Origin of the sequence: Streptomyces sp. NPDC087310, assembly GCF_044744405.1 — a bacterium.
GTDB lineage: Bacteria > Actinomycetota > Actinomycetes > Streptomycetales > Streptomycetaceae > Streptomyces.
Genome location: NZ_JBIUYF010000001.1, coordinates 1 through 55,110 on the forward strand (window position 1 = coordinate 1; position 55,110 = coordinate 55,110).

At 70.0% G+C, this 55,110-nt stretch carries 55 protein-coding genes and 5 pseudogenes (1 of these 60 only partly in view); 29 read left to right on the plus strand and 31 right to left on the minus strand.

From position 1 onward, the window contains the following. On the plus strand, positions 1–181 hold a 181-nt coding region (locus ACIO3P_RS00005), incomplete at its 5' end, for a transposase (RefSeq protein ID WP_401850819.1). 78 nt (positions 182–259) lie between these two features. Here ACIO3P_RS00005 and ACIO3P_RS00010 read toward each other — a convergent pair. From ACIO3P_RS00010 to ACIO3P_RS00030, 5 genes are all read right to left on the minus strand, one after another. Continuing rightward, the gene (locus ACIO3P_RS00010) at positions 260–517 is read right to left on the minus strand and encodes a DUF6221 family protein (protein WP_401850816.1); all 258 of its coding nucleotides are present in this window, start codon (positions 515–517) and stop codon (positions 260–262) included. Between the two features lie 33 nt (positions 518–550). Next, positions 551–1,380, minus strand: a protein-coding gene (locus ACIO3P_RS00015; RefSeq protein WP_401850908.1) for an IS5 family transposase whose coding sequence is annotated in 2 segments (ribosomal slippage) — positions 551–1,068 and positions 1,068–1,380 — 831 coding nt in all. Because the reading frame shifts where the segments join, the coding sequence is not laid out codon by codon here. A 1,127-nt stretch (positions 1,381–2,507) separates the two neighbouring features. Then, positions 2,508–3,605, minus strand: a complete 1,098-nt coding sequence (locus ACIO3P_RS00020; protein WP_401850814.1) for a Gfo/Idh/MocA family protein — start codon at positions 3,603–3,605, stop codon at positions 2,508–2,510. Continuing rightward, on the minus strand, positions 3,598–3,990 hold the full coding sequence (locus tag ACIO3P_RS00025; protein ID WP_329824053.1) for an ester cyclase: 393 nt from the start codon (positions 3,988–3,990) through the stop codon (positions 3,598–3,600). The genes ACIO3P_RS00020 and ACIO3P_RS00025 overlap by 8 nt, the downstream gene beginning before the upstream one ends. Positions 3,991–4,191: 201 nt before the next feature. After that, the gene (locus tag ACIO3P_RS00030; protein WP_329824052.1) at positions 4,192–4,797 is read right to left on the minus strand and encodes a TetR/AcrR family transcriptional regulator; all 606 of its coding nucleotides are present in this window, start codon (positions 4,795–4,797) and stop codon (positions 4,192–4,194) included. 148 nt (positions 4,798–4,945) lie between these two features. Between ACIO3P_RS00030 and ACIO3P_RS00035 the strand changes: the two are divergent. From ACIO3P_RS00035 to ACIO3P_RS00050, 4 genes and pseudogenes are all read left to right on the plus strand, one after another. Then, positions 4,946–5,918: pseudogene (locus ACIO3P_RS00035) on the plus strand (aldo/keto reductase). Positions 5,919–6,188: 270 nt separating this feature from the next. Continuing rightward, positions 6,189–6,377 (plus strand): hypothetical protein, encoded by a 189-nt coding sequence (locus tag ACIO3P_RS00040; protein WP_329824050.1) that lies wholly within the window; start codon positions 6,189–6,191, stop codon positions 6,375–6,377. A gap of 62 nt (positions 6,378–6,439) precedes the next feature. Further along, positions 6,440–6,928: pseudogene (locus tag ACIO3P_RS00045) on the plus strand (IS5/IS1182 family transposase); the annotation flags it as partial. A gap of 259 nt (positions 6,929–7,187) precedes the next feature. Then, positions 7,188–7,463 carry a hypothetical protein gene (locus tag ACIO3P_RS00050; protein WP_329824049.1) on the plus strand — a complete coding sequence of 92 codons (276 nt, stop codon included), beginning with the start codon at positions 7,188–7,190 and terminating at the stop codon, positions 7,461–7,463. Between the two features lie 116 nt (positions 7,464–7,579). Here ACIO3P_RS00050 and ACIO3P_RS00055 read toward each other — a convergent pair whose 3' ends face one another. The 3 genes and pseudogenes from ACIO3P_RS00055 to ACIO3P_RS00065 all read right to left on the minus strand — a co-directional run bounded on the left by ACIO3P_RS00055 (position 7,580) and on the right by ACIO3P_RS00065 (position 9,774). After that, entirely contained in the window at positions 7,580–8,056 is a 477-nt protein-coding gene (locus tag ACIO3P_RS00055; protein WP_329824048.1) for a hypothetical protein, read from the minus strand. Between the two features lie 402 nt (positions 8,057–8,458). Continuing rightward, positions 8,459–9,235, minus strand: a pseudogene (locus ACIO3P_RS00060) (aldo/keto reductase); the annotation flags it as partial. 116 nt (positions 9,236–9,351) lie between these two features. Beyond that, complete coding sequence (locus ACIO3P_RS00065; RefSeq protein WP_401850810.1) at positions 9,352–9,774, minus strand: VOC family protein; 423 nt, start codon at positions 9,772–9,774, stop codon at positions 9,352–9,354. 147 nt (positions 9,775–9,921) lie between these two features. Here ACIO3P_RS00065 and ACIO3P_RS00070 point away from each other — a divergent pair, with 147 nt between their 5' ends. Continuing rightward, positions 9,922–10,923: a helix-turn-helix transcriptional regulator gene (locus tag ACIO3P_RS00070; RefSeq protein ID WP_401850807.1), complete on the plus strand. Its 1,002-nt coding sequence runs from the start codon at positions 9,922–9,924 to the stop codon at positions 10,921–10,923. A gap of 84 nt (positions 10,924–11,007) precedes the next feature. Then, positions 11,008–11,874, plus strand: a complete 867-nt coding sequence (locus ACIO3P_RS00075) for an aminoglycoside phosphotransferase family protein (protein ID WP_329824045.1) — start codon at positions 11,008–11,010, stop codon at positions 11,872–11,874. A gap of 181 nt (positions 11,875–12,055) precedes the next feature. Here the strand turns inward: ACIO3P_RS00075 and ACIO3P_RS00080 are convergent, their stop codons facing one another. The 3 genes from ACIO3P_RS00080 to ACIO3P_RS00090 form a co-directional block, all read right to left on the minus strand. After that, positions 12,056–12,730 (minus strand): response regulator transcription factor, encoded by a 675-nt coding sequence (locus ACIO3P_RS00080; protein ID WP_329824044.1) that lies wholly within the window; start codon positions 12,728–12,730, stop codon positions 12,056–12,058. After that, a complete protein-coding gene (locus ACIO3P_RS00085; protein ID WP_401850803.1) occupies positions 12,724–13,944 on the minus strand; it encodes a sensor histidine kinase in 1,221 nt (406 codons plus the stop codon). Before ACIO3P_RS00085 ends, ACIO3P_RS00080 begins: the two co-directional genes overlap by 7 nt. A gap of 301 nt (positions 13,945–14,245) precedes the next feature. After that, positions 14,246–14,419, minus strand: coding sequence for a hypothetical protein (locus ACIO3P_RS00090; RefSeq protein ID WP_401850801.1), 174 nt, complete (start codon positions 14,417–14,419; stop codon positions 14,246–14,248). A gap of 237 nt (positions 14,420–14,656) precedes the next feature. Between ACIO3P_RS00090 and ACIO3P_RS00095 the strand changes: the two genes are divergently transcribed. From ACIO3P_RS00095 to ACIO3P_RS00105, 3 genes are all read left to right on the plus strand, one after another. Beyond that, positions 14,657–15,283, plus strand: coding sequence for a hypothetical protein (locus ACIO3P_RS00095; RefSeq protein ID WP_401850798.1), 627 nt, complete (start codon positions 14,657–14,659; stop codon positions 15,281–15,283). Next, a complete protein-coding gene (locus tag ACIO3P_RS00100; RefSeq protein ID WP_401850795.1) occupies positions 15,208–16,350 on the plus strand; it encodes a glycosyltransferase family 4 protein in 1,143 nt (380 codons plus the stop codon). The genes ACIO3P_RS00095 and ACIO3P_RS00100 overlap by 76 nt, the downstream gene beginning before the upstream one ends. 206 nt (positions 16,351–16,556) lie before the next feature. Then, entirely contained in the window at positions 16,557–16,985 is a 429-nt protein-coding gene (locus ACIO3P_RS00105; RefSeq protein ID WP_401850793.1) for an organic hydroperoxide resistance protein, read from the plus strand. A 103-nt stretch (positions 16,986–17,088) separates the two neighbouring features. Here ACIO3P_RS00105 and ACIO3P_RS00110 read toward each other — a convergent pair. The 3 genes and pseudogenes from ACIO3P_RS00110 to ACIO3P_RS00120 form a co-directional block, all read right to left on the minus strand. Further along, positions 17,089–18,031, minus strand: a pseudogene (locus tag ACIO3P_RS00110) (IS5 family transposase). A gap of 540 nt (positions 18,032–18,571) precedes the next feature. After that, the gene (locus ACIO3P_RS00115; RefSeq protein ID WP_401850791.1) at positions 18,572–19,504 is read right to left on the minus strand and encodes an alpha/beta fold hydrolase; all 933 of its coding nucleotides are present in this window, start codon (positions 19,502–19,504) and stop codon (positions 18,572–18,574) included. Then, positions 19,497–19,724 carry a hypothetical protein gene (locus tag ACIO3P_RS00120; protein ID WP_401850788.1) on the minus strand — a complete coding sequence of 76 codons (228 nt, stop codon included), beginning with the start codon at positions 19,722–19,724 and terminating at the stop codon, positions 19,497–19,499. Before ACIO3P_RS00120 ends, ACIO3P_RS00115 begins: the two co-directional genes overlap by 8 nt. Before the next feature lie 250 nt (positions 19,725–19,974). Here ACIO3P_RS00120 and ACIO3P_RS00125 point away from each other — a divergent pair, with 250 nt between their 5' ends. Both ACIO3P_RS00125 and ACIO3P_RS00130 read left to right on the plus strand, forming a co-directional pair. Then, a complete protein-coding gene (locus tag ACIO3P_RS00125; protein ID WP_401850786.1) occupies positions 19,975–20,565 on the plus strand; it encodes a TetR/AcrR family transcriptional regulator in 591 nt (196 codons plus the stop codon). Positions 20,566–20,749: 184 nt separating this feature from the next. After that, on the plus strand, positions 20,750–21,103 hold the full coding sequence (locus ACIO3P_RS00130) for a hypothetical protein (protein WP_401850783.1): 354 nt from the start codon (positions 20,750–20,752) through the stop codon (positions 21,101–21,103). A gap of 216 nt (positions 21,104–21,319) precedes the next feature. Here the strand turns inward: ACIO3P_RS00130 and ACIO3P_RS00135 are convergent, their stop codons facing one another. Further along, a complete protein-coding gene (locus tag ACIO3P_RS00135) occupies positions 21,320–22,213 on the minus strand; it encodes a LysR family transcriptional regulator (protein WP_401850781.1) in 894 nt (297 codons plus the stop codon). Between the two features lie 111 nt (positions 22,214–22,324). Here ACIO3P_RS00135 and ACIO3P_RS00140 point away from each other — a divergent pair, with 111 nt between their 5' ends. Next, positions 22,325–23,413 (plus strand): zinc-binding alcohol dehydrogenase family protein, encoded by a 1,089-nt coding sequence (locus ACIO3P_RS00140; RefSeq protein WP_329824037.1) that lies wholly within the window; start codon positions 22,325–22,327, stop codon positions 23,411–23,413. A gap of 244 nt (positions 23,414–23,657) precedes the next feature. Here the strand turns inward: ACIO3P_RS00140 and ACIO3P_RS00145 are convergent, their stop codons facing one another. The 5 genes and pseudogenes from ACIO3P_RS00145 to ACIO3P_RS00165 form a co-directional block, all read right to left on the minus strand. Further along, positions 23,658–23,801 carry a hypothetical protein gene (locus ACIO3P_RS00145; RefSeq protein ID WP_401978105.1) on the minus strand — a complete coding sequence of 48 codons (144 nt, stop codon included), beginning with the start codon at positions 23,799–23,801 and terminating at the stop codon, positions 23,658–23,660. Beyond that, positions 23,785–24,081 (minus strand): hypothetical protein, encoded by a 297-nt coding sequence (locus ACIO3P_RS00150; RefSeq protein WP_329824036.1) that lies wholly within the window; start codon positions 24,079–24,081, stop codon positions 23,785–23,787. The genes ACIO3P_RS00145 and ACIO3P_RS00150 overlap by 17 nt, the downstream gene beginning before the upstream one ends. Positions 24,082–24,112: 31 nt before the next feature. Continuing rightward, entirely contained in the window at positions 24,113–24,433 is a 321-nt protein-coding gene (locus ACIO3P_RS00155; protein ID WP_401850778.1) for an alpha/beta fold hydrolase, read from the minus strand. Positions 24,434–25,598: 1,165 nt separating this feature from the next. Beyond that, complete coding sequence (locus tag ACIO3P_RS00160) at positions 25,599–26,876, minus strand: erythromycin esterase family protein (protein ID WP_401850776.1); 1,278 nt, start codon at positions 26,874–26,876, stop codon at positions 25,599–25,601. Between the two features lie 16 nt (positions 26,877–26,892). Next, a pseudogene (locus ACIO3P_RS00165) lies at positions 26,893–27,359 on the minus strand (CatB-related O-acetyltransferase); the annotation flags it as partial. Positions 27,360–27,654: 295 nt separating this feature from the next. On the opposite strand from ACIO3P_RS00165, the gene ACIO3P_RS00170 reads away from it, so the two are divergent. Then, on the plus strand, positions 27,655–28,053 hold the full coding sequence (locus tag ACIO3P_RS00170) for a VOC family protein (protein WP_401850773.1): 399 nt from the start codon (positions 27,655–27,657) through the stop codon (positions 28,051–28,053). Positions 28,054–28,750: 697 nt separating this feature from the next. On the opposite strand, the gene ACIO3P_RS00175 is transcribed toward ACIO3P_RS00170, so the two are convergent. After that, the gene (locus ACIO3P_RS00175) at positions 28,751–29,146 is read right to left on the minus strand and encodes an Imm7 family immunity protein (RefSeq protein ID WP_401850770.1); all 396 of its coding nucleotides are present in this window, start codon (positions 29,144–29,146) and stop codon (positions 28,751–28,753) included. Between the two features lie 120 nt (positions 29,147–29,266). Here ACIO3P_RS00175 and ACIO3P_RS00180 point away from each other — a divergent pair, with 120 nt between their 5' ends. Both ACIO3P_RS00180 and ACIO3P_RS00185 read left to right on the plus strand, forming a co-directional pair. Beyond that, positions 29,267–29,851, plus strand: coding sequence for an SMI1/KNR4 family protein (locus tag ACIO3P_RS00180; protein WP_329824031.1), 585 nt, complete (start codon positions 29,267–29,269; stop codon positions 29,849–29,851). Positions 29,852–30,137: 286 nt separating this feature from the next. Further along, positions 30,138–30,866, plus strand: a complete 729-nt coding sequence (locus ACIO3P_RS00185) for a dienelactone hydrolase family protein (RefSeq protein WP_401850767.1) — start codon at positions 30,138–30,140, stop codon at positions 30,864–30,866. Between the two features lie 287 nt (positions 30,867–31,153). Here the strand turns inward: ACIO3P_RS00185 and ACIO3P_RS00190 are convergent, their stop codons facing one another. Then, positions 31,154–32,059, minus strand: a complete 906-nt coding sequence (locus ACIO3P_RS00190; protein WP_329824076.1) for an NADP-dependent oxidoreductase — start codon at positions 32,057–32,059, stop codon at positions 31,154–31,156. Between the two features lie 351 nt (positions 32,060–32,410). Here ACIO3P_RS00190 and ACIO3P_RS00195 point away from each other — a divergent pair, with 351 nt between their 5' ends. Beyond that, positions 32,411–32,767, plus strand: coding sequence for a MerR family transcriptional regulator (locus tag ACIO3P_RS00195; RefSeq protein WP_329264866.1), 357 nt, complete (start codon positions 32,411–32,413; stop codon positions 32,765–32,767). A gap of 291 nt (positions 32,768–33,058) precedes the next feature. On the opposite strand, the gene ACIO3P_RS00200 is transcribed toward ACIO3P_RS00195, so the two are convergent. After that, the gene (locus ACIO3P_RS00200; protein ID WP_401850764.1) at positions 33,059–33,658 is read right to left on the minus strand and encodes a YdcF family protein; all 600 of its coding nucleotides are present in this window, start codon (positions 33,656–33,658) and stop codon (positions 33,059–33,061) included. Positions 33,659–33,696: 38 nt separating this feature from the next. On the opposite strand from ACIO3P_RS00200, the gene ACIO3P_RS00205 reads away from it, so the two are divergent. Then, complete coding sequence (locus ACIO3P_RS00205) at positions 33,697–33,825, plus strand: hypothetical protein (protein WP_329824028.1); 129 nt, start codon at positions 33,697–33,699, stop codon at positions 33,823–33,825. Between the two features lie 166 nt (positions 33,826–33,991). On the opposite strand, the gene ACIO3P_RS00210 is transcribed toward ACIO3P_RS00205, so the two are convergent. Continuing rightward, a complete protein-coding gene (locus ACIO3P_RS00210) occupies positions 33,992–35,362 on the minus strand; it encodes a hypothetical protein (RefSeq protein ID WP_401849566.1) in 1,371 nt (456 codons plus the stop codon). A gap of 462 nt (positions 35,363–35,824) precedes the next feature. Between ACIO3P_RS00210 and ACIO3P_RS00215 the strand changes: the two genes are divergently transcribed. Next, positions 35,825–36,154 (plus strand): antibiotic biosynthesis monooxygenase, encoded by a 330-nt coding sequence (locus ACIO3P_RS00215; RefSeq protein WP_329824026.1) that lies wholly within the window; start codon positions 35,825–35,827, stop codon positions 36,152–36,154. A 163-nt stretch (positions 36,155–36,317) separates the two neighbouring features. On the opposite strand, the gene ACIO3P_RS00220 is transcribed toward ACIO3P_RS00215, so the two are convergent. Then, on the minus strand, positions 36,318–36,830 hold the full coding sequence (locus ACIO3P_RS00220) for an RICIN domain-containing protein (protein WP_329824025.1): 513 nt from the start codon (positions 36,828–36,830) through the stop codon (positions 36,318–36,320). A gap of 184 nt (positions 36,831–37,014) precedes the next feature. After that, a complete protein-coding gene (locus ACIO3P_RS00225) occupies positions 37,015–37,674 on the minus strand; it encodes a TetR/AcrR family transcriptional regulator (RefSeq protein ID WP_401849568.1) in 660 nt (219 codons plus the stop codon). A gap of 71 nt (positions 37,675–37,745) precedes the next feature. On the opposite strand from ACIO3P_RS00225, the gene ACIO3P_RS00230 reads away from it, so the two are divergent. Then, positions 37,746–40,163, plus strand: a complete 2,418-nt coding sequence (locus ACIO3P_RS00230) for a PEP/pyruvate-binding domain-containing protein (protein WP_401849569.1) — start codon at positions 37,746–37,748, stop codon at positions 40,161–40,163. A 48-nt stretch (positions 40,164–40,211) separates the two neighbouring features. On the opposite strand, the gene ACIO3P_RS00235 is transcribed toward ACIO3P_RS00230, so the two are convergent. After that, a complete protein-coding gene (locus ACIO3P_RS00235) occupies positions 40,212–43,064 on the minus strand; it encodes a peroxidase family protein (protein ID WP_401849571.1) in 2,853 nt (950 codons plus the stop codon). Between the two features lie 326 nt (positions 43,065–43,390). Further along, complete coding sequence (locus ACIO3P_RS00240; RefSeq protein ID WP_401849572.1) at positions 43,391–44,338, minus strand: helix-turn-helix domain-containing protein; 948 nt, start codon at positions 44,336–44,338, stop codon at positions 43,391–43,393. 628 nt (positions 44,339–44,966) lie between these two features. Between ACIO3P_RS00240 and ACIO3P_RS00245 the strand changes: the two genes are divergently transcribed. From ACIO3P_RS00245 to ACIO3P_RS00275, 7 genes are all read left to right on the plus strand, one after another. After that, positions 44,967–45,521 carry an ATP-binding protein gene (locus ACIO3P_RS00245; RefSeq protein WP_401795043.1) on the plus strand — a complete coding sequence of 185 codons (555 nt, stop codon included), beginning with the start codon at positions 44,967–44,969 and terminating at the stop codon, positions 45,519–45,521. 210 nt (positions 45,522–45,731) lie between these two features. Further along, positions 45,732–46,976, plus strand: coding sequence for a sedoheptulose 7-phosphate cyclase (locus ACIO3P_RS00250; RefSeq protein ID WP_401849574.1), 1,245 nt, complete (start codon positions 45,732–45,734; stop codon positions 46,974–46,976). Then, positions 46,969–47,679 (plus strand): cupin domain-containing protein, encoded by a 711-nt coding sequence (locus tag ACIO3P_RS00255; protein WP_401795037.1) that lies wholly within the window; start codon positions 46,969–46,971, stop codon positions 47,677–47,679. Before ACIO3P_RS00250 ends, ACIO3P_RS00255 begins: the two co-directional genes overlap by 8 nt. Continuing rightward, entirely contained in the window at positions 47,676–48,101 is a 426-nt protein-coding gene (locus ACIO3P_RS00260) for a hypothetical protein (RefSeq protein ID WP_401795034.1), read from the plus strand. The genes ACIO3P_RS00255 and ACIO3P_RS00260 overlap by 4 nt, the downstream gene beginning before the upstream one ends. After that, a complete protein-coding gene (locus ACIO3P_RS00265; protein ID WP_401849576.1) occupies positions 48,098–48,670 on the plus strand; it encodes a VOC family protein in 573 nt (190 codons plus the stop codon). Before ACIO3P_RS00260 ends, ACIO3P_RS00265 begins: the two co-directional genes overlap by 4 nt. Continuing rightward, complete coding sequence (locus ACIO3P_RS00270) at positions 48,667–50,226, plus strand: GMC family oxidoreductase (protein ID WP_329824015.1); 1,560 nt, start codon at positions 48,667–48,669, stop codon at positions 50,224–50,226. Before ACIO3P_RS00265 ends, ACIO3P_RS00270 begins: the two co-directional genes overlap by 4 nt. Positions 50,227–50,279: 53 nt before the next feature. Continuing rightward, entirely contained in the window at positions 50,280–51,401 is a 1,122-nt protein-coding gene (locus tag ACIO3P_RS00275; protein WP_329824014.1) for an NAD(P)-dependent alcohol dehydrogenase, read from the plus strand. An 82-nt stretch (positions 51,402–51,483) separates the two neighbouring features. Here ACIO3P_RS00275 and ACIO3P_RS00280 read toward each other — a convergent pair whose 3' ends face one another. Beyond that, entirely contained in the window at positions 51,484–52,668 is a 1,185-nt protein-coding gene (locus ACIO3P_RS00280; protein ID WP_329824013.1) for a DUF6596 domain-containing protein, read from the minus strand. Beyond that, complete coding sequence (locus ACIO3P_RS00285; RefSeq protein WP_329824075.1) at positions 52,665–53,072, minus strand: YciI family protein; 408 nt, start codon at positions 53,070–53,072, stop codon at positions 52,665–52,667. The genes ACIO3P_RS00280 and ACIO3P_RS00285 overlap by 4 nt, the downstream gene beginning before the upstream one ends. A gap of 261 nt (positions 53,073–53,333) precedes the next feature. On the opposite strand from ACIO3P_RS00285, the gene ACIO3P_RS00290 reads away from it, so the two are divergent. Further along, entirely contained in the window at positions 53,334–54,071 is a 738-nt protein-coding gene (locus ACIO3P_RS00290; RefSeq protein WP_401849578.1) for a VOC family protein, read from the plus strand. 82 nt (positions 54,072–54,153) lie between these two features. Here ACIO3P_RS00290 and ACIO3P_RS00295 read toward each other — a convergent pair whose 3' ends face one another. Then, complete coding sequence (locus ACIO3P_RS00295) at positions 54,154–54,564, minus strand: hypothetical protein (protein ID WP_401849580.1); 411 nt, start codon at positions 54,562–54,564, stop codon at positions 54,154–54,156. Positions 54,565–54,887: 323 nt separating this feature from the next. Here ACIO3P_RS00295 and ACIO3P_RS00300 point away from each other — a divergent pair, with 323 nt between their 5' ends. Continuing rightward, positions 54,888–55,110 carry the beginning of a TIGR03618 family F420-dependent PPOX class oxidoreductase gene (locus ACIO3P_RS00300; RefSeq protein WP_329824010.1) on the plus strand. 224 nt of this gene lie beyond the right edge of the window, so the window shows 223 of its 447 coding nt (coding positions 1–223); its start codon is at positions 54,888–54,890; its stop codon lies off the right edge, out of view.

Below are 55,110 nucleotides of genomic sequence, written 5' to 3' on the forward strand. Positions count from 1 at the left end.
CCTCCTGCGCGGGCAGGAGGAGGACAACGCTGAACACCGAAGGGTGCGAGCCCGTGTCGAGCACACCTTCGCCCGGATGAAGAACTGGAAGATCCCGCGCGACTGCCGACAACGAGGCGACGGACTCCACCATGCCGTCCAGGCCGTCGCTTCCATGCACAACCTCACCATGACACGGTGAAACAGCAGATCAGGAACCACTTCGGCCTGCCCAAGCCGAACCTTCTGCAACACCTTTAGGGGCTGTCTCCTTGAAAGGCTATGGGCGCCATTCCTGCTGATAGGCAGGGTGTTCGGCGTATGACTGACCAAGGACTCGCAGCGCGTATGCCAGGCCGGCCGAGCGGGAGTCCGAGGCGTCCATGGCTTTGTATTCGTTCGCCAGTTGCTCGATCAGGTCGAGCATGGGGAGGTGGCTGTCAAGAAGAGCGTCGCCGCCCAGGGTGCTGGCCACGTAGGCGTAGGCATGGTTGTCGTCGTTGATGCGTGCGACGAGGAACTCCACAAGATCATCCATGTGGCTATCCTCGCGGGCAAGGTGCTTCGGCGGTCAGGCGGCTGTCCGGATGAGGATGGCGGCGAGGTGGAGTGCGGCCTGGTAGGCGATGGCGAGCTTGTCCGTTCGCATGGCCAGGCCGCGCCATTGCTTGAGTCGGTTGATACACCGTTCGATAGCGTTGCGTTGCTTGTACGCCTCGGCGTCGAAGGCCGGTGGGCGGCCTACGTCGCGGCCTCGCCGCAGACGGTGGACGACCCGATCGGACGGCTGGAGGATGACAGCGCGGATTCCGCGTCGCCGGAGGTGATTGCGGATCGCGCGGGATGAATACGCGCGGTCCGCCAGAACGGCATCGGGGCGAGTTCCGGGTCGTCCGGGTCCGCTTCGCAGAACACGGATGCCTGCCATCACGGTCTCGAAGGCCGGGACGTCGCCCGCCTGGCCTGCAGTGACGCGAAGGACCAGGGGCCGTGCACGGCTGTCGCTGGCGAGGTGGACTGTCGTGCTCAGGTCGCCGCGGGAGCGTCCGAGGGCGTGGTCATCAGGTTCGGCCCGGTCTGGCGCCCCTTTTTCCTGGCACCGGCAGCGTGCTGGTGAGCCCGGCAGACTGTGGAGTCCACCGAGACGGTCCAGCCGATGTCGGCATCAGCGTCGGCTTCTGCTAGAACTGCCGCGAGGATGCGTTCCCAGGTGCCGTCCACGGCCCACCTGATCAGGCGTTTGTGAGCGGTCTGGAACGAGCCGAGCTCACCCGGCAGGTCCCGCCAGGGCGAGCAGGTGCGGTAGTTCCATGCGATGGCCTCCAAGGTTCGGCGATGATCGGCCCACCGCCGACCGCGGACCGGATCGGCCGGCATCAGCGGCTCGATCCGGTCCCACATCGCATCAGTGATCACTAATCGGACAGACGCATCCGATCAACTGACAAACCGATCGAAGAGACACGCTCTAGCTGCGTACGCCGACAGCGGTACAACGCCGTGCGCAAAGCGCCGATGATCGCACCGATCTTCGCCGGTGACATACCGTCCGCAATCTCCGCGGTCTCCCCGGGGGCACCGGTGTCGCTGGCAGCCGCGTTCCCGGATGACCACAGCACCGTTTCGGCGCTCTGCGGGGAGCACCGTAGCCCGGCGAGCGAGAAACGCGGAAGAGCCCGATGAGCGCCCGAACATGACGAAGCACCACTGCCTGCCCCGGAGGAGATCAGCGGCGCACTGTACGTCAGAGGGCGAGTCCGTACTCCACGGCGGTGAGGCAGTCGGCGGCTTCTCCCCGCCTGCGAGGATGACTTCACAGCGTCGACGTCGGGCCGGTACTGCTCCCCAGATGCGCGAGCGCGGCTTTGTCGCGGTCGTCCTTGACGACCCGGGCCATTGAGCACTGTGCATCGTGAAGTTGCTGGTCACGGGTCTGGTCACGCGGGGTTCAGGATGCTCGTGTTGGTCGTGGGTGGATGACTTAGGTGAAGATCGTCGGTTACCGGGACACTTCGCGGTTCGTTGGGACGAGCAGGGCCCTGACCAGGGCGGTCGCCCAGGTCGGGTCGGTGCGGACTGTGCCGAGCACGCGCCAGTTTCGAGAGGGCGAAGCCGTGCTCCACCGGTGCCCGGACCACGATCGGCTGGTCTCCAACGGTCTTGGGCGGCGCTGAAAGATCTCTGGCCAGGGGCTGCCTCTCGCTCCTGGAGAGGGCCCGTGCGTCCGTCGACCCGTACGTAGGAACAGGGAGCGATGCCAAGGTCCACGATGTGCCGGGTGAGTCCGTTGTGCGCGTTCAGCGACACGATGGAGTGGCTGCACCGGCTGCGGACCAGACGGATGAGGAGGTCTTTGGTCCCGGGCAAGAGGCCGACTGACGGTCGCCGGGAGTGGTAGGTCGCGAACGCCACGCTTGCTCGTGTCCACTCTCGATCGGTTGGCGTGCGGCCGAGTATGCCGGCACACATGGCAGGGGCCGATGTGGCGAAGTGATGTCGGACAGTGTCGAAATCGACTGGCCGCCCGCCTAAGGATGGAGAGGTTTTCGTTGGCCTGTGGCGGCGGACCGTACGATCGCGTCAAGGAGTCGGTGCCGCTTGACGGCGTGGGTGAAGCCCGGGGCGACAGCCGTTCCGTGGACGAGGTCGTCCCGAATCGCGGCGTAGGAGTGCACCAGCGTGTGGATCACTGTTCCGGCCAGGCCGGGATAGTCGTCGTAGCCGCTGGGCAGCGTGACCTTCGTAGGCCGACCGCCGCCGCGTGTGCCACGCACCGTGACCGGTCCGATGTGCGGGAACTCGGCGGCGGTAATCTCAAGTCTCCCCTCCGTGCCGTCGATGATCAGTGAGAACCCTGCACCCGATGCCGCGCCTCCACGGTGGTGGACGGACAGGATCGCCCCGCCCGCCACGGTGCCCGAGATCGCGATCTGGTCCTCGGCGGTCATCGGAACGACCTGCCCGGTGCGCCCGAGGGGAACCTGGCGGCGCCGGGTCGCGGTCGTAGCGACCACTTCCTGAAGCTCGCCGACGACCATCGACACCAGGTCGATTGCGTGTCCGAACGCGATGGTCAGCATCGTGGCCCCGAGCTTGCGGTCGAGCGTGTAGACCATGTTCTGAGACACCGGAGTGCCCCATTCCGTCGAAGACGCCACGACGGTGGCGGAGAGCACTTCCCCCACGAATCCTTCGGACACGAGGTCGGCCAGCCAGCGGAAGGTGGGCGAGGAGCGTCCCTGAAGGCCGACGAAGGTGCGCGTCGTCCCGGCGGCACGCTCCAACTCCTCGGCCTCGCGCAGGTCGACGGCGAGCGGCCACTCGGAGAGCACCGGCACTCCCGCCTTCAGCACGGGCAACACGAGTTCGCGATGCTGGGGCACTTTGACGGCGACAACAACGAGGTCGACGTTCTCGTCGCCGGCGAGCTGCTCGACCGACGTGTACGCGGGTACGCCATACGCCGCTCCCGCGGCCTGGGCCGAGGCTTCGGAGCTCGCCGCCAGCGCGCGAAGCTCGATCCCGTCGACGGCGCTCAGCGCGGGCAGGTGAGCCCCGGCCGCCCAGCCTCCCGTGGCGCTCAGGCCGACGATGCCGACGCCGATCGGCTTACGGGGGTCAGGCACCGAGCTGCCGCCTCAGGGTCTCGGCGTCGTGCAGAGCCGTCATGTGCACGAACCGCCCGTCACGAACCTGGTAGATGGCGTACTCGAGGATCTCGAACGAGGCGCCGGTGGGAGCCACGCCGAGCCACTCCTTGGCGGGCGTGCCCGTGTTGGTCAGACGGGCGGCCAGGCGATCACCATCGAGCGCGATCTCCCGGGGCTCCCAGTGGAAGTCCGGGACCGCGTCGATGTCGCCGTTCAGCACAGCGACGACCTGGTCCCGAGTGCCCGGCTCGCCGTTCAGGGTGGTCTCGTCGTTGATGAACTCGTCCATGCGGTAGATCTCGTGGGCGTTGAGCGCCCCGATGTAGCGCAGGTAGAACTCGCGCAGGTCGGTGTCGGACATGATCTCCTTCTTCGACCCCCGGAGCGGAGGTCATGCTCGGTGTTTCGCGACGGCTCTTGACGGTTTCGTCACGGTGATCGTCGGCAGGGGAGGAACCACTGCTCGAAACTTCCGCACCGGACGGTACCGAACTTTTGCCGCACCGTCACGGCCCTCATGCGCGGAGAATGTCTCACCAGGGCGAGCGAAGGGGTGCAGCCGCTATGCAGGCCAGCCGAGCAACGCCGTGTCCACGATCTCATCGAGCTCAGCAGGACCGAGGCCGTTGGCGGCCTGCACCGCGATGCCGAAACCCATCGTCATGATGAACCGGGCAAGACGCCGAGGGTCGGCGTTGCGCGGAAGATCACCCTCGTTGACGGCACGCCGGAAGCGCTCCTCAAGGCGGTCCCCCGCGCCGTTGCGCCAGTCGACAAGCAGGTCGTGGACGGCCTGGCTCTCGTCGCTCGACGCCAGCGCACCCTGCACGGCCAGACACCCGGAGGGGCCGTCGGGAGGGGTCGTGGTGCAGACCGCTCCACGGAGGAACGCCAAGGCCACGGCCCGTGCGGTGGGCTCCTCCAGGGCGCGCGCGGCATAGGCGGCCGGCCCCGCGCCGTAGCGCTGGAGGGCCTTGCGGAACAACTGCTCCTTGTTGCCGAAGGCCGCGTACATGCTCGTCTTGGTGATCCCCATGGCACCGGTCAGCTCAGCGAGGCTTGCGCCTTCGTACCCTCGCGCCCAGAACACCCGCATCGCGCGTTCCAGCGCCTGGTCGATGTCGAATCCTCGAGGCCGACCCATGACGGCCCTACGGGAGTTACTCATGCCACAACCGTACCCCTCGGTACAGATCTATGCCGACCAGCAGTTTCATCCCATCCAGGCGGCGAACACAGTTCCGTACCGGGCGGTCTTGATGTGCTAGAGTTCTGCACCGCCCGGTACTTAATTGATGGGAAGGGAAGTCCGCGCCATGAAAACCGTTTCGCTCGGCAGCCTCAAGGTCTCGCGCATCGGTCTCGGAGCCATGGGAATGTCGGCGTTCTACACCGGCGCCGGCCAGTTCGACGACGAGTCGATCCGCACGATCCACCGCGGCCCTGGACCTCGGGGTCACCCATATCGACACCGCCGAGGGGTACGGCCCCTTCATCAACGAGGGGCTGGTCGGCCGGGCCGTGCAGGGGCGCCGGGACGAGGTCGTACTGGCGACCAAGTTCGGGCTGATCTCCCACACCGGCGGCTCGGCTCCGGACAGCACCCCGGCCAACATCCGCCTGGCCGTGGAGGGTTCACTGAAGCGCCTGGGTACCGACTACATCGACCTCTACTACCAGCACCGGGTGGACCCCGGCACTCCCATCGAAGAGACCGTTGGCGCGCTGGCCGAACTGGTGACCGAAGGCAAGATCCGCCACATCGGCCTGTCGGAGGCCGGCCCCGCCACGATCCGCCGCGCTCACGCCGTGCATCCGGTCACCGCGGTCCAGTCCGAATACTCGCTGTGGACCCGCGACCCGGAGGCCGAGATCCTGCCCGTCCTGCGCGAACTGGGTATCGGCTTCGTGCCGTACTCCCCGCTTGGCCGCGGCTTCCTGACCGGCAACATCCACTCCCTGAACGATCTTGACGCCGACGACTGGCGCCGCACCAACCACCGCTTTGCCGACGGCAACCTGGAACGCAACCTGCGAATCGTCGACGAGGTCCGGGCCGTAGCCGCCGAGATCGACACCACGCCCGCGCAGGTCGCCTTGGCCTGGCTGCTCGCCCAGGGTGACGACATCGCGCCCATCCCCGGCACCAAGCGAGTCGCCCGGCTGGAGGAGAACGCCGCCGCCGACCACATCGAGCTCACTGCCGGCCACGTCGACCGCCTGAACGACCTGCCCCCGGCCTCCGGCGAGCGGTACGACGCGGACAACATGGCCGCCGTCGACCGCTGATCGAAGACGTACCCTCACGCACGCCGCGGGTCGGCATCCGGGCGAAGAGTGCCGCATTCCCCCTGAGACCTGCGCAAATATGAAGTACGCGGGTCACGGGTCTGGTGTGCGGAGCGGGCGGGGTACTCGCGCTGGTTTTCGGCGGTGTCCAGGGTGAAGATCGTCCGACCTGTCGCCAGGGCCGTTGTCGGGTTCTGCTGCGCCGACCGCCGCGCCCCTCCTACGATCTCTGACCGGGCCGGTGCCGGGAGAGCGCGGGCGGGCGTGGGGATGCTGGCGATCGTGCGGGCTACCGACGGCCCGGTGCAGGTCAGGGCCATCGGCGAGGAGCTGGGCCTTGAGGTGACGGCGCGCGGGAAGCTGGAACCGTTGCGGGCGAAGCTGACCAAGCTCGCCGGCCGCGGCTGGCTGCAAAAGCGTCCCGACGACAGCAGGTTCACCGCACGCTCGTTGGCGTAGGCGTAGGCAGGGCGGGCGCCGACGGGGTAACTGGCGTGTCCCCAGCGGCAGTTGAGTTTGGTATGAAGAAAGACAACCATCCCGTCGAGGACCCTGACGGCCTTGTCCACACTGCCCGCCTGCCGCTGTCGAGTGCCACCCTGGACTGGCTCGCCGACCTGATCCGCGGCCACCTGAAGAAGATCGGGTCACGGTGGCGGGCGCTGCCCGCGGGGAGGATCGCCGGCATCGTACTGGCGGTACTGCGCTGTGACCAGCGGCCGGGCAATCCGGCCGGCGGGAACGGGATACCCCGCACCACCGTGACCCGGTGCGTGCGGAAGGTCGTCGGCCTGCTGGCCGCCCGCGCCCCGCGCCTGGACCGCGCCCTCAAGAAGATCACCCACAAGGGTGGCGGGGTGGTGCTACTGGACGGCACGCTGATCCGCACCCGGCGGCGCACCGGCAAAGAGAACCGGAAGAACCACTCCGGCAAGAGCAAATGCCATGGCCTGCTCGTGATCGCGCCCACCGACGATCGCGGCCGACTGCTCTGGGTCTCGGCGGCCCGGGGCGAGGTGTCCGGGACTGCGGCCTCTTCTCTGATCGAGTGCATGACCGCTATGAGCGCAGGTTGAAGAACCTTCCGCTCGCTGAGCAGCGCTTCGTAACCCGGTTGGAGGTCCGACGTTAACCGTGCCGCCCTGAAAAACGTCCTGGCCCTGCCCCGAATCGCAGGTCTACGGGCGAGCCGGATTCGACCTGCTCCGAAAACTGATCCTGCTTCAGTGACACGCCCGCCCCCTTCGACGACCGGTCTACCGTTGAGCCGTGACATGGAACGAAGCTGAGTATCTCGACTGCCTGCGGTCCGAACGGCGTGGCTACGCATGGGTGATGCGGCATTACGGCGGGCTGGCGCCGAAGGAGGCCAGTGAAAGCGCACTGGAGCGCTACCCGTACGAACCGGCTGAGGCACCGTACCGAGGGTTGATCTTTCATGACGAGGCGTGGCACTGGGCAATGCTGGCGATCCATGGTGATCGGTACGTAGCGGAACACCCCGAGCTGGCACAGCCTTCACCTGACTACCGAGCCCTTGAGTAACCAACCAGCGAGCGCATTCGAACACCGGATCAGGCACACATTCCGTGAGGACGATCAACGGGGTTCGGTCTCGATGACGCAACCTCATCTGGGGCGGTGGTTGAAGTAGGGCTGGGTCATCGGAGCGGTCCTTGTTCGTCGATGAACACGGTGGGCGTGGACAGGAACACATCGGCGTTCACCGGGCCGTAGGCGATGTTGAAGGTGTCCAGCCAGTACGACCAGCCGCGGATCCCCAGGGCACTGCTGAAGCGGTAGTTGAGCTGCCAGCGCGCCCACTGGCCGGGGGCGAGCCGTACTGCCGGGGGTCGTCGCGGCCTGGGCGGCAGGGCAAACAGGGGCTGGACTCGGGGAAAGACACGCAGTCGCCCCTCGGCTTCCCGGAGCTGCACATCGACTTTGCCGCGGTCTTCCTGGGTGCTAAAGGGCTCGAAGCCGTCACGCTCATGCATGCGAATCACGTGTGCGGTGGTGGCGGTATCGGCAGGCGGGAGAGCGAAGCCGATCGGCGCCGCGTTCCTGCGCGAGGCGGCCTCCCCTCCCCGAGACTCCTTCGTCCAGGATGTCCGTATCCACTGGACGGTGATCTCCATGGCGTACCCCCCGCCGGGACGTCGAGGGACTCACCCTATGTCTCAAGAATCACCGCACCTGTCCGGAGATTACTGGCCGTGCCGGCGGGCAGGCGGCGGTGAAGTAGGCCGGCCGCGCGCGGTGCGTCGTGGCGCCTGCACAGGACCTCCTGGAGGAGACTGGGCCACCTGGCCTGCCGCTGCCGACTGCGGAGCAGGCGGCCGAAGCGGACCTGATCAGTGCGGGCGGCGCTGTGGCGGCATGATCCAGAGCAACCGGTCGCCTTGGTGTACGAGTTGGCAGCCGGCTGCGATCTCTCCGTGTACAAGATCCTCGACGCTGCGGGGGCACGGATGTCAAGGACAGTCATGGCATTCTCACGCGACGGCTCGTTCGCGGGACGGACGTCGGCGCAGGTCCGTGTGGGTGAGGGAGTGGCCGGATTCCTCGGCGAGGGTGAGCAGTTGCTCGACCGCGTCGAGCTTGCGCCCGTCGGTGAGGTGCTGAGGGACCCATTCCATGCGGGCGTTGTCGGGCCGCGGCGCGTTCTTGCGGTAACGGCCGGTGAGCAGGCCCATGGCCAGCGGGCTCCAGACCAGAACGCCCAAGCCGTAGCGGCGGCAGACGGGCAGGATCTCCCGCTCGATGCCGCGGTTGAGGAGGGAGTAGGTGGGCTGCTCGGTGCGCAGCCGGTGCAGGCCGCGCTGCTGGGACACCCACTGGGCTTCGACGATTTCCGAGGCCGGCAGGTTGGAGGAGCCGATCGCCCTGACCTTCCCGGCCCTCACGAGATCGGTGAGCGCGGAGAGGGTCTCCTCGATGTCCGTGTGCGGGTCGGGGTGGTGGAGTTGGTAGAGGTCGGTGTGGTCGGTCCGCAGCCGCTTCAGCGAACCCTCGACCGCTTGGACGATCCAGTGCCGGGAACTGCCGCCGCGGTTGGGGCCCTCGCCCATCGGTCCGTTGAACTTGGTAGCCAGCACGACCTCGTCGCGCTGTCCCTTGAGGGCCTTTCCGACGATCTCCTCGGTCTCGCTGCAGCCGTAGACATCGGCGGTGTCGACGAAATTGATTTCCTCGTCCAGCGCCCGGTGAATCATGCGCACGCAGTCGCCGTGATCCGGATTGCCCATCGTGCCGAACACCATGGTGCCCAGGCAGTAGGCACTGACTTCGATGCCGGTCCGTCCCAGCTTCCACATCCTCACGGTGCCCCGTTTCCTTCCGCTGCCGTACGTGTTCGGTGCCCGCCGTCGTCCGGGCCGCCCGTGCGGCGGCAGCCCGGACGACGGCGGGCATGTCAGGTCCGTCGATGGGTTCAGCCGTTGTACGGAGCGGTGACGTCCAGGACCCAGGTGACGCCGAAGCGGTCGGTGAGCATGCCGTACAACGGCGCCCACTGCGCGGGTTCCAGCGGACGTACGACGGTCGAGCCCTCGGCGAGCCTGCTCCACAGGGCGCTGATCTCGTCGGCGTCGTCGCCCCGCACGGAGACGAAGAACGGGTTGTCGCCCTGGCTCCAGGGCAGCGCCGAGGGCACGTCGTACGCCATGACGTGGAAGCCGTTGTCGCCGGCCACCTCGCCCCACATCACCCAGTCCGCCTCGCTCTCGTTCTGGACGGCGCCCGCGTCCTTGTAGGTGACGGCGACGGTACGTCCGCCGAAGACGGACTGGTAGAAGTCCAGCGCCTCCCGTGCGGCGCCCCGGAAGTTCAGGTGGGTGGTGGTCGTGACGGACATGGGTCGCTCCCTGCTTCGGTGTGGTGAATACGCCGCGACCAGGAGCGATGCCTAGCGATGCCCAGCTATCCCTCCCGAACGGCGCGTACGCCACGATGACAGTGGTAGAGGACAGGTTGTGTCCGGTACTCCAGAGAGCATGGGGGCATGCATAAGACGTCCGCCCGGCTGCTCTCGCTGCTCTCGCTCCTTCAAACGCCCCGTGCCTGGTCCGGCGATGATCTCGCCGAGCGTCTCGGCATCACCTCCCGCACGGTGCGCCGTGACATCGACCGCCTGCGCGAACTCGACTACCCGATCACCACCGTCAAAGGACCGGCCGGCGGCTACCGCCTGGAGGCCGGCACTCACCTGCCGCCCATGCTGTTCGACGACGAGCAGGCCGTCGCCCTGGCCGTCGCGCTGCGGACCGCGGCCGCCGGTACCACCGTCGCCGAAGACGCTTCCCGCGCGCTGGCCACCCTCAGCCAGGTCCTGCCGCCCCGCCTGCGCCACCGCATCGACCTGTTGCGCATCACCGCGGTCCAACCGCCCGCGGCGGCCGGCGACACCCCTCAGGTCGACGCTCAGGTCCTGATGGACCTGAGCCGCGCCATCCACGCCCGCGAGGAACTGCGCTTCGACTACGCCCCGGGTCCAGGCACCTCGGCCGATGACGCCCGCCGCGTACAACCCCACCACCTGGTGACCTGGCGTCATCGCTGGTACCTGGTGGCCTGGGACCTGCACCGCGAGGACTGGCGTACCTTCCGCGTCGACCGCGTCCGGCCCCGCACACCCACCGGCCCCCGCTTCGCCCCGCGCGACCTCCCCGGTGGCACCGTCGCCACCTTCGTCACCAGCCGATTCCGCGGCAACGACGGCACGACCACCGACTGGCCCTGCCGAGGCGAAGTCATCCTCCACCTTCCGGCCGCCGATGTCGCGCCCTTCGCCGAGGACGGAATCGTCGTGGAACTCGGTCCCCACCACTGCCGGCTCATCCTCGGATCCTGGTCATGGACCGGACTCGCCGCCGCCATCGGCCGCTTCGACACCGATATCGAGGTCATCGGCCCGCCCCAACTGGCCACCGCGTTCGGGAACCTCGCCGCCCGCTACGCCCACGCCGCCCGCACCACCCAACCTGGGACCGTCCCGGCACGGTGAGAACGGAGGGGGAACAGGAGGGGGAACGGGAGCGGAGGAAATCTGATGTTGCTCCATCAGCCGCCCGGCTAGGGTCTCAGGCTGATGATGCATGAGAACGAAGTCGCGACCGATGTCGCGTTGGTGCGGCAGCTCCTCACACACCAGTTTCCGCGATGGGCGGATATGCCCATCAGGGCGGTGCGCTCGGCAGGCACCGACAACGCGATCTATCGGCTCGGGGACGAGATGGCGGTCCGCCTGCCCCGGATCGAGGGTGCGGTCGGGCAGGTGGAATTCGAACAGGGCTGGCTGCCACGGCTGGCCCCCTTCCTGCCTGCCGCCGTGCCGGAACCGATGGTCGTGGGCCGGCCCGGAAACGGGTATCCCTTCCCCTGGGCGATCAGCCGCTGGATCGATGGCTCGCACCCGGCGGATGAGGAGCGCGACGACCACCGGTTCGCCAGGGACCTCGGCGATTTCGTCGCAGCGCTGCGCGGGGCCGACACCACCGGGGCGCGACAGGGCTACCGGGCCGTGTCTCTGCGCACCCGCGATGCCTCCGTACGGGAGTGGACCGTCAAGGCCGCGGACGTCATCGACGCTCCCGCTGTCCTCGCCGCCTGGGAGCGCGCCCTCGACCAGCCGGAGTGGGACGGGCCGCCCCTGTGGACGCACGGCGATCTCATCCCCGGCAACATCCTGGTCAGCGCTGGTCAACTCCGCGCAGTGATCGACTTCGGCACCGCGGGCGTGGGCGACCCGTCCTGCGATGCCGTCGCGGCGTGGGCACTGCTCAGCACGGAGACGCGGCAGACCTTCCGCGCGGCAGGGGGGTTCGACGACGCGGCCTGGGCCCGCGGACGAGGCTGGGCACTCACCTTCGTCAGCGGGATCGACTACTACCGCCACACCAACCCCGCCATGGCGGAACTGGGGCGCCGCGCCATCACCGAGGTCCTCGCAGATTGACGTTCCTCCTCGGGCTCCAGCGGCAGTGTCAGCGGCTCCTCCCCCGGCGAGCCACCGCTCCGGCCCTTCCGCCGGCCAGCCGATTCGGTGAAGTCGTAGGTGCAGTAGAAGTAGTGGAAGTAGGAGCTTTCCTCGTGGACGGGTCGGCCGGTGATCAGGTCGTTCTCGGGGGTCAGCGGCATCACAGGGCGTCGCGCCGCGCGCCCGGCCGTACCAGGCCGAGTTCGTACGCCAGGATCACCGCCTGCGCACGGTCCCTGAGCCGCATCTTCGCGAACAGCCGGTTGATATGGGTCTTGACCGTGTGGTCCGAGATGGTGAGCCGGTCGGCGATCTCGGCGTTGGACAGACCGCGCGCGATCAGTACGAGCACCTCGGCCTCGCGCGCGGTCAGCCCGTCCAGTGTGCGTACGGGCAGGACCGACTCCCGCTGTCGCGCGAACTCCGCGATCAGCCGCTTGGTGACCTCGGGCGCGAGCAGCGCGTCGCCCCTGGCCACGACCCGTACGGCGTGCAGCAGTTCGGGAAAGGTCGCGTCCTTGAGGAGGAAGCCGCCCACTCCGGCCGCGAGCGCGTCGTACACGTACTCGTCGAGATCGAAGGTGGTCAGGATCAGCACCTTCGTCGATCCACCGGACGCGGCGAGGATCTCGCGGGCCGCCTCGATGCCGTTCTTGTGGGGCATCCGGATGTCGAGCAGCGCCAGATCGGGCCGGTGCTCGGCGGCGGCACGGACCGCCTGGACGCCGTCCTGCGCTTCGGCCACCACCGCTATGTCGTCCTGCGTGGCGAGCAGATTGACGAAGCCGGTCCGTACGACCGCCTGGTCGTCGGCCACGATCGCCCTGATCACCAAGGGAGTTCAGCCTCCACGAGAAAGCCGCCGTCAGGACCGGGACCGGCGGTGAACCGTCCGCCCAACAGATCGGCCCGCTCCCGCATCCCCGCCAGACCGTGCCCCCAGGGCCGGTCGGCGGCGGGCCCGGGGCCGTCGTCGCCGACGCGAATGGCCAGCCGGTCGGCGAGATAGCCGATCTCCACCAGCGTACGGGCGCCGGGGGCATGCCGGCGGGCGTTGGTCAGCGCCTCCTGCACGATGCGGTACGCCGACAGCTCCCACGAGGCGGGCAGTTCGCTCCGTACACCTGCGGCGCCCCGCTCCCCGGTGAACCGCAGCTCCGCCTCGCCGCCCACCGTGCGGTGCTGCTCCAGCAGTTCGTCCAGTGCGTCGAGCGTCGGCGGCGGAGCGGTCGCGGCCTTCTCGTCGGGACGGGTACGCAGCACGCCGAGCAGACGCCGCAGTTCGGCCATCGAGGAGCGTGCGGTCCCGGCGATGTCCTGGAACGCGGTCCGGGCCTGGGGGGAGAGCCCGGGGGTGGTGTACGCCGCGCTCTCCGCCTGCACCGCGATCATCGAGACCGAGTGGGAGACGACGTCGTGCAGTTCGCGGGCGATCGCCGCGCGCTCGGCCTCCGCCGCCCGGCGGCGCTCCATGGCGAGCAGCCGTTCCTGCGCGGCGCTCCGTTCGCGCCGGGTCTCCTCACGCGCGCGTACGGCGTCCCCGGTGCTGACGGCGCCCAGGACCACGGCGGTCAGGACGAAGGTCTCGGCGAACCATCCGAGGGAGAACGAGTCGCCGCGTTGCAGCGAGGGGATGAGGTCCCGGGCCGTGCGCTGCCACGTACTGATGTGCACCAGATTCGCCGCCAGGGCCCCGAGAAAACCACCGCCGACGAGCAGCGCGGGGTGCTGTACCCGCTGCCGACCCAGGGTGAAGCAGCCGATCAGCCCGGCCGCGGCCGCTGTGGCGTAGAGACTGGACGAGGGACTGGCGGTGAAGCTGATCAGGACCGACGCCACCGTCAGGAACGATACCGCGGGCAGGGTCCGGCGCCACATCAGGGACGCGGTCGAGACCAGCACCCCCGCCGCGACCATGGGCCCGGCCGGCAGCCGCCACAGCTCCGCCGCCGCGCAGCCGGTCAGCAGGGCTCCGGTGACCCAGGGATACGCGAGGGAGCCTGCCGTACGGCGCAGTCGTGCCCGCAGGGTCCTGATTCGGTCGTTCATACCCCCGATTCTTCGGCATCCCGGCCGGTGGCCGCGTCGGAGTACGGGTTGATACCCGGCCCGGATCTCGTACCACGGGGTGACTCCCAGGACCGGAGCCACGGTTGACGTGCCGGCTCGTCCCCGCTTCCTAGCCTCGTGACCACGCCAGGAAAGGGGGTTTCGTGCGGGAGCAACGGATGCCGCGACGGGCGCGCCACCGGGTGTTCGGCTGGGCGGCGTGCGCGGTCGTCGCGCTGGTCTTCGGTGTTGTGTCCGGTCCCGCTCCACACCGGGTGTGGGGAGGCATCGCCGCGGTCGGTTACGGGGCGGCGGCGCTGGTGGCCGCGCGGCCGGGCGGCGGGGCACGCGGGTCCGCGGTCGTGGCGGTGACGGGCGCGGTGGCGCTGCCGCTGCTGCTGCTGCTCGTCGCCATGGGCCGGGGGCAACTGGAGGTCGACGTGGTGGAGCGCTCCGGGGAACTGCTGCTGCGCACCGGCAGCCCCTATCTGCCGGAGCCCGCGGAACTCGCCGACCACAACCCGTATCTGCCCGGCATGGCGGTCTTCGGCGCGCTCCCGGGCGATGCGCGCTGGTGGCTCGCCGCGTGTTTTCTCGGCGCCCTGGGGTTCGCCGTACGGCGGAGCGCGCCCGTGCTCCTGATCGCCGCGTGTCCGCTGGTGGCGCTGCCGCTCGCGGTCGGCGGAGTCGATCTGCCGGTTGCCGGGCTGATGTGCCTGGGACTGACGCTCGCCGGGCGGGGCGCGCAGGGCTGCTGCTCGGCGCCGCGGCCGCGCTCAAGTGGACGGCCTGGCCCGCGCTGCCGGTGGCCGTCGCACTGCTCGCCGTGTGCTCCGGACGGCGGCCCGCACTGCGTTGCGGGGCACTGGCGCTCGCGGCCGGGATGGCGGCCGTGGCTCCGGTCGCGCTCGCCGACTTCGTGGGCTTCCACCGCAATGTCATCGCCTTCCCGCTCGGTCTCACCGCGACCCCGCCCCCCGCGGCCACCCCGTTCCCCGGCCGGCTGCTCGCCGACCATGTGCCGGGCGGCGCGCTGGTCGCCTCCGTGCTGCTCACGGTCGCCGCCGTACTGCTGGCCGGCTCACTTCTCGTACGCCCGCCCCGCACCGTCGCTGCGGCGGCCCGGCGGCCGGCGCTCGGGCTCACCGTGGCCATCGCGCTCATACCGGCCAGCCGGTTCGGCTATCTCGTCCATCCGCTGGTGCTGCTGGCCTGCACGGCCCGGCCGGCACCGCGCGGCCCGCTTTCCCCAGGAGGGACCCCGTGCCCCGAACTCTCGTCGTCACCAATGACTTTCCGCCCCGGCAAGGAGGTATCGAAACCTTCGTCCGGGCCATGACGGACCGCTTTCCCCCGGACGGGGTGGTCGTGTTCACCTCGTCCGAACGCGGGGCCGCCGGCCAGGACGCCGCGCTGCCCTACCCCGTCGTCCGGGACCGCGCCACCACCCTCCTGCCGACTCCCCGCGCCACCTCCCGCGCGGTGGAACTCGCCCGCAGGTACGGCTGCGACCGGGTGTGGTTCGGGGCCGCGGCCCCACTGGGCCTGATGGCGGCCCGGCTGCGGCGGGAGGCCGGGATACGGCGGCTGGTCGCCACCACGCACGGCCACGAGGTGTGGTGGGCCCGTACGCCCGGCGCGCGCGGGCTGTTGCGGCGGATCGGGACGGGTGTCGACACCATGACCTGCCTCGGGCCGAGCACCCACGCGCCGATCGCCGCCGCGCTCGGCGCCAAGGGACACGGAACGCCAGGGACCGCACGGCTGGAACGGCTCGTTCCGGGCGTCGACACCGACGCGTTCCGGCCCCGCGACGGCGGCGGAACGGTCCGGGAGGCGTACGGGCTCGGCGACCGGCCCGTCATCCTGTGTGCCGCCCGGCTCGTCACCCGCAAGGGGCAGGACGCGCTGATCCGCGCCCTGCCCCGGGTACGCGCCGTCGTCCCGGACGCGACGCTGCTGCTCGTCGGCGCGGGACCGTACGAGCGCGGGCTGCGTCGGCTCGCCGCCGCGCGCGGCGTGCAGCGCGAGGTCGTCTTCGCCGGCGGACATCCGCACGCCGCGATGCCGCCGTTCTTCGCCGCCGCCGATGTCTTCGCGATGCCCTGCCGTACCCGCAGGGGCGGCCTGGAGGTGGAGGGGCTCGGCATCGTCTACTTGGAGGCCGCGGCGGCCGGACTGCCCGTTCTGGCGGGCGACTCGGGCGGCGCGCCCGACGCCGTACGCGACGGGGAGACGGGACATGTCGTGGACGGCCGCCGCACCGACGAGATCGCGCACCGGCTCGTGGCACTGCTCCGCGACCGCGAGGCGGCCCGTGAGATGGGGCGTAAAGGGCGCGACTGGGTGCGTACGGAATGGAACTGGGACCGTTCCTACGAGCGGCTGACCGCGCTGCTCGCCTAGGCGCTGTCCGGTCGATCATGTGCTGGATCTGTGTCACAGGCTGACCTGGGTACTGGTGGGCCAACATCGGACCAGGTGCCGGGTGAGAAGGACTGGCTCCTTCGGCGCCCAGGGGGCATGAACTATCAGGTCAACGAGAGATAGGCCCTCACTCAAAAGAGTCAGCTAGCTTCTTATTTGCGGGGCTGGGCAATACCCTCCTGATCATGCAAAAGGTCACTCCTCTCTATGTTGCGGAATCCGTCGGCACTGGTGGACGCGACGGCAACGCCAAGTCCAGCGACGGCATGCTGGAGGTGAAACTCTCCACGCCGAAGGAACTCGGCGGAATGGGGGGTGAAGGCACGAACCCGGAACAAATGTTCGGCACTGCCTACGCGAATGACTTCCTCGGTTCGCTGAAGTTCGTCGCGGCACAGGAAAGGAAGTCCGTTGCCGCCAACGCGTCGATCACGGCAAAGGTCGGGATCGGGCAGATTCCCAGCGGCTTCGGCCTGGACGTCGATCTCCACGTGAATCTGCCTGGGCTCTCGCAGGCGGACGCTGAGGAACTCGTGGAGAAGGCGCACAAGGTTAGCCCGTACTCCAACGCCACCCGCGGCAACGTGGATGTGCGGCTTCACGTGACCGTGTGACGGTCCTGGCCGAGCGGTTAGGAGCTGTCCGGGCGAACACGGAAGCCTCCTCGCAGCCTCTGGTCTGGCGCTGGCGGCGGATGCTTCGGTGAGTTGAACGCGGTCACGTACGAAGCCAGATGACGAGTGATGCTGCGGCGACGGTGCCGAGGAAGACGTAGCCGCGCTTGTCGTAACGGGTGGCCACTGCGCGGTGGTTCTTCAGCTTGTTGATGGCCCGCTCCACAGTGTTGCGCTTCTTGTACCGATCTTGGTCGAAGCCCGGTGGCCGCCCGCCGCGCGATCCTCTGCGCCGGCGGGCGGCCTGGCTGTCGGCCTTCTCCGGGATGATGTGCCGGATGCTGCGCTGCCGCAGGTACTGACGGCAGGGCCCGTTGCTGTATGCCTTGTCGGCTGCGACGCTGTCCGGCTTGTTGCGGGGCCGACCAACCCTCTGGCGGGGAACCCGGATCTTCTCTAGTACCGGCACGACTGGGTGCAGTCGGCCCGCTGCCCCGGCGTGATGATCAGAGACAGCGGGCGGCAGCGGCCGTCGGCGCTCAGATGGATCTTGCTGGTGAAGCCTCCCCGCGAGCGGCCCAGGCCCTCACCTCCCGCACCACCTCCACCAGCCGGGCGACCAGGCTCTGCCACGGCCATTCGGCCTGGTGTTCCACGGCCCAGCCCCCCTTTGGCTTGCCCTGGGCGGGCGGTGGAGCGGTCCGGGCGCCAGCCGCGTGCTGGTGGGCGCGCACGCTGGTGGAGTCCACCGACACATCCCGGTCGATCTCTCCGGCCGCGTCGGCCGCGGCTTGGACCTGCTGCAGCAGACGTTCCCAGGTACCATCCGCCGACCACAGGCGATGGCGCTCGTAGACGGTCTTCCAGGGCCCGAACCGCTCCGGGAGATCACGCCAGTGCACCGCGGTCCGCACCCGGTACAGAATCCCGTCGATCACCTGACGATGGTCACGCCACCGCCCGCACCGACCGTTGCTCACCGGCAAGAACGGCCGCAGCCGCTCCCATTCGGCACCCGACAGGTCACCACGCCGATCCCCACCCATACCCAAGACAACGACCGGATGAGCAGCCAGTCACATGATCGCCCGGACAGCTCCTAGGGCGTGTTGCGAAGTGGCATCGTCAGTCGCCGTTGGGGACGAGGTATCGGTGAGCTTTGCGCTCGGCTTGAGCAGTGCGGTCAGAGCACGGATTTCGTGCACCGCCTCGGCTTCCTCCGCGGCTGAGCCGTCCGCCTGAAGCTCAAGCGGCTGGTCGAGCGCGGGATTCTGGTCGAGACCGAACAGGGGTTGTTCACCCAGCCGCGGCCACAGCCGCCTTCACGGATCCTGAAGGGTGGAGAACTCCACGATCCACAGGGGCCGTGTTCTCCCGCTTCCAGGGCCCACCACCGACACCAACCAACAAGCTGGGACGAGCCGCGCAAACACCGGGGCCGTGGAGGGTGGAGCGCCTTGCGCGACGAGTTCGGCGACGCTCATCGCCCTCAGAGCGGACCAGGTGGAGTCGACGTACTGCGATGCCGGCCATCTGAGTCGGTTAGGAGCGCGGATGCCGGTCCTCACACCTGCTTCCGCCCAGTCTCAATCGTCTTCGGTGAGGAAGTCGGTCAACGCGGCAGCGACGGCATCGGGCTGTTCATCGGGGATGAAGTGTCCTGCGTCGGGCACGACGATCCCGGTGGCGTGGTCGGCCCACGGCCTGATGGAAGCTGCCATGTCGGGGATGGAGCCGTGGCTGCTGGAGATCCCAAGAACCGGGACAGTCAGGTGCTGTTGTTCCAGCGCTTCGTGGTTCTTCCGCGCCGACTCGGCGGCGTCCCGGTAGTAGGCCAGGGATGCACGGAGACCACCGCCGGCGGCCACGGACGCGGCGTATTGCTCAATCTCGGCGTCGTCGAAGGTGTCGGAGGAGAGGGCCTTGACCTTCAGGAACCAGCCGACGTACTCCCGTTCACGGCCGGCGAGCAGTGTCTCGGGCAGGTCGGGCACGAGGTGGAAGGCGAAGTGCCAGGTCTTCCACGCCTGCTCGGGGTCGGTCGGAATGGCGTCAGGAAGTGTGATGCCCGGAATGCCGGCGTCGAGCAGTGCCAGGCCACGCAACTGGCTCTGGTACTTCAAGGCGAGGGAAAAAGCGACCCACGCGCCTATGTCGTGGGCGACCAGCCAGTAGGTCAAGACTCCGAGCACCTTGACCGCGGCGTGGACGTGCGCAGCGGCCGTGTGCGTGTCGTAACTGATGTCCGGGCGTTCGGAGTGGCCCTGGCCCGGCAAATCAATCGCGATGACGTGGAACCGGTCGGCCAGGTTCGGCATCACCTTGCGCCATGCCCACCAGGTCTGCGGGAACCCGGCGAGCAGCACGACGGCTGGACCGTCCGGCTGACCGCCCTCAACCGCGTGAAGCCGGATGCCGTCCGCGTCGACCCAACGGTGGGCGAAACCGGCCAGGTCGGGCAGCGCCAGGTCGCGGACCGGGTTGCCGGAGACGCTGGGGGCGCTTGCGGGGTCATTCATGATTCTCCTCCACTGGTGTGAGGTGTGTCGACGGTCTGCTGAAGGTGTCAGGTGTGCTGATTGGTTCGGTGCGTCGGCCGAGGGTGAGGCCCACGAGCTCGGTGGACACGACGAGAGCGGCGAGCATGGTGCTGGAGACCCGTGTCCCGACGGCCTGATCGGCGAAACCGAGCGGCGGGACCGGGACGACGGGCACGCCGCTGTCGATGAACGACCGCACCCGGCTTGCTCCGTCGGGAAAGACCGGGCGGCGGATACGACGCTGCCAGCACGCCGTTCGGTCTGCGTTCCCGTCTGCGGTCTCGGGGATGACCGGCCAGGAGACGCCGGCGACGGCGCACGTCGCCAGACAGCAGGTCTGCGGGGTATCCGGCCATGATCATGCCTTCACCCTAACCCATCTTGAACTGATCAGTTCATGATGAGATGATGGTCTCCACCAAGAAGGCAGAGCAGGAGGGAGGCGCGGCATGGCGGGCAAGAAGCAGTTCGACGTCGCCACGGCGCTCGATGCCGCGATGATCCAGTTCTGGCGGGCCGGCTACGCGGACACGTCGGTGGACGACCTGTCCCGGGCGACCGGACTCAACCGCAGCTCCATCTACTCCTCCCTCGGCGACAAGGACACGCTCTTCATACGCTGCCTGGAGCGCTACGCCACGCGTTACGGAGACAAGTACGACGCCGCGTTGTCCTGCGCCGCCGACCGGCCCCTGGCAGCCGCGCGGGGCTTCTTCGACATCACCCTGGAACGCATCGCGGACCCCGGTCTGCCCGACGGATGCCTGGTGGCCCAAACTGTCATGGCGACCCCAGTGCTGAGCGCGAGCGTCGCGGCGCGCGCACGGGAGGCGATCGGCTCCCAGCACACCCGGCTACGCGCCGCACTGAAGGCCGGCCGACTGCACGACGAGGCGGCCGAGTCCTTCGCGACCCACCTTGCGGCCGTGAACCAGTCCCTCGCCGTCATGAGCAGAGCCGGAACGAGCACGGAGCGGCTGCACGCCATCGTCAACGTAACCCTCGACGCACTTGCGCAGACTCTCGGCGCGAGCGACTGAGATCTGTCCGGCAAGGCGGACTTCGCCGTCTGCCTGAACAGCACCCGCCGTGTGTCAGGGTGCGCGTCAGGGCCCCAGCGTTTGCGCGGCTCGTCCCAGTTTGTTGGTTGGTGTCGGTGGTGGGCCCTGGAGGCATGCGAACACGGCCCCTGCGGATCGTGGAGTTCTCCACCCTTCAAGATCCGTGAAGGTTGGCATCGAGGTCGAGGTCGAGGAGCACAACCCGGCGCAGACCGGGTTCGTTCCCCAGGCCAAGGGGTGGATCGTGGAGCTGGTACGTGACTACGAGCGCCAGCTCCACACCGCCGAATCGCGGGCGTACTGGGCGATGACCGCGATGATATGGCGCCGGCTGACCGGGGCCGCCGCACCGATGCCGGACCATCCGGCCCACCAGCAGATCCTGGCGGTATTCGCCACGGCCGACGCCCCGCCGAGCGCCCGGCAGGTGTGCAAGGCGATGGACCTTACCGTCGCACCCAACAAGATCAACAACACCCGCCTGAAACTCAGCAGTTTGTCGAACGCGGGATCCTGACCGAGACCGTCCACCGGCAACCAGTCCGCTTGCCTCGGCGGAAGGTCGGCTGCCGTCGGCCGTTATGCGCGGCCGCGGGGAGTGAGGAGTACGGGCAGGTCCGTGACGACGGCCAAGCCGATCGCCAGTACCGCGAAGAACAGACCGACGGTGCCTGTGGTGCCCACCCGTGAGAGGGAAAGGGGTACGCGGAATGTGTGCGGCCTTGGTGGCGGTTCAGGCGGTCGAGGTGATCGCTTGGGTGACGGCCGTGATCGCCGGGGTGGGGTGGCCGCAGAGGCGTGCCACGAGCACCCGGCGCATCTCGGGGGGTGCGCCGTCGACGCGCAGCACGCTCACGCCGGGCAGCAGCATGGGTGAGAGCCCGGACGGCACCGTGGTCACGCCGAAGCCGCCGGCGACCAACTGGAGCTTCGTCAGCCAGTCGCGCGCGGAGTGGATGACGCGCGGCCGTCCGGGCAGGCCGGGCCAGACGCCGAGCAGCGGCTCGGAGTTCGACGACGGGGTGGCGATCCATGCGGCGTCGACCAGTTCGTCGACGTGCACGGTGGTGCGTCCGGCGAAGTCTCCGGTCGAAGACACGGCCACGACCAGTTCGGTGTCCGCGACGGTCTCGAAGTGCAGGCGCGGCGACTCGCTGTCGAAGGGCCGGTGGGGTGGGCGGGATGTCAGCACTGCGAGGTCGAGCGAGCCCGCGCGCAACGCCCGGATCAGGGAGGGCGTGGTGCCCTCGCGGGTGGTGACCGTGATCTGCGGGTCGGCCTTCGCGAGGTGTGCGAGTGCGGCGGGCAGGATCGCCGCGCCCGCGCTCAGGACTGCCCCGAGCCGCACCAGTTCGGTCCGCGGGACGGTGCCGGTGAGTTCATGCTCGGCCGCTGCGAGCGAGGCGAGGATCGTGTGGGCGTGCCGCAGCAGGGTCAAGCCGGAGGGAGTGAGCCGTACCCCGTCCGGGCGGCGTTCGAAGAGGGTGGTGCCGGCGCTGTGTTCGAGGGCGGCGGCCTGGCGTGAGACGGCCGACTGTGTGTAGCCGAGTCGGGCAGCCGCCGCGGTGAAGCTGCCGGACTCGGCGATCTGCCGCAGGACCCGCAGTCCCGTGCTGGAGATGTCCATGCGGCATACGCATACCACGCATGCCAGATCGTCGCTTCCCGCATGCCCACCCAGCTCCTAGTGTCGATCCCACAAGCACGGACGAACACGGACGAACACGGAGGTCATCACATGCGAGCAGCAGTTCTGACGCAGTTCGGCGCCCCACTCGCGGTACGGGAGGTTCCCGACCCCGAGGCCGGTGGTGGCGAGGTGGTGGTCGAGGTCCTCGCCGCCGGCGTGGCTCCGTACGCGGCCGAAGTCTTCAGCGGCAAGCGGAAGTACCCCCTTGTCCCTCCTGTCGTGCCCGGTGTCGGCGGCGTGGGGCGGATCGTCCACGTCGGCCCTGACGCCACCCGGCTGCGCGTCGGCGACCTGGTGTGGTGCGACTCGACGGTGCGCTCGCGGGACGACGCCCTGACGCCCGACATCACGCTCCAGGGCTGGAGCTCGCGCGGCGAGGGCGGCGCGCGGCTCGCCGAGTACATGCACGACGGTTCGTTCGCCGAGCTCATGCGGGTCCCGACGGAGAACGTCTTCCCGCTGCCCACCGTGGCAGGGGACGACCCGGCCCGCTGGGCCGCACTCACCGTGCACGCCATCTCCTACGGCGGGCTGCTGGCAGGCGGGCTCGCAGCCGGCGAGACGCTGCTCGTCAGCGGGGCCACCGGCAACCTCGGCAGCAGCGCGGTCGCGGTCGCACTCGCGATGGGAGCGGGCCGCGTGGTCGCCCCTGGCCGCAACCAGGCCGCGCTCGACCTCCTCGCCGACCGGTTCGGTCCGTATCTGCGCCCGGTCCCGCTGACCGGCGACGAGGCCATCGACCGCGCGGCGATGTCCGCGGCGGCCGACGGCCCGATCGACATGGTGATCGACCTGCTCCCGCCGAGCGCGCCCAGCTCGGCCTCGCGCGCTGCGGCCATGACCGTGCGCGAGTACGGCCGGGTCGTTCTCATGGGCGGCGTCGGCATGCTCGGTGGCGACGACCTCGCACTCCCGTACCCATGGATCATGCGCAACTCGATCACCGTACGCGGGCAGTGGATGTACCCGCGCACAGCCAATGTCGGCATCATCCGGCTCCTCACCTCGGGCACTCTGGATCTCGCCCCCGAACGAGTCCGGTCGTTCAGCCTCGATGCCGTCAACGACGCCATCGCGTACGCCGCCGCGCACGGTGGCCCCTTCGACCGAACCAGCCTCACCCCGACGGCTGGCTGACAAGGCCCACTGATCCCCACCATCCGCACGACCGCCGTTCTTACGAGCACAGTCCGGGTCGGCTGTCACGGGTAGCTTGGGGTGACACCCGGACGAGTTCCTCAGCACCGCGGCTTGCGACCTGGTGACCGCGATCGACAGCCACGTCTGCGAGTCCTGCCGCCCGTCCTGACGGCAGGCCCGTCACTCCTGCTCCCCCGGGGCCGTCCACTCCAGCACGGTGGAGAAAGGGCAGGGAAATGTGTCAGCCGATGCTCTGCTGTTCGGCGCGGGCGAGGGTGGTGGCGGGGCGGTAAGCGTCTGCGCCCGTCTCGATGAGGTCGCCGCCGAAGGTCAGGCGATCGACGACAGCCGCGCGGAGGCGAGGGTGGTCAGGCGTTGCCGCCACTGCCCAGCTCGTCGTCGGCGAGGAGGTACAGACTGTCGTCGAACACGGTGAGGACCACCACGACCATCACGGCATGGGCCACCACGTACTCGATCAGCACCCCCGGCGCGACCTGGGCTTTCCGGTTGTCTTCGTGGGTACCGATGGGCGCGGTGGCCTTGTGGTACGGATCGCGGGCGAGAACCGCGAGGCCGCGGTCCAGAAGAATCCGCCGTTCAGGGGAGAGCTGCGCGACTACTTCCGCGCACTCAACCGTGTAGGTGACCCGAAACCCATCCATGGCCACAGCCTAGTGCTGTGACCGGAAAGGTTCACCGGGTTGCCGGACCTTGGCCCAGGTTCTGGAGGAAGGCGATCAGAGCGGCTGTGAGCTCGATGGGCGCGTCTTCCTGGACGAGATGGCCCGCACCTGCGATTGGGAGGGGCATCTCCGATACCCCGTAACCGGGCATGTCCCAGACGAACACCTGGTGACGGCGGGCGAGTGAGCGGGCGCCGGCCCGCCAGACGTACGAGGAGAAGGGTGTGCCGTACAGGAGTACGACCGGATCCTTGCCGGGTTGTCCGAGACTGCCCCAGCGGACGTCGCCCGAAATGATACGGAATGTCTCGGCCTGCTGCCATTCAGTCACGGGTGTCCTCGCCGTCGGACGGGCACCGGTCGACCACGGCTCCGCCCGCCTTCAGAACTGGTGGACCCTCACCAAGTTACGCACCGACCCCACCCACGCGGCCCGCCTCCTGTGCGCCTTGCTCGTTCTGACGAACCTCGAAGTCAACCGCTGACAGACGATCCACTCCGCAGGCTTCCGCCCACAACCAGGGCGAGCACCCCGGAGGACCGTCACACCACCCTGTTCACTTCCACTCGAAACCACAGCGCCTCATGGCGCAATCAAGATGCCCGGCAGCGTCGGGTGCTCAGCCGAGCGCACGTAACACCATCCGCATCAATGCCACGGCCCCTCGCCCGATCCACCCGAGCAGCCCTGTCTCCACGACCAACTCGGCGACATCCGCGGACGTTTCCGCCCGGTCCGCCCCCGAACGGCACCGGGAGCAGGACCGAGGCCAACGACGCTTTCGCTCACCGCACTTCCTACACATCGGCATGACCGCATTCTCACACTCCGCCGCAGCGCGGACGTCGGCTCGACGTAGCCCAGGGCCTCCGCGACGACCGGGGCGGGCATCTCCACCGAGCTGCTGGACGTCTACCATTCTCTGCGCTGCAGGTGCAGCGCACGGTGGTGCTGTCCGGGACGGTGCTGCTGTGCGTGGGAAGCGGCCCAGGCGCACTCGGCCCCTGACTCCTGGCCGAATACGGCAGTGGGGGCCTACGTGGCTCTGGTGCCCATGGTCATCGGCTACGTCTTGTCCGTTTGGAGCTTGGCGCGCCCTGTCTCGTCGGTTCCGAGCCTTGTGCAGCGGGAACGGATCGGTTGCGGCTGCCAGCTCGAAGGCCGACCGGACCAGGGACTCGTGGAGGATGTCTGGTCCCTGGTCATGGACCCGGAGTAGGGGGATGTCAATACCAGCGCTGGGGCGGGTACGCATGTCACACCTGCTTTTCCGGACATCGGCGACGGTCCCGCGGAGCTGGCAGCGCCTCCCGGACACCCTTCCACGTGATGTGGATGACTTTCATGAATTGCGCTGGGTCTCCTCCGTCCCCAGCCCGGCCTTCGGTGACTCGCCACCAGGTGCCGAAGAACAAGCAGGGTGCCGCAGCGGTGTGCCTGGCGGGTCGAGCGCGTATCCGTACCCGTGAACGCCACGGCTCTGCGCGTCCCATGGTCAGACACGGAGGTCCTTGGTGACGGTGGAAGCAGGGGTGGTCAGGACGGCGTCGAAGGCGTCGGTGACGGGGGTGTGCACATAGGTGCCCTGTAGTCGGATGCGGTCGGGGCGGTCGAAAGTCTCCGTGCGTGCCCTGCGGAGATCGGCGATGCCGAGTCCGAGGCCGGCGTCGGCGAAGGCGCCCTCGACGCTTCCGGGTTCGGGCGGTTCCAGCGTCGTGTCGCCGAGGGTGAAGCCGAAGGGCGCGTTCTCGTCGCGGTGCATGTCCGCGGTGTGGCCGGCGACGCTGGTCAGGCCGAGCGCGAAGTAGCCGTCGCCCAGTGCGCGCTGCAGTTGTTGTCCCATGGGGAACCCGGTGAGGCGTCCGTCGAAGGAGATGGGTGTCGTCTGGATGTGGGCGTTGTGGGCGACCAGGACGATACGGGTGCCGGGGTCGAGGCGTTCCAGGTGCCAGAGGACCGATCTGGCCATGTAGGCGTCCCGGGCCGAGGTGTCGGCGGTGAGGCCGTTGTCCGCGAACAGGCCGGCCATCGCGCGGAAGGTGTGGTCGCCGTGGCAGGCACCTTCGAGGCGGTGCAGGGCGAGGTCGTAGTCGTGCCGGTCGCCGTGGGTGGCGTACAGCGGTTCGAGGGAACGGAAGCGGACGAGTAGGCGCGCGAGGATCGCGGTGAGGGAGTTCTGTTCAGTGACGGGCAGGCGGGCCCAGGCGGGTGCGGCCACGGCTGCGGAGCCGCCTGCGAACGAAGCGGCGATCCGCATGGCCGTCTCGACCAGCGGCACGGTCTCGGGGTCGATACGGCGCAGGTAGTCGGCGACCGGGGCCAGGGAGGGCAGCAGGGAACCGCCCGCCGCCGGGATGTCGATGCCGGCGAAGCGCACCGGTGGTGAGGCGGTGCGGTTGTGCCGGCGGACCCATTGCAGGGGCTCGGTGAGCCCTACGGGTATCGCCGTGGCGAGGTGGGCCGTCAGGTCCTCATCTGTGCCCTCTCCCCGGGCCCAGGCGTCCAGGGGGAAACCTTCGCTGAAGCCGTACTCGAAGGCCAGGACGGTGAAGCCGCAGCGTTCGACGAGGAATCGCAGGAGGCGACGCCGCAGAAGTGCGAACTCTTCGATGAAGTGGGAGTGTTCGCCGATCGCGACGACGCGGGCGTCTCCGATGATGCCGCGCAGCGGTTCCAGGTCGTCGAGCGGCGCCTGGGGGTCGAGGTGGGCGAGCGGTACGGCGTGTGCCTGCAACCAGTTGGCGAACGGGGCGCTGGGTGAGGAACGGGGCATGCTGACGGCTCGATTCTCAGTGCGGGGAGGGGCCGGGGGCTGCGGCCTCCAGGGCGTCGACGGTGGCGGACATGATCGTGGGGAGACGTTCGGTGAGGTGTGGCAGGGGCCAGTTCCACCAGGCCAGTTCGAGGAGGCGGTCGTTGTCGGCGTCACTGTAACGGCGGCGCAGCAGCCGGGCGGGGTTGCCGCCGAGGATGCCGTGGTCGGAGATGTCGTCCACGACTACGGAGCCGGAGGCGATGATCGCTCCGTGCCCGATGCGGACGCCGGGCATCACCGTGGTCCGGTACCCGAACCAGACGTCGTTGCCCACCATGGTGTCACCCCGTCCGGGCAGGCCGGTGATGAGGTCGAAGTGGTCGCCCCAGGAACCGCCGTGATCGGGAAGGGAAACGTCGAGGGTCTGTCCATCCGGTGGTTGGCGCCGTTCACAATGAACCGCACGCTCTCGCCCAGCGCGCAGAACTTCCAGATGATGAGCCACCCCTCGGCACCGGCACGGCACGTGCCGTGCCGGTGAGGTGGCGGCACGACCGACCCCAGCGCGGCGCCGCCCGGACCGAGTCCATCAGGCCGTAGACGTCTGAACGCCCCCAGGGCGCGGGCGCCCTCATGGGCCCCGGGACGTCCGCGGTGTCCGAGCAACAACTTCGCGAGGGCCGGAGCAGTGCCCGAATGACATCAAGCGCCCCGGTGAAGATGATGATGGACAACGTGCCATATTTTTCAGGACCCGAACGACCGTTCTGCGCAGACCTGACCATCTGGGAGAGTCATGACAAGTAGGTTTACTGAGTTGACCGTTGACTGCCGTGATCCGGAGAGACTCGCGACGTTCTGGTGCGCGGTCCTGGACTTCAAGGTGATCGACCGGAGCGAGGGCAAGGTCGAGATCGGCTCCTGGGCGCCGACCGTCGAGGAGGTGCGGGCCCGCCAGATGCCGCCCACCCTGCAGTTCATCCAGGTGCCCGAGGGGAAGACCGTCAAGAACCGACTTCACCTCGACGTCAGCCCGATCGACGGCAGCACCGAGGACGAGGTGACCAGATTGCTCGGACTCGGCGCCATCACGACGGATACAGGTCAGGGCTCGGACCGGAACTGGGTGGTCATGGCCGACCCCGAGGGCAACGAGTTCGACGTCCTGCGCACCCTGGCACCGCAGCAGGACTAGCCTTCCGAGTCAGGAACTCTGTTACTGAGGAGTCGGATGCCGGGGTTCGCCGGCTCCGGCGGCGAGAGCGAGAGCCGCGATGCTCCGGCATCTGTGACGCGGCCTCTCTGAGTGACCGCCGGGCTGCTCCAAGCCGTACGTGAAGTCGCCCGAAAGACGGCCCGTGGGCAGGGCGTTGGGCTGACAGTTCGGGGGCGCGGAAGAGGTCGTGCTCCGGCTTACGGAGTTGTTGTTCCCGTCGATCGCGGACATCTCGGTGCAGTCGGTAGACGTGAACAACGAGATAGTGCGCATTGATGCGCGGAGCATCGCGGACGGCGCCGTATACCCGTACTGCGGCGTCGTGTCGATCCGAGAAACCAGGCTCGACACGTCGGCACGATCAGCGGACGAATCGACTACTCTCCAGCCTGGCCACGGTCGGTCTGCCCCTCGCGGGCCGTGCCAGGGGCTCGCACCGCCCGCGTTCTCGGTGTGTCGCTCAGCCGCAGCACGGTGCTCCGGCTGGTAGCCGCCCTTCCTGAGCCCGACGTGGCCGCCCCGCGTGTGGTCGGGCGTCGACGAGTACGCCACCCGCAAGGGCGGCCGCTACGGTGCCGTCCTGGTCGACGTCGAAACCCGCTGCCCCATCGATCACGGGACCGTCACGGTGGCCACGATCCGCCTCTGGCTCCAAGCATGATTCGCCGCAGATGCCTCAGTCGATGCAGGGAGCTTCCACTGTCGGGATGCACGGAGACAGCAGCGCCTCCGTGTGCCGCGTGACCACGCCGCGAGCGAGCCTGAGCACGCGTACCTCGTTTTCGTGGTCCGGTTCTTCGTCATCGCGAACGTGGAGGAGCCCATAGGAACCGTGGGCAACCACAGCCACATACTCGAACAGTTCGACAACATCAGGCGACGAGCGATGATTGGAATTGCCGCCGAGGTGGATGAACGGCTCGCCGTTCATCCACCTGAGGTCAAGCAAGTACGGGCTGTCCATCTGGGCGATGCGAAGCTGAAGCTCATCGACGATCTCCCGCAGACGGGCCTCGTCGTCGTGACCGTCTGCGGTCTCCCTGACCGTGATCCAACCGTGGTACTCGAACATCCCGTGATCGTAGTGCGATGGCCTCCTTCACCGTGCCCATCGCAGCATAATCCGCCGGACACGCCTTACCTCGCTGAGCTGCTGCCCCACTACAATGCGCTCGACGAGAGAAGCAGCCCGATGGATCCTCGCATACCCCGCGTGCGACGCAAGCTGGCCGCCGCACCATTTCAACCACTGCGCAGCCACTCGTTCGGAGAAGAGCACCATCAATTCCGCCTCGGCTCACGGCTGGCCGAGGGCCGGATCGCAGCGTTCGAGTCAGAGAACGCGGTCACTCTCCCCGCCTCGTACCGACAGTTCCTTCTGCATGTCGGAGGATCGGGCGTAGGACCTTTCTATGGCCTCAACCCTCTGAAGAGTTGCACTCTGTTCATCATGCAGCCGAGCTCGGCACCGGACGCCTCGCGAGGCTTCGACAAGGCGAGCAGCACAAAGGAAGGAGATCTCTTCCTGCATATCGTCGAGATGGGTTGCACGGACGTCTGCCTGCTGGCCCTGACCGGGCCCCTCGCGGGCCGCGTCGTCATCGGCAACAGCGACGGGTACTGGGGCCCCAATGTGTCATCGGCACCGGACTTCCTCGCCTGGTACGAGCGGTGGCTCGACCATATGTCCCAGGGCCGGGACAACCGAGCCCTCGAACTCACCTCGCCGCGGCTCCGCAGCCATCCGCACCGGTCTCGGCTGGCACCCAAGATCTGACTCTTCGTAGTCGCGTCACAGGAGCTGAGCCAGAACCCGGGAAGTCGCGATGACTCCCCAAGTAAGTCTGCGCGGTGTCTCCGTGGCATCCGGCCACGGAGACACCGCGAAAACCCGTTGGGGACGAAGGCGGCCACTGCTACATTTCCGGAGGCCGTGCGAGAGACCGAGGAGGTGGTACCCGTGAACGCAGTATCGACATGGGTGCTCCCCTCCGGGGTCACGGTCGGGCGATAGGCAGGTCGTCCGGGAGCGCCGTTCCAGCGCACTCCCGAAAGGCATGACCATGCACATCACTTCCGAGCGACGCCTCGACGACGGCGTCCTCGAACGCGAATTCACCCTCGGGGAGATCCCCGGCATCCTGTGGACACCCTCAGCGGCACCGGCGCCGCTGATCCTGCTCGGTCACCCTCCCCTCGGGCTGCGCACGATGTACCCCCGACTGGTGGCCCGTGCCCGGCACTCTGCGGCGGCGGGCTTCGCCACCGCCACCATCGAGCTCCCCGGAAGCGGCGACCGGCCCCGTTGGCCCGCCGCCGAACAGGCCCGCGCCGACCTGCGCCGGGCGATGGAGGCCGGCGAACCGGTCGGCGACGAGATCATCGACGCCCTCGTCCTCCCGCTGGTCGACAAGGCGGTCCCGGAGTGGCAAGCCGCCCTGGACTCCCTCCTTTCGCTGCCCGAGATCGGCGGCCCGGTCGGGTACTCGGGGGGAGTGATCTCCATCGGCATCCGGCTGGCGGTGGTCGAGCCCCGCATCTCGGCCGCCGTTCTGTTCGCCGGGAGTTTCGTGCCTCGCGCCCTGTTCGAGGAGGCCCGGCAGGTCACCATTCCCCTGCACGTCCTGCTCCAGTGGGACGACGAAGGGAACGATCGGCAAGCGGCCCTGGACCTGTTCGACGCCTTCGGCTCCGAGGAGAAGTCCCTGCACGCGCATCTCGGCGGGCACACCGGCGTCCCGGCGTTCGCGGGGGACGCCGCGGCCCAGTTCCTCACCCGACATCTGAGGTGAGGCCGGGGCCAGGCAGTCGGACCGGCGGCAGACGGTAGCTGATGTCGGCCGGTACAGCCGCTCATCGAGGACAGGTGCCGACCCTTCACAGCTCTCTTTGCCGTGGGCCCCTGCTGAAAACTCCCGGCAGGGGCCCGAGCTGGCTGAAGTCATGAACTCATCGTTTTCTGCAGAGCTTCGGCCGCTGTCCGGACTCGTGTACAGGTGTTCTCGCGGGCTGGCGTCGACGGCTCTCACCTGCGCGCACCAAGGTGTCAGCGGCCATTGAGATATACAGATCGGCCTGTTCAGATGCAGATCACGATCTTTCCTCGGGTGCGTCCGCGCTCGGCGTGTGCGTGGGCGTCGGCGATCCGCTCCAGGGGGTAGGTCTGCTCGATACGAGGTGTGTAGCGGCCTTGCCCGCCCAGTTCCGCCGCCGCGGACAGGAGAGTGGAATCGTTCTCCGCGTTGACCACATGCGTGCCCAGGCGCTGCCCGCCCGCGTGGTCGGCGACCGTCGCGACGCGCTTCGGGTCACCTGTGATCGCGACGAGGTCGTCCAGGGAGCCGGAGGCCGCGGTGTCGAGGGCGATGTCGACTCCGTGCGGAGCGAGGGTGGTGAGGCGCTGTGCGAGGCCGGGGCCGTAGGTGGTGGGAACGGCGCCGAGTGCGGTGAGGAACCCGTGGTTGCGTTCACTGGCTGTCCCGATCACAGTGGCACCTTGCGCTACCGCGATCTCGACCGCCGCGCTGCCCACGCCTCCGGCGGCGCCCTCGACGAGAAGAGTGCGCCCCGCGAGGGGGGCGAGCGCGTTCAGTCCACCCATCGCGGTCACCGACGCGAGACCGGCACCAGCGGCCTGCTCGTCGTTCCACGTGGCGGGGGTGTGCGCCCAGGCCGAGAGGATGAGCAGTTCCGCGGTCGCCCCGGTGACACCGCCCAGTCCGAAGACCCGGTCGCCGATGCTCACCCCCCGCACCCCGTCGCCGATCTCGTCGACCACACCGGCGCCGTCGCGCCCGGGAATGGCGGGCAGATCCAGGGGGAAGATCTGGTGCAGGGCGCCGGAGCGCAGCTTCCAGTCGATGGGATTGACGCTGGCCGCCGCGACGCGGACACGGATCTCACCGGGTCCGGGGTGGGGGTCGGGGGCCTGCTCGATCACCAGGCTCTCCGCTCCGCCGTATTCGTGGAACCGGGCTGCGCGCATCATGGTCTGCCTTACTTTGACGGGCCGGAATGACGTGTTCATCCGACGCTCGTCACTGTAGAACCTGACGTTGACGTGAGGTGCAAGCCGCGACTGCCGCCCGTCACGGTCGACACCGATGTGCCCTCGGGCGGGCTCGGCGATCCCGGCACGACGCGAGGACTGCCGTGCGTACGTGAACCGCGTGAACGCCCTCGGGTCGGCCACCGGGTCATGATCAATCTCGGCACCGGAACCGGCAACGGCAACGGCAACGGTTCGATCGGCCCCCAGGCTGCCCCCGAAGCCGACATTGCTAGCCTGAACTTGACGTCAACGTGAGGTACGAGCCGGAAGGGAGTGACCTGCGGCATGCGCATCGGGCAGCTCGCCAGGCGGTCAGGGGTCAGTGTGCGGGCCCTGCGCTACTACGAGGAACAGCGGCTTCTGGAATCGGCGCGGACGCCCGGTGGGCAGCGTGACTATCCCGATGAAGCCCTGGAGCGGGTCCAGCTCATCCAGGACCTTTTCGCGGCCGGCCTCTCCAGTCGTACCGTCGTCGAACTCCTGCCGTGCGTGAGCACCGGCGTCGCGACCCCCGCCATGCTCGACCAGCTCATCATCGAACGCGACCGTATCGCCGCACGCATCCAGGACCTGACCCGGGCCAAGACCAAACTCGGCAGCGTGATCGAGAATGTGACCGCGGCGAACGTGGCGCAGGACTGATCAACCCGTCGCGAGGGGTGGGGCCCTGACCTGTCCGGCATCTACCGGGCGCTGGCCGGCCACGGGAAGCCCCAGGCGTATCCGGAGGCCGTCGAAACAGCGTTCGTCGCTCTCGCTACCCCGGACACACACCGGGCAGCGGTGGGCAGGGCAGGCCGCGGCACACCGCAGGACCGGTCAACCGCGTACGACATCCGCCGAGCCTTCCTCCCCCTCGGATGCCCACTCATCGGCTGGCGCCGACTCAAGATCCACCGATGGTGACGCCAATGCGGCAGCGGCAGCGGCTTCTCAGAGAGATACCTTCCGTTCGTCGGGGTTGAGCCCGCGGAGTGTCCACAGTCCGTACAGGGCCAGCAGCGGTTTGGCCACCATCCACTCACCAGCGCGGTAGTCATCCGCGCGCACGAGTTTCTCAGCCAGATCAGGGCGCTGTCGCCGCAAGTACGCGCGGGCCTTGAGCGCGTGAGCCGGCTGGGAGGCGATCTTGATGCGATCGACATCCTCAAGCAAGGGGATCACATTCGTGATGTTCTCCCATGTCGTCGTACTCTGGTCTTCGAGGAGAACGGTGCCGTCGAACTCCAACACCGACTTCGCGTAGTCGGCCATCAGCTCGGATTCCGTAGCGCAGTTGGCGGTCGCACCACCGCTGAAGATCATGCGAGTGTCCCGCGCGTTGTCAGCGGCAATGGAGCGAACCCCAGCACGAACTCGCCAGCGGTTGATGACGTTCGCCGTCGGTTGGGGGTTCCGGTAGCCCAACACGACCACGGCTTCGGATGCGCCCCCGCTGCTCCCCACGAGGGCTCGGGACCAGCGCCAGTTCAACCACTCGCCCCAGGCCACGGCCGCAGCCCCAGCTATCGCCAGTCCCGTCCTTCGTCGCATGCGGCGACTCTAGGGCACCGTGGTATCAGGTGCCGGACGTGCTTCATGAGGATCTCTTCACGGTCCGGATGGTCGTCCTTGTTGCGGCCGCCGGAGCGCGGAGTGCCCAGCAGGCCGTGCGGAAGTGCTCGTACGCCTTCGCCGCCGCCCCGGAAGCGTTCTGGTGAGCGGATGAGGTTCTGGACGTCGGGCCAGGCGAGTTTGCCATCGGGATCGCTGTCCGAGGACCCTCGCCACGTGATCACCGGCGCCGCTGCAGCCCGGTGGCGTCCGCCCTGCGGAGGCGCGGGTTCGGAGCAGCCGTTCGGGCGGCTGCTCCGAACCCGCGGCTGGTCAGTTGACGGCCAGGACCGCCGTGTTGTTCGTGAGGTCCGGGTCGAAGTCGAAGGGGTACGCGCCGAACTCGCCGAACGCGGGGTGGATGCTCGCGGCACCGGTCGCGCCGGGTACCACGGTGTCGATGCGCACGGAGAACGCGTACGTGCGCTGGGTGTTCTCCAGCACCCAGTACCGCAGGTCGCAGTCGTAGCGCGGGGCGCCCGTCTGCTTCGGGTAGTAGCCGCCGCCGAGGGTGCGCGGGGAGCAGCCGGACGGCACGCCGGTGACCGTGGTGCCCTCGGGCACGATCAGCCGGACCTCGGCGGCCGGGTCGCCGGAGCCGAGGTTGCCGAGCCAGGCCGGGCCGTTGTTCTTGAACGTGAGTTCGGCCGTGGCCGTCTCGCCCGCCGTGCCGGAGATGGTGTCACCGGTCACGGAGAAGTCCGCGGTGTTCTCCGCGCCGATCTGGAGAGCCACGTAGTCGTTCTGTGAGTCGATGTCCTGGGCGCCGCCGCCCGGTTCGACGTCGATGTCCAGCCGCTCGTTCAGCGCGTGCGGGGCGAGTCGCACCGTCAGCGGCTCGGGCAGCGCGAAGGAGTCGCCCGGCGCCAGCACCTGGTCGAACGTGCAGACCGCCCTGGTCGACGGTGCGTAGTCGTCGCCGTCCGCCGTGGTGTAGGCGCAGGCTTCGTACCGGGTCAGATCCGTCAGGCCGTACGTGGCGTACAGCTTGACGGTGAGCCCGTTCGCGCTCTCGTTGCCGTTGTTGGTGACCTTGAACGGGATCGTCCGCTCGTCGCCGGGCCGACCGTCCTCGATGTCGGCGACGGGGTCGATGGCGAGGTCGGGCCCGGAGCCGACGGTGACCATGGTGTCGAAGCTCTCGTGCGGCGCGGTGAGCGTGCCGTCGGGCCCCCCGGTGGCCGTCGCCTCGTAGGTGATCCTGCCTTGCGCGCCGGCTTCGGCGCCGTCGGCCGCGCGCACCGTCAGGAACACCTGTTTCTTGTAGTCGCGCCCGATCACGGGCACCACGGGGATGTCGCACACCGCGCTCGTGCCGCTCGGCGTGCAGTTGTCAGGCCAGGTCACCTCGGCGACCCCGGCGAGGTCGGAGACGTCGACGGTGAGCCTGCCGTCGGTCACCGTGAAGTTCTCGTTGTCGTGGTAGAGGCCGACGCCGAGGGTGCGGGACTGCGGCTGTCCTCCGTCCCTGCCGAGCGGCAGCGTCTGCTCGTACGGCTCGTTGATCCACAACTGGTCGGTCTGCGGCGGGTCGTCGTCAGCGAACGCGGGCGCGGCGAGGCCGGCGGTCAGCAGACCGGCCGCCACCGCCACGGCGGCGCCGGATCTGAGACGTACCGGGCGTCCAGCGGAGAACAGTCTCATTGCTACCCCCCAAGGGTGTGGTCACGCGACTGACGCGCCGACAGTCCCGGCGCGCCGGAAGGATCATCACATGGCAGGGATCCCGCCGCGCCCCGGTTTTCCGGCCTTGTTGGAGAGGGAGGTTGGGAGGGAGGTTCGGAGGTTGGGAGGGAGGCGTTCAGGCTCGTCCGACCGCCGACGGCCCGTCAGTCGCGTCTCGCCTAACAGACAGAGTCAGCTACCGGCTGTCGACTCGTGTTCTCCGGGCGTCTCCTGGTACGCGAGGTGTTCGACGGCGGAGAGCCGGCCCCGCACCTGGCCGTCCCACGTCATCGGGACAAGGGCCACAGCCCAAAGGCGATTCGCGCCTGGCTCCGCCGGTGGGGCATCCCCGACACCTGTCGACCCGGTTCCAGTCCGCGAAACCGCGGAATGCACAAGCCGCTCCTCGTCCGCCGAGCGTCGTACGGCAGGATGGGACCCATGAGCGTAGTCAAGATCAACGTACTGACCGTCCCCGCCGAGCAGCGCGAGACGCTGGAGAAGCGCTTCGCCTCGCGCGCCCACGCGGTGGAGAACTCCGACGGGTTCGAGTGGTTCGAACTCCTCCGTCCCGTCGAAGGCACCGACAGCTACCTCGTCTACACACGGTGGCAGGACGAGGAATCCTTCCAGGCATGGATGGAGGGCCCCATGAAGGCGGCCCACCAGGGCGGCGACGCGGGCAGCGGGGAACGTCCCAAGCCGGCCGCGAGCGGGTCCACCCTGTGGTCCTTCGAGGTCGTACAGCAGGCAGCACCGGCCAACTCGTAGAACAGGCAGGCCGTCGCGCGGACAACTCCGCCGGCGCCTTCGCCTCGCGGTACCCAGCACGATCAGGGCCCGGCCCGCGGCGGAGCGGTGCGCGTCGCGGGCCGGGGTTTCCGTCGCTTCTCCGGGACCGTCCGCGGCAGTGGCGGCACGTCACCGGCCGCGGTTACGCGTATGTCCATACGAGGAACCGCTGGCTGGCTTTCACCTGGCACTTGTTCTGGACGATCGCCGCACGCAGCGCCGTCGAGCCGTCCAGGACATCGAGGCACTTTCCGGCGGCGGTCCTCAGTTCGATGTTGTCTCCGTCGGCCCGTGGCGTGAACTTCTGGCTCGCTCTGCGGTCGCAGGTGTTCTGGACGATCGGCGTACGGTCGAGCGCGCTGCTGCCGGAGACGTCGAGGCACAGCCCGTCGAAGTTCTTGATCTCGATCTTTCCGTCGCTGAGGGTGGTGACCCACATCGACTGGCTCGCTCCGCTGTCGCACCTGTCCTGGACGATGGGCGTGCCCGGGGCCAGGTTGTCGTCCGGAACGTCGAAACACAGCCCGGCGAAGGTCTTGATCGCCTTCTGCCCGTCCGTGACCGGCGCGCGCAGCGCGGATCCTACGGGGCCGGCGAGGGCGGGGCTCGTGGTGAGGGGAAGGGCCATGAGTGTGGCGCAGGCGAAAGCCCGCATCGTCGTCATCATGCACCTGTGGTAGCCGCTCCGTGCGGTCACCGCAGGAGATCGGGTTCCCTGTCACTCCCCGGTGCGGGACAACCGTCCGCGTGGCACAACGGCCGACGACGCCCACCCCGGACGCCGGTCGCCGGACGCCGGTCGCCGTCCATGACGGGCGGCGCACTGCCGGGGGCTGGTGTCAGCTCACCTTCGTCGGTCCGCCCGGGCGTGGCCCGGCGTCCGCCGCGGCTTCCCGGTCCCGGAGCTCGGCGTTCCCGCTCGGTCGTCCGCCGAAGAGCAACGCGAGCTGGGCGTCGAGCACCCTGACGGCGTCCTCCTCTGCGTACCGCTGCGACAGCACCTGCATACCCAGCCCGTCGACGAGCGCGAGCAGCCCGGCCGCGGCGCGTTCGGGGTCCACGCCGTCGGCCGGACCGGCGGCCCGGAGCTGGTCCGCGAGGAACGTGCGCGTCTGCGCCGCGACCTCGCGCAGCCCCGACGCGATCGACGGCTTCACCGCGGCGTAGGCGAGGAACGCGAGCACGACGTGGTTCTCCAGCCGGCGCGTCTCGTCGAGCGGCAGCACCTGCAGCAGCAGGCCGCGGACGAGGTCGCGCGGCGGCGCCGGTGCGAGCTCGTCCTGCGACCGTTCACGGATCCGGTCCATGACCATGCCCAGAGCGAACGTCATCATCTCGTCCTTGGTGCGGAAGTAGTGCTGCACCATCCCGGTCGAGACGCCGGCCTCAGCGGCGACGTGCCGCAGGCTCACCCCTTCCAGGCCGCGCGCGGCCGCCAGGCGCATCAGCGCGTCGGCGAGCAGCTCACGGCGCTCGCGGTGGTCGACCTTGCGGGGCATACGGACCACTTTACATTGCGGCTGTATTGCCTCCAAGATACATTGCGACTGTATTGAAAAGGGGGTCCGTGATGGACGTGCTCAAGCTTTCGACGATCAACTCCGGACAGCGGGAACTGGTGGGCGGCAAGGCCGACGGCCTCGCCGCGCTGATCCGGCTGGGTGAACGTGTGCCGGACGGGTTCTGCGTCACGACCGAGGCGTACGGTCGCGGCGAGGTGCCCCGGGCCGCGGTCCTCTCCGCGTACCGGCGACTCGGTGGCGGGCGGGTCGCGGTCCGGTCGAGCGCGACCGCCGAGGACCTGCCGGACGCGAGCTTCGCCGGCCAGCAGGACACCTTCCTCGCCGTGGAAGGGGACGACGAGGTGCTCACGGCGATCCGCGCCTGCTGGGACTCGCTGCACACCGGACGCGTGAGCGCCTACCGCGAGGCCGCCGGCATCGCGCACGACACCGTACGGATGGCCGTCGTCGTCCAGCGCATGGTCGACGCCGAGGTCGCCGGCGTGCTGTTCACCGCCGACCCGCTCACCGGCTCACGGAGCGCGTCCGTCGTGGACGCCGCTCCCGGACCGGGTACGGCCGTCGTCGACGGCGAGGTCGAGGCCGATCACTACGTGCTGGACGGCACGGCCCCCGAGGAACGCGGCTGCCTCGCCCCGAACCGGCTGAAGGAGCTCCGCGCGGTCGGTGAGCGGCTCCAGCGCGGACTCTGCGCACCGCAGGACGCCGAGTGGGCGTACGACCGCGAGGGCACGTTGTGGCTCCTCCAGTCCCGGCCGATCACCACGCTGTTCCCGGCGCCTCCCGCGAGCAGGAAGCCGGGGCCGCGGCTGTACGTCGAGTTCGGCCACGTCCAGGGCATGCTCCAGCCGGTGACGCCGATGGGCATGTCGACGCTGAAGGGGCTGCTGGCCGACATGCTCGCGTCGTTCGGCATGTCGGTCGACATCGTCGACATCGGTGGGCGGCTCTACGGCGACCTGACCGACACGATGCGCGACCCCTCCAGGAGGCAGCGGCTGGTGACACTCATGGCGGTCGACTTCGGGCCGCGGGCGCAGGCCGTGGTGGAACACCTCCTGGACGACCCGCGGTTCGCCCCGGAACAACGCGCCCGCCGGCGCGGTACGGCCACTTCGGCGGCCGGGCTGAAGGCCGTGGCCGGGGTCCTCGGCACGCTGGCCCGGCCGGCGGCCGCGCGCACCCGCGTGTTCGGCGCGATCGAACACCTCCGGCGGCAGCCGGTCACCGACCCGTCGACCGCCGCGGAGCTGCTGCCCCTGGTCGAGGCGGCCGAGCAGCCGGACACCGGTCCGCGGACCATCACCTGGCCGGTCGTCACCGGGCTCCTCGTCGCCGCGACGCTGCCGCCACTCCTCCAAGGCATCGCGAGCGACGACGAGATCAGGACCGTACTCGGCGGCATGCCGCACAACGTCACCATCGAGATGGACCTGGCGCTCTGGCAGGTCGCCCGGCGTGCGGCACCGCATCGAGAGCTGCTGCTGCGGGCCTCGCCGGACGAACTCGCCACCGCCCACCTGGCCGGCGGGCTCCCCGACTTCGGCCTCGCCGCGTTCCTCGACACCTACGGTCTCCGTTGCGCCGCGGAGATCGACGTCGGCGTTCCACGCTGGTCGGAGAACCCGGCCCCCGTCTTCGCGATACTCGCCAACTACCTGCGGAGCACCGATCCGCATCAGTCCCCGGACCGGCGGTTCGAACGCGCCGCGGTCAGGGCGGAGGCGATGCTCGCCGAACTCACCCGCCGGGCACGCCGTACCCGGCCCGTCCGCGGACGGCTCGCCGGCTTCCTCCTGCGCCGCGCGCGCGAGCTGTCCGGACTGCGCGAGGCGGGAAAGTTCGCCGGGCTGTACGCGCTGCGCGACCGGCGCCGGCGCCTCCTCCTCATCGGCGCCGAACTTCAGGCGAGAGGACTGCTCGACGACGCCGACGACGTCAGGTTCCTCACGCTGCCCGAGCTGCGCACCGCGGTGGACGGCGGCGACCCGCGTGAGGCCGTCGCCGTACGCCGGTCGGCGTACCTGAGGGAACTGCGGCGCCCCACCGTTCCGGTCGCTCTGCTCTCCGACGGGACCGACGCGGAGACCCTGCTCCCGGCGCGCACGTCGGACGGCGGCACGCTCATCGGGGTGGGCGCCTCCACCGGGCGGATCAGCGGCCGCGCCCGAGTGCTCCACGACCCGGCGCACGCACGCGTCGAGCCGGGCGAGATCCTTGTGGCGCCCACGAGCGATCCGGGCTGGACACCGCTGTTCCTCACCGCGGGCGGGCTGGTCACCGAGACCGGCGCGGTGACGGCGCACGGACCGACTGTGGCACGGGAGTACGGCATCCCGGCCGTGATCTGTGTACGGGGCGCCACCGAACGGATCCGGACCGGACAGATGATCACCGTCGACGGCACCACGGGAACCGTCACCCTGGACGAGCCCGGCGCGGCCGACACCACCAGGGCGCCCTGACCCGGGCGGCATCCTCACGGCGTACGACGTGGTGCCGGTCGGCTCCTTTCAGCCGGTCCCCCGAGGGCGGGCCGGCTGCCACGGCGCGAACGCGTTGGCGCCGCGCGGCATGAAGGTCGCCAGCTCGGGGCAGTGCCGCAGAATGACGCTGCTCATGCCGCCGCGTTCGATCCAGTCCATGCCCAGCGGGGTGTAGACCTCGGGACGGAAGTCGACGGTCAGGAAGCGGTCGCTCTGCAGTCTGCGGGACGCCATCAGGAGGAAGACGCGGAACGCCGTGTCGCTGAACCCGAAGCCCTCCGGGGGGTTCTCGGCGAACAGCCCGACCATGGTGTCGATCTCGTTCACCGAGGGGTAGACCCGCTTCAGCCGCGCCAGCAGGTCCGGGTCGTCGGTGAGCTCCTCGAAGCGGCGGATCCGCGGCTTGTGCAGGCCGGCCCGGAAGTCGTTGTAGCGGGGCACTCCGCGGCGGCGGGTGCGTACGAGGTCGATGACGGACAGGTCGATGATCTCGTCGTCCCGCTGGAAGCGCCGGAGGGCGCGCGGGTAGTTCCGCAGGGTGATCGCGCCCGGGTTGGCGATGCCGAAGGAGTACAGGCAGTCGGTCAGGCCCGTGCCGCGCAGGACCCGCTCGGTCGCCGCGCCGAACACACCGTCGAAGTCCGAGACATGGAGGCGCCGGGCCGCGTGGTGGTCGTACAGCTCGAACTCGTCCGGGATCAGCGGATGCATCCGGTAGACGGTGACGAAGTCCTCCGTCAGGGAGAACGGCGCGGTGCCGTGGTCGGGCGGTGTCCGGGTGATGCCGGTCCGCCCGCTCTCTTCGAGCAGCCACACCCACAGCCGCCTGAGCCAGCCCTCCGGATTCCCCCGCCACATGATCTCCCCACCGCTCGCGATGGTCTTGGTGGCCAGGATCGCCGGGGTCCACTCCAGAATGTGGATCTTGACGATGAGCGCCGACACCACGAGCCGCGCCGTGTGGTAGACCTTCGTGTCGTTCATGGCCGGGTACTCGCGGCGCAGCGCCGCGCACACCGCGTTGTGCTCGCGGGCGAAGAGCGTGTGGAACAGGCTCAGGCCCAGCCACCAGTTGTCGTGGAAACCCGTCCGCGGGATCCCGCCGGGGCCGCTCGGCAGGTAGCCGTCCTCCAGGCGCAGGCCGCCGTCCCGCCCGCGCAGTCTCAGGGCGCTCTCGTGGTCGCCGCCGTACACCTCGGACCCGTCCCACCAGTGGGAGGCGGTGTTACCGAAGGTGACGGCCGACTCCTGTCCGTCGCCGCGTACACCGACGTCGTCGGCGAACCGCATCACGTGCTCCACGGGCCCGCCGGGGGTGTTGCGCCAGTCGACGCCGGGCGGGAGCGGCACCTGGACGGTCCTGCCGCCCGGCGGGCAGCGCCGGTGCTGGGTCCAGTCGTGCACCTGGAGCTGGACCCACGCGGCGGCCAGCAGGTTCAGGGAGCGGGCGGGCAGGAACTCCTCCCGGTCGAGCAGTTCCCTGCTGACGGTGTACGCACTGGGCTCGTCGAACAGGTCCGGCCGGGGCGCGGGCGGCAGATTGCGCCCGAAGGGAGCGCCCACGGCGCCCATCCGGGGCGCCGACAGGTCGTTGAACGAACCGTCCGTACTCCTGGCGACCCGCAGGGCCTTGTCGACCGGGGGCGGTACGGGCCCGGGGCGCGGCGGGGCCTGGTGGGTGTCGGTGTCGATCAGGTTCACCCGGCGCAGCACCCGGCGGAGGAAGAAGAGGTTGGGAAGCTGGAGCGGCCGGGGCAGCCGGTACCAGGGGACGACGCGGTTGACCGCGCGGAAGACGGCCTCGGCGGCGGCGCCCAGCACCGCCACGCGGCGGGACGGCTCGCTGAGGAAACGCTCGCCGAGCCGTTGCGTGCTGCTCGCCTCGTAGACGGCCTTGCGGGACCGGTTGAGATTGCCCAGCGGGCGGAACTCCTCGGTCGTGTGCCAGGGGTTGAACGCGAGCTCCTCCACCCGGTGGGCGGCCGCGAGCGCCTCAGGGGTGGTGGCGTCCTGGCAGGGGATGACGAGTGTGGCGACGGGGACGACGGGCGCGTCCGCCTCCAGCCATTCGACCGAGGTGTCCTCGATGGGGGTGCGCTCGGCATCGACGTAACGCTGCACGCACAGTTCGAAGACGACATCGGCCCGTCGCAGCCGCCGCTGGAGCTCGTGGCACAGGTGGTCCCGGTCGGTGCCGGACACCTCGGGGGCCCCGGGCGCGTTCCGGGCGGGCCGCAGGAGGTAGTGCACCGGACCGGCGTCCCCCCACAGGATGGCGCTGCGACTCCAGTACGTCTCCAGGGCGAAGCTGCGGACGGTCCGGCGGGTGGCGGCGATCGCGTTACGGCGCATCCGCGCGGCCGCGGACCAGCCCACGACCAGGGGGAGCCGGACGAACAGCGCGACCGCTTGCTGCCACCGGCTGCGGGCGCCCGCCGTGACCATGGCGAAGGTGACGAACTCGCGGGCGTCGCGTGCCAGGCTCACCGGGAAGCTCGACATGAGCAGGTCGTGCGTGCCGTCGACGGCGTCGACGCGGAGCGCCGTCCCGCGCAGGTCGGGGGCTGCGTCGGCCTGCTCGTGGCTGTTGGCGTTGGAGAAGCGGACGGTGACCGGGTACTCAGCGCCGGGCCGGACGAAGCCGGTACGCAGTACGGGCGGGACGTCGTCATGGATCCGCAGCCGGGCGTTCTCGACCCCCAGGACGGGCTTCGCGTGGAAGGCACGGGCCACAGCGCCCCGGCCGTGTTTCCCGGCCCTGACCTGTAGGCGCATGATCTTCCGGGCGAGCTCCTCGAAGATCAGCCGTTCCGCCTCGGGGCTGCCGCCCTGGTACGTCTCGTGCCACTTCGCCCCGCCGTCCGCCTGAGGTCCCTGCATCGGTGGCTCCTTCTCTGCCGTCCCCTGCGACGGCGCGCGAACGGCATGGTGGAGTCCGGGGAGAGGCGCGGGCGCCGCGGTCGGCCGCGCCGGGAGGGTGAGCAGACGGCTCGGACCGGGTCGGGATGCCTCGGTCCCGGGTCGGGTGGGCCGCCGGAGTGTCGCGGTCGCGCCACCGGCGGAACGGACGCGGCCCGTAGGCGCGTTCTCCTGCCGATGTTCGCACAGCCGATCAACGGCCGCGCGGCGGCGGGCGGAGGCAGCGGTGGCGGCACGCGCCGGTCCCTCGGCGTCGTACCACCGGTGGTCCCGCGGGCGGTCCGGGGTCAGAGGGGCGGACTGCAGGTGGTGATCCGGTGGTCGCGGGGGCTGACTCCATAGGCCGCCTTGAAAGCGCGGCTGAAGTGGGCCGAATCCGTGAACCCCCACCGGTGGGCGATCTCCGTGATCGACCAGGACCCCTGGACCGGGTCGGACAGGTCGAGGTGGCAGCGCTCCAGGCGGCGTCGGCGGATCCAGCCGGCCACCGTCATCTGCCGGTCGGCGAAGAGCTTGTGCAGATAGCGCACGGAGATGTGGACCGAGGCGGCGACCGCTGCCGGGGACAGGTCATGGTCGCCCAGATGGGCGTCGGCGAAGCTCTGGGCCCGCAGGACGAGGGCGTCGGTGACGCCGTCGCCCAGGTCGGGCCGGTCGCACAGCAGGTCGCCGACGTAGGCGGTGATCAGCTCCACGCAGCTCCGCCCCACCCGCTCGGCGGCGGCAGGGCTCAGTTCCCCGGTCTGCTTGCACAGATTGCGGAGGTAGAAGGTGGTCAGGCTGCCGATCCCGTCGTCCGCGGGCAGTTCCGTCGCCAGCAGATGATCGGTGATACGCCCGGTGTGCAGCCCCAGCGCCGAACGCGGCACTGCGGTGAACATGATCTGGAACGGCCCGTACGAGGAGGTCTGCCTGCGGGTGGGAATGGTGGCGTCCAGCAGGGTCGGCTGACCGGGCCGGAGCAGCACCTCCCGGTCCCGCTGGACGACGTGGTGGAAGCCGACGAGCGGAATGACGACCGTGTAGAGGTCGGACTCGTCCACGGAGACCATCTCGCCCGTCCACGGCCGGCACGCCGAGATGTCGGTGACCCCCATGGTGACGGGGCCGAGCCGGTTCTCCCGCAGGGTCATCGAGAAGCCCGGACCGGGATCGGGGCCGAGGGTGCACGGCGGAAGGGCACCACGTTCCTGGAATGCGTGGCAGATCTGCTGGTAGTCGCTGAGTCTGGTCACTTTCCACATGGTTTTCGCCCGCTCTCACGGTCGCCGTGTCCGCTGCGCCCCCCTGCCTCCGCCGTACCGAGGGTGTGGACAGCCCGCACTCTCGACAGCCGCATCTCCAGTCTGGCAGCAAAGGACTGTACGGATCTATTTGTACGCATATGGATCGCCTCCTTCTGTGTAGTACGGGCCTCACCGACGGTGGTCGGCACCGCTGTGACCACGGACGACACGGTCCGCTTCGGCGCGGGCCGGCCCGCTTGCCGCTGCCGGATCCGGCAGGCCCCGGACCGCCCCGCGGACTCCCGGGGCGCGCAGGGGGCCGCGTCGACATGGTGGCCGTTGTCCGGCGCCCGCGCTTGCCACTCGGCGCACACCGGCATGTCCCTGGCGGCACAGCCACACCGAGCGCCGGGAGCCGCCCCCCCTCCCCCGCGCCGGTGTCTTCGCCGGGCGACCGGTCCCATCAGCGCGTTCTCCGTGACCGTCGCCGGACCGGGGGCGGGCGTGCCGGGCCGCGTCCGCCGAGAGGCGCTGCGCGGCGGGCCCGTACGGTCAACCGCTGTGCGCTGTAAGGAAAGGCGTGGGAGCCCGTCCCGGTGAGGCTGGAGGCACAGCGAACATCTGCCGGGAGGTCATCATGACCATCTGCGTCCACGAACCGATCACGGCACACGACAACAACGAGCCGCCCACGGTCCCGGGCAGCGACGTGCGGGTGTGGAAACTGGACGGCCGGCAGGCCGCCCCGGCCCTGGCCAGGGACCTGGTGCGGGCCGTGCTCGGCGAGTTGTCCATGGCCGCCGACATCGCCGAGGACATCATCCTGGCCACCAGTGAAATCGTCGCCAACGCCTACGAACACGGCGCGGGCCCCTGGGAGCTGAGGCTCAGCGACACCGGCGAGACGCTGGTGTGCGAGGTGGTCGACTCCGACGTCGAACACTGGCCAGGGCTCTCGGACCAGGAACCCGCCGACGGCGACGCGGACGAGCCGCGGAGACCGGACGACGCGGACCTCGACGCCCTCCTCGCGGACATCGGCGAGCGGGGCCGGGGGCTGGGTCTGGTGCGGCGGCTGTGCGACAGGTGCGGCGTCCACACGACGGTGCTGCTGACCGAGTCGCCGATGGTCGGCAAGGGCGTGTGGTTCGCCCGGGACCACGACCCCCTGTGCGGCGAACTGCCCGGCTAGACCCTGCCGGTGGCGCCGTCCGCGTGCGTACGCGTCGCCCCGTACCGCCTGACGGTGGACGGCCGGGCGCTCACGGTCAACCGGGAGTGCGCCGAGAGACAAGACCTCGCCCGCCCCTTTGGACAGGCTGGAACACGTGCGCGGCCGGACCGCTTCGGCCCCGGAACGCGCCAATCCCCCATCGATCCGGACGACTTCCAGGAGCCCCACATGCGCAACCACCAGGAAACCATCCCCGCACCGGCCGGACTCTTCACCTCCGGCGATCCGGTCCGGGCGTGGACCGTCAGCACCACCAAGCCGATCAGCTATCAGGTCTCGTTCGCGCCCCGCGTGCTGGACCCGGACAACCCGGCGCTCGTCTCGGCCGGCGCCACGACGGGAGCCCGTTCCACCACGGGAGGCGCCCGGACACGCCGGCTGCTGGTCGTCGAGGCCAGGGTGTACGAGCTGTACGGGGACCGGATCCGCGCCTACGCCGACGCGAACCGGATCGACCACACGATGTACGTACTGCCCGCCCACGAGCGGCTCAAGACGATGGAGTCGGTCTTCCGCGTCGCGGGCGCGATGGACCACTTCGGCATCGCCCGCCGATGTGAGCCCGTGATCGCCGTCGGCGGCGGGGTACTGCTCGACATCGTGGGGCTGGCCTGCAGCCTCTACCGCCGCTCGACCCCTTACGTCCGGGTGCCCACCACCCTGATCGGGCTGGTCGACGCCGGGGTCGGCGCCAAGACCGGGGTCAACTTCGGGCCGCACAAGAACCGGTTGGGCACCTACCACCCGGCCGACGCCACCCTGCTGGACCCGTCGTTCCTCGGTACGCTCGGCCGCCGGCACCTGAGCAACGGCATGGCGGAGATCCTCAAGATCGGGCTGATCAAGGACCGGCGCCTGTTCGACCTGCTCGATCAGCACGGCGAGCGGCTGATCGTCGAGCGCTTCGCCCGTACGGCCCAGGGCGACGCCCCGGGCGACGAGGTGCTCGCCCGAGCCGTTCACGGCATGCTCCAGGAACTCCAGCCCAACCTGTGGGAGCACGAGTTGGAGCGGGTCGTCGACTACGGCCACTCCTTCAGCCCCACGCTGGAGATGCGGGCCCTGCCCGCCCTCCTCCACGGTGAGGCCGTCAGCCTGGACATGGCCCTGACCACGGTCGTCGCCTGGCAGCGCGGGCTGACCGACGCCAGCAGACGCGACCAGGTCCTCAACCTGATGAGCCGGCTGCGGCTGCCGGTCTGGCACCCGCTGTGCGAACCGGACGTGCTCGCCGACGCGCTGGCCGACACGGTGCGCCACCGCGACGGCAGCCAGCGGCTGCCGCTGCCCGTCGGCATCGGCGACGCCGTCTTCGTCAACAACCTCACAGCATCCGAGATCACCAGCGCCGCCCAGCTCCTGCACGAGCACCAGCGGCGGCGCGACACCGCCCGGGAGGTCCGCCATGCGTAACGCCGTCATCAGCGCGGACGTCCACGCGCCGGCCGACGTCCACGGGGTGCACGCCGCCGGAGGGCACTCGCGGTGGGCGTGCCTGAGCCGCCGCACCGGACTGCACGGCGCCTGGGAGGCCGTGGAGTGGGCCTGGCTGCCGCCGGGAGGCGTCAGCGGGGAGCACCGGCACACCCGCACCGAGGAGCTGTACTTCGTCGTCTCCGGCCGCGGTGAGATCACCCTCGACGGCCGCCCGTACGCCGTAGGCACCGCCGACACCGTCCTCACCGGGCTCGGTACCCGGCATGGCCTGCGCAACACCGGCGACGAGCCGCTGGCCTGGCTCGTCATCGAACTCCCCGCCCCTGCCGACCAGCGGAAGGACCCCACCGTGAAGGCCCCGAACAGCGCTGTCATCCCCGATCTGTACGCCAACGGGCCGGTGGACGCCTCCACCGTGCTCACCGGCCCGCTGCGCACCGTACGCCTCGCCCGGCTGCTGCCGGCCGACGTGACGCACCTGCACGCCGAGGGCGTCGAACACACCGTCTTCGTCACGGCGGGCGGTGGCACCGCCCGCGCGGAGGAGACCACGGTCCCGCTCGCTCCGGGCCGGTCCCTGACCCTGCCGCTGGGCAGCCAGGTCAGCCTCCGCGCCGGGATCCAGGGGCTGGAGTACTTCCACGCCGTCCTGGACGTACCGGAAGGAGACCACGAATGATCACCGTGTCCCTCGCCCGACCCGCCGTGCTGCTCGGCCCGGGCAGCGAGCGCGTCCGCGTCCGCTGCCTGGCCCGGCGGGGCATGCTGCACAGCGAATGCGAGGCCGTGGACCACCTGCGCCTCAGCCCCGACGCCCACTTCGACCTGATGGGCCGCGACGGCACCGAGGCCGTGTGGTACGTGCTGAGCGGCTCCCTCACCCTCGACCCGGACGGGCCGGACCCGGCCCCCGGCACCGGGCCGCGCCCTCGGACGACGCTCGGCGAGCGCGGCCTGCTGGTCGCCGCGCGCGGCGAGGACGTACGCCCGAAGGCCGGCCCCCGGGGCGCCGAACTGCTCTGCCTGACCCTCACCCCCGACGCCGTGGCCCGGCGACTGCCGCGCCGCGTCCCCGACACCACTGAGGAGCACCTCTCATGAACCGCCTCGATTCCCCGGAGAACCGGCTGTGGGTGCCCGGCGCCACCGCCGTGCACCACGTCGCCTACACGGTGCCCGACCTCGACCAGGCCGTCGCCTTCTTCACCGGCGTCCTCGGCGCCCGGCTCGCCTACCGCACCGGCCCGATAGCCGACCCGGACGGCGACTGGATGGCCCGCCAACTCGGCGTCGACCGCCGGGCCACCGCACACATCGCCATGCTGCGGCTCGGACCGGTCACCAACGTGGAGCTGTTCCAGTACACGGGCCCCGGCCGACGGCGCCGCATGCCACGCAACAGCGACTGGGGCGGACATCACCTCGCCCTGTGGACCGAGGACTTCGACGCCTCGGCCGCCCATCTGCTCGGGTATCCGGGGGTCCGGATGCGCGGCGAGCCGCAGACCGTGAAGGAGGGACCCATCGCCGGCACCCGCTGGGTCTACCTCACCACCCCGTGGGGCCTCCACCTGGAACTCGTCCAGGGCCCGGAGCACGTGCCCTACCAGGACGACACGGCGGTCCGGCTCTTCCAGCCCTCCCCCGGCGCATCAGGAGGCACCGCATGACCGGCGACATCTTCGGCCCCGGCACCCCGCCCGTGGTCCGGCGCCATCAGGACCGGTACGACACCGACGTGGCCGTCATCGGCTCGGGCGCGGGCGGCTCCACCCTGGCCTGGGCGCTCGCCGGCACCGGCGCCCGCGTCCTGGTCGTCGAACGCGGCGGCTTCCTGCCTCGCGAGGCGGACAACTGGTCACCACAGGCCGTCATGGCCGAGGGGCGGTACAAGAACGCCGAGACCTGGCGGACCGCCGACGGCACCGGCTTCACACCGAGCACCCACTACTACGTCGGCGGGACCACCAAGGTGTACGGCGCGGCCCTGCCCCGGATGCGGGCGAGCGACTTCGAGGAGACCCGGCACCCGGACGGCCCCTCCCCCGCCTGGCCCTACGGCCACGCCCAGTTGGACCCCTTCTACGCCGAGGCCGAGCGCCTGTACCGGGTGCACGGCCGGGCGGGGGCCGACCCCACCGCCGCGCCGCGCTCCGGCCCGTACCCCTTCGCACCCGTACCGCACGAACCGCGGATCGGCGAGCTGGCGGAGCGGCTGCGCGCGCAGGGGCTCCACCCCTACCCGCTGGAGCTGGGCATCGACCTGACGGACGGCGGCGCGTGTGTGCGCTGCGGCACCTGCGACGGCTTCCCGTGCCGGGTCAGCGCGAAGAGCGACGCGGAGACCCGGGCGCTGCGTCCGGCGCTGCGCGAGCCCACCGTGCGGCTGCTGACCGGCACGTACGTGTCCCGGCTGCGCACCGATCCGGCCGGGACCAGGGTCACCTCGGTCGAGGCGGAACGGGACGGGCGCAAGGTCACCATCCACGCCGGCACCGTCGTCGTCTCCTGCGGCGCCGTCAACTCCGCCGCGCTCCTGCTGCGCTCGCACAGCTCCGCGCATCCGGACGGGCTGGCCAACGGCAGTGGTCTGGTCGGACGCAACCTGATGATGCACAACAACACCGTGCTGACCGCGATCGACCCGCTCCGCCGCAACCCCGTCGTCTTCCAGAAGACGCTGGGGGTGAACGACTTCTACCAGCCGGGCGACCACACACCGCGCCCGCTGGGCAACCTCCAGCTCATGGGCAGGCTGCCCACCGCCGCGGTGGCCGCCGCCCGCCCCCGGACACCGCGTCGGCTGCTGGCCGCCGCCACCGCCCGCAGTGTGGAGTGGTGGGTCATGTCCGAGGACCTGCCGACACCGCGCAACCGGGTGGTCCTCGGATCCGGCGGGACGATCACACTGCACTGGCGGCCCACCAACACCGACGCACACCGGCGTCTGACCCGCGCCGCGGCCCGGATGATGCGCCGCGCCGGATATCCGCTGGTCCTCGCCGAGCGGATGGGCGTGGAGGCCACCGGCCATCAGTGCGGGACGACCGTCTTCGGGACCGACGAGGCCCGCTCGGTGCTGGATCCGCTCTGCCGAAGCCACCAGGTGCGCAACCTGTACGTCGTCGACGGCGGGTTCTTCCCGTCCTCCGCCGCCGTCAACCCGACCCTGACCATCGCCGCCCAGGCCCTGCGCACGGCACGCCGTGGCGCGGTGCTGCCCTGACGGCCGTTCACCGTCCGGCCCCGCAGTCCGGGGCCGCCCTTGAGGAGTCACCCATGCCCATCGCCACAGCCGCCGTGGTCCGCGCCGAAGGCGACGGCTTCACCCTGGAGGAGATCGCCGTCGACCCGCCCCGCCCCCGCGAGGTGCTGGTACGCATGCGCGCCGCCGGTATCTGCCACACCGACCTGAGCGTACGCGCCGGGGCCACTCCCTTCCCGCTGCCCGCCGTGCTGGGACACGAGGGTGCGGGCACCGTCGAGGCCGTGGGGTCGGCCGTCACCTCGGTGGCCCCCGGCGACACGGTCGCGATCAGCTTCGCGTCCTGCGGGGAGTGCCTGGCCTGCCACAGCGGGCAGCCGGTGCGGTGCGCTCACTGGTTCCGGCTCAACCTGTCCGGGGGCAGCCGTCCGGACGGCAGCCCGACCTTGCGGGGCACCGGCCGGCACGCCCGGTCCGCTCTCCACGGCCACTTCTTCGGCCAGTCGTCGTTCGCGACGCTCGCGCTGACCGGCGAGCGCGGTGTCGTACGGGTCCCCGCCGACGTACCGCCCCGGATCGTCGCGCCCCTGGGCTGCGGGGTGCAGACCGGGGCGGGCGCGGTGCTCCACGTGCTGCGCCCCGCCCCGGGGGACGCGCTCGCCGTGTTCGGCGCCGGCTCCGTGGGGCTGTCCGCCGTGATGGCGGCGCGGCTGACCGCGGCCACCCGGGTCGTCGCGATCGACCCCCGGGCGGCGCGGCGGGAACTGGCCCGCGAGCTGGGTGCCACACACGTGGTCGATCCCGGCGCCGAGGACCCGGCCGAGGTGATCGCCAGGCTGACCGGCGGCGCCGGCGTGCAGTGCGCGCTGGAGACCAGCGGCCGCCCGGAGGTGCTGCGCCAGGCCGTGGACGGTCTGGCGGTCGGCGGGGTGTGCGGGGTGGTCGGGGCGCCCCCGGCCGGGGCGGAGGCGCACTTCGACGTGCCCCGGATGCTCGACCGCGGCCCCCGGATCGTGGGGGTGAATCAGGGGGCGGCGGTGCCGCGCCGGTTCATCCCCGCCCTGATCGACCTGTACCGGGCCGGGCGGCTGCCGGTGGACCGGATCGTCCGGGAGTTCCCCCTGGCCGCGATCGAGGAGGCCGCCACGGCTGCCGCCACCGGCCAGGTCGTCAAGCCGGTCCTCACCATGCCCTGACCTCGCGCCGTCCGTCCGCGCGCCGTTGGGGGCGATGCCCGGCGCGCGGCCCGCTGGGCGTCGCCACCGACGGGTTCGCCGCTCACCCGCGCATCCGCGCGTTGAGCCGGGCGGCCTGTCGCGTGAGGTGGTCGCGTTCGGGGATGTTCGGCGCTGATCGGGCGGCTTCGGCGTAGAGCCGTGCCGCGGTCACCGGATCACCGTCACGCTCGTGCAGGTACGCCGCCACGGCGGTGTGCCGTGGCAGGGAGGGGTCGAGCCCCGCCAGGACGGCCAGGCCGGCCCGCGGACCGTCGGCCTCACCCACAGCGACGGCGCGGTTGAGGCGGGCCACCGGACTGTCGGTGAGCCGCACCAGTTCGTCGTACCACTCGACGATCTGCACCCAGTCGGTCTCCTCGACCGTCCGGGCGTCGACGTGGAGCGCGGCGATGGCCGCCTGGGCCTGGAATTCGCCCAGGCGGTCGCGGGCGAGGGCGGTCTGGAGGATCGCGACACCCTCGGTGATCAGCCGGGTGTTCCACAGACCGCGGTCCTGCTCGGCGAGCGGCACGAGCCTGCCGTCGGGGCCGGTCCGGGCCGGGCGCCGCGCGTGGTGGAGCAGCATGAGCGCCAGCAGGCCGGCGGCCTCCTCGTGGTCGGTCCCGGCCGCCAGTTGGCGAGTGAGCCGGATCGCCTCGGCGGCGAGGTCGATGTCGCCGGAGTAGCCCTCGTTGAAGACCAGGTAGAGCACGCGCAGCACCGTGTCGACGTCGCCGGGCTGGTCGAACCGGACGCCGGAGACGGTCCGCTTGGCCCTGCTGATCCGCTGGGCCATGGTCGCCTCCGGCACGAGGTAGGCCCGCGCGATCTGCCGTGTGGTCAGACCGCCGACCGCGCGCAGTGTGAGCGCCACGGCCGAGGCCGGGGTCAGGGACGGGTGTGCGCACAGAAAGTACAGGTGAAGCGTGTCGTCCACCGCCTCGCCCGGGCCGGGCGTGGGCTCGGCCTCGACCAGCTCCTCCCGCCGCCGCCGGGAGGTGTCGGCGCGTACGGCGTCGAGGAACTTGCGCCAGGCCACCGTGACCAGCCAGCCCTTGGGGTCCCGAAGGGGGTCTCCGCTGCTCGGGCGAAGCCGAGAGCTCGGGGAGGAGTCGTCCGGCCACGCGCGCACGGCCTCGACCAGGGCGTCCTGCACGGCGTCCTCGGCCGCCGCGAAGTCCGCTCCGCGACGGACGAGCACACCGATCACCGCGGGCACCAGCTCGCGGAGCCGCGACTCGTTCACTCGGTGGCCGTGGGCTGCTCGCCGTAGAACGGGCGCACCTCTAGCCACTCGTGGATCGGCTTCCCGCCCGCGCCCGGAGCCGCGGACAGCTCACCGGCCAGTTCGAGCGCGCGCTCGTAGGTCTCGACGTCGATCACCATCCAGCCGGCGATCAGGTCCTTGGTCTCCGCGAACGGCCCGTCGGTGACCGGCGGCCGCCCCTCGCCGTCGTAGCGGACAAACGTGCCCTCCGGGGAGAGCGCCTGGCCGTCGACGAACTCGCCGGTGCTCTCCAGCCGAGCGGCGAAGTCACGCATGTACTGCATATGAGCCGAGACCTCCTCCGGCTCCCACTGGTCCATCGGCACGTCGTTGACCGGTGCCGGCGCGCCCCGGTAGTGCTTGAGCAGCAGGTATTTGGCCATCATGGTCTCCTTGGATGCGGCACGGCCCGTTGTGTACGGCCCATTGTGGCTGTGTTCGCACCTGGGACGGAGCCGCGCGCGGGTTCTCGACATCCCCTCGCGAAATTGTTCGGCGGACTTCCAAGACTCCGCGATGCGGCCACCTCGCGCTCGCCCGCGCCGGAAACTCGGATGCGGGTGCCGTACGGCCACCCCTAGGCTGCGCCCGCGGGGAGGGCGGGGCGCCCTGTCGACCGTCAGTGGATCGGAGATGCACGAGGTATGACCAGTCAACTGTTCGCGATCTGCTTCCATGCGACCCGGCCGTCGGACCTGGCGCGGTTCTGGTCCGGGCTCCTGGGCTGGGAACGGGCCGACGGTCCGGACGACGACGTCGCGATCCTGCCCCCTGATTCCGCCGGGTTCCGCATTCGTTTCCTGCCGGGCCAGGAGCCGAAGACCGGCCAGAACCGGGCGCACTTCGACCTGACGAGCACCTCCCCGGAGGACCAGCGGCAGACGGTGGCCAGGGCGCTGGAACTCGGCGGGCAACACCTCGATGTGGGCCAACTTCCGGAAGAGGGGCATGTGGTGCTCGCCGATCCGGACGGCAACGAGTTCTGCGTCATCGAGGCGGGCAACAAGTTCCTCGCCGACACCGGCTTCATCGGAGCGCTGGCCTGCGACGGTACGCAGGAGGTCGGCTACTTCTGGAGCGAGGCGCTGCGGTGGCCGCTGGTGTGGGACCAGGACGAGGAGACCGCCGTCCAATCACCGGACGGCGGTACGAAGATCACGTGGGGTGGTCCTCCCGTGGCTCCGAAGACGGGAACGAACAGGCTGTACTTCGAGCTGGCGCTCCCCGCCGGGTCCGACGGGGAGGCGGAGGTCGACCGTCTGATCTCGCTCGGCGCGACGCGCGCCGACATCGGCGGGGGCGACGGCGCCCGGGTGCTGATGCTCGACCCTGACGGCAACGAGTTCTCCGTACAACGGACGTCGTTGTCGTCGCACCCGTAGGAGGTGACCCCGCCCATCGGGTCCGTCGGCCCAGGGCGGGGCCCGAGCGGGGAGACTCCGTGCTGTCCTGCCGTGGCCGGTCTCAGGTCCGGCGCAGCGCGGACCACTGAAGGAGGGCGAAACCGGCGACGGTCAGCGCCTGCACCGGGATCCAGACGGCGCCGGCGGTGGCCGGTTCGAACCAGAGCGCAAGCGCGGCAATACTGAGGACGGCCCACAGCAGATTCGCGTCGACGACGGCCTTCACGGGCAGTCGCGGCGGCTGCCGGCGGGTGGCGAGACCACCGACTCCGGCCGCGAACAGCGCGAGGAATACGCCCAGTCCGAGCAGGACGGTGTCGTCGACCCCGAGCAGCCGACCGAGCGGCCCGGACGCCGTGACGTACGCCAGTCCGTTGACACCGGTGACGAGGGCGTCGAGAGCGAGGAACCGGCGCAGCATCGTCTGCGGCTCGGTGGTGCGGGAGATGCCGGCGAGCAGGGTTGCGGACATGGCGAATCAGCCTCCGTCGAGGTCGTGCGGGCTGGTCGAGGGGCTGAACTCGGACGGAGTGCGTCGCCCGAGTTCAGCTACCGCAAGGGTGCCGAGCGAAGCGGGTGGCGTCGATTACGTGCGAGGTAATGGAGGCGGGGTAACGGAGGCGGGGGTTCACCGTCCGGCAGGGGGCGAACCCCGGCTCCTGGCCGAGGCCGGCGACCGGCAGGAGCAGGTCGGGGGAGGGATGTCTCCGGCCACCGACCGGGTCATGAACCTGATGCGGAATCCACGGCTTCCCCCCGATTCGTCCCGCCGATCATGGTTGATAGCCTCCGGGAATGACTGCGATTTTCGACGAAGCCGTCCGTGCCCGGCTGCAAGCCCCCAACATCTGGTACGTCGGTACCGTGTTCGCCGACGGAGCGCCGCAGGTCAGTCCGATGTGGGTGGATCTGGAGGGGGAGGGTGAGCTGACGTTCAACACCTCGACGGGCCGGGTGAAGGAGGAGAACCTGCGCCGCGACCCCCGCGTCTATCTCTCGCACGCGGACGCCGTCGATC

Bases quoted from the DNA above. Each gene is read 5' to 3' on its own strand.
- ACIO3P_RS00010 (WP_401850816.1), bottom strand. From the start codon at position 517: ATGGATGATCTTGTGGAGTTCCTCGTCGCACGCATCAACGACGACAAC.
- ACIO3P_RS00025 (WP_329824053.1), bottom strand. From the start codon at position 3,990: ATGTCCGACACCGACCTGCGCGAGTTCTACCTGCGCTACATCGGGGCG.
- ACIO3P_RS00030 (WP_329824052.1), bottom strand. From the start codon at position 4,797: ATGAGTAACTCCCGTAGGGCCGTCATGGGTCGGCCTCGAGGATTCGAC.
- ACIO3P_RS00040 (WP_329824050.1), top strand. From the start codon at position 6,189: ATGCTGGCGATCGTGCGGGCTACCGACGGCCCGGTGCAGGTCAGGGCC.
- ACIO3P_RS00055 (WP_329824048.1), bottom strand. From the start codon at position 8,056: ATGGAGATCACCGTCCAGTGGATACGGACATCCTGGACGAAGGAGTCT.
- ACIO3P_RS00065 (WP_401850810.1), bottom strand. From the start codon at position 9,774: ATGTCCGTCACGACCACCACCCACCTGAACTTCCGGGGCGCCGCACGG.
- ACIO3P_RS00070 (WP_401850807.1), top strand. From the start codon at position 9,922: ATGCATAAGACGTCCGCCCGGCTGCTCTCGCTGCTCTCGCTCCTTCAA.
- ACIO3P_RS00075 (WP_329824045.1), top strand. From the start codon at position 11,008: ATGATGCATGAGAACGAAGTCGCGACCGATGTCGCGTTGGTGCGGCAG.
- ACIO3P_RS00085 (WP_401850803.1), bottom strand. From the start codon at position 13,944: ATGAACGACCGAATCAGGACCCTGCGGGCACGACTGCGCCGTACGGCA.
- ACIO3P_RS00105 (WP_401850793.1), top strand. From the start codon at position 16,557: ATGCAAAAGGTCACTCCTCTCTATGTTGCGGAATCCGTCGGCACTGGT.
- ACIO3P_RS00115 (WP_401850791.1), bottom strand. From the start codon at position 19,504: ATGAATGACCCCGCAAGCGCCCCCAGCGTCTCCGGCAACCCGGTCCGC.
- ACIO3P_RS00125 (WP_401850786.1), top strand. From the start codon at position 19,975: ATGGCGGGCAAGAAGCAGTTCGACGTCGCCACGGCGCTCGATGCCGCG.
- ACIO3P_RS00135 (WP_401850781.1), bottom strand. From the start codon at position 22,213: ATGGACATCTCCAGCACGGGACTGCGGGTCCTGCGGCAGATCGCCGAG.
- ACIO3P_RS00140 (WP_329824037.1), top strand. From the start codon at position 22,325: ATGCGAGCAGCAGTTCTGACGCAGTTCGGCGCCCCACTCGCGGTACGG.
- ACIO3P_RS00150 (WP_329824036.1), bottom strand. From the start codon at position 24,081: ATGGATGGGTTTCGGGTCACCTACACGGTTGAGTGCGCGGAAGTAGTC.
- ACIO3P_RS00160 (WP_401850776.1), bottom strand. From the start codon at position 26,876: ATGCCCCGTTCCTCACCCAGCGCCCCGTTCGCCAACTGGTTGCAGGCA.
- ACIO3P_RS00170 (WP_401850773.1), top strand. From the start codon at position 27,655: ATGACAAGTAGGTTTACTGAGTTGACCGTTGACTGCCGTGATCCGGAG.
- ACIO3P_RS00175 (WP_401850770.1), bottom strand. From the start codon at position 29,146: ATGTTCGAGTACCACGGTTGGATCACGGTCAGGGAGACCGCAGACGGT.
- ACIO3P_RS00180 (WP_329824031.1), top strand. From the start codon at position 29,267: ATGGATCCTCGCATACCCCGCGTGCGACGCAAGCTGGCCGCCGCACCA.
- ACIO3P_RS00185 (WP_401850767.1), top strand. From the start codon at position 30,138: ATGCACATCACTTCCGAGCGACGCCTCGACGACGGCGTCCTCGAACGC.
- ACIO3P_RS00190 (WP_329824076.1), bottom strand. From the start codon at position 32,059: ATGCGCGCAGCCCGGTTCCACGAATACGGCGGAGCGGAGAGCCTGGTG.
- ACIO3P_RS00195 (WP_329264866.1), top strand. From the start codon at position 32,411: ATGCGCATCGGGCAGCTCGCCAGGCGGTCAGGGGTCAGTGTGCGGGCC.
- ACIO3P_RS00200 (WP_401850764.1), bottom strand. From the start codon at position 33,658: ATGCGACGAAGGACGGGACTGGCGATAGCTGGGGCTGCGGCCGTGGCC.
- ACIO3P_RS00210 (WP_401849566.1), bottom strand. From the start codon at position 35,362: ATGAGACTGTTCTCCGCTGGACGCCCGGTACGTCTCAGATCCGGCGCC.
- ACIO3P_RS00215 (WP_329824026.1), top strand. From the start codon at position 35,825: ATGAGCGTAGTCAAGATCAACGTACTGACCGTCCCCGCCGAGCAGCGC.
- ACIO3P_RS00220 (WP_329824025.1), bottom strand. From the start codon at position 36,830: ATGCGGGCTTTCGCCTGCGCCACACTCATGGCCCTTCCCCTCACCACG.
- ACIO3P_RS00225 (WP_401849568.1), bottom strand. From the start codon at position 37,674: ATGCCCCGCAAGGTCGACCACCGCGAGCGCCGTGAGCTGCTCGCCGAC.
- ACIO3P_RS00230 (WP_401849569.1), top strand. From the start codon at position 37,746: ATGGACGTGCTCAAGCTTTCGACGATCAACTCCGGACAGCGGGAACTG.
- ACIO3P_RS00235 (WP_401849571.1), bottom strand. From the start codon at position 43,064: ATGCAGGGACCTCAGGCGGACGGCGGGGCGAAGTGGCACGAGACGTAC.
- ACIO3P_RS00245 (WP_401795043.1), top strand. From the start codon at position 44,967: ATGACCATCTGCGTCCACGAACCGATCACGGCACACGACAACAACGAG.
- ACIO3P_RS00250 (WP_401849574.1), top strand. From the start codon at position 45,732: ATGCGCAACCACCAGGAAACCATCCCCGCACCGGCCGGACTCTTCACC.
- ACIO3P_RS00255 (WP_401795037.1), top strand. From the start codon at position 46,969: ATGCGTAACGCCGTCATCAGCGCGGACGTCCACGCGCCGGCCGACGTC.
- ACIO3P_RS00260 (WP_401795034.1), top strand. From the start codon at position 47,676: ATGATCACCGTGTCCCTCGCCCGACCCGCCGTGCTGCTCGGCCCGGGC.
- ACIO3P_RS00265 (WP_401849576.1), top strand. From the start codon at position 48,098: ATGAACCGCCTCGATTCCCCGGAGAACCGGCTGTGGGTGCCCGGCGCC.
- ACIO3P_RS00270 (WP_329824015.1), top strand. From the start codon at position 48,667: ATGACCGGCGACATCTTCGGCCCCGGCACCCCGCCCGTGGTCCGGCGC.
- ACIO3P_RS00275 (WP_329824014.1), top strand. From the start codon at position 50,280: ATGCCCATCGCCACAGCCGCCGTGGTCCGCGCCGAAGGCGACGGCTTC.
- ACIO3P_RS00285 (WP_329824075.1), bottom strand. From the start codon at position 53,072: ATGGCCAAATACCTGCTGCTCAAGCACTACCGGGGCGCGCCGGCACCG.
- ACIO3P_RS00290 (WP_401849578.1), top strand. From the start codon at position 53,334: ATGACCAGTCAACTGTTCGCGATCTGCTTCCATGCGACCCGGCCGTCG.
- ACIO3P_RS00295 (WP_401849580.1), bottom strand. From the start codon at position 54,564: ATGTCCGCAACCCTGCTCGCCGGCATCTCCCGCACCACCGAGCCGCAG.